Origin of the sequence: Aestuariibaculum lutulentum (assembly GCF_032926325.1) — a bacterium.
Lineage (GTDB): Bacteria > Bacteroidota > Bacteroidia > Flavobacteriales > Flavobacteriaceae > Aestuariibaculum > Aestuariibaculum lutulentum.
The window spans coordinates 152,843-210,513 of record NZ_CP136709.1 but is presented as its reverse complement, the minus strand read 5'-3'; the positions used below and the strand labels follow the sequence as shown (position 1 = coordinate 210,513).

Annotated in this window: 40 protein-coding genes and 1 tRNA gene (2 of these 41 running past the window's edge); 32 read left to right on the top strand and 9 right to left on the bottom strand. The window is 35.4% G+C overall.

The features are described from left to right. Window positions 1-584, bottom strand: partial view of a dihydropteroate synthase gene (gene folP / locus R1X58_RS00895; protein WP_240571309.1) — the 5' portion only. The gene continues 241 nt to the left of window position 1, outside the view; 584 of the gene's 825 nt are visible here — the first part of the coding sequence; it begins with the start codon at window positions 582-584; its stop codon lies beyond the left edge, outside the window. Between the two features lie 194 nt (window positions 585-778). Here folP and R1X58_RS00890 point away from each other — a divergent pair, with 194 nt between their 5' ends. The 7 genes from R1X58_RS00890 to R1X58_RS00860 all read left to right on the top strand — a co-directional run bounded on the left by R1X58_RS00890 (window position 779) and on the right by R1X58_RS00860 (window position 6,372). After that, window positions 779-1,315 (top strand): DUF1599 domain-containing protein, encoded by a 537-nt coding sequence (locus R1X58_RS00890; RefSeq protein WP_188215196.1) that lies wholly within the window; start codon window positions 779-781, stop codon window positions 1,313-1,315. A gap of 1 nt (window position 1,316) precedes the next feature. Next, window positions 1,317-2,636 (top strand): BT_3928 family protein, encoded by a 1,320-nt coding sequence (locus R1X58_RS00885; protein ID WP_240571307.1) that lies wholly within the window; start codon window positions 1,317-1,319, stop codon window positions 2,634-2,636. Window position 2,637: 1 nt separating this feature from the next. After that, the gene (locus R1X58_RS00880) at window positions 2,638-3,714 is read left to right on the top strand and encodes an ABC transporter permease (RefSeq protein ID WP_240572659.1); all 1,077 of its coding nucleotides are present in this window, start codon (window positions 2,638-2,640) and stop codon (window positions 3,712-3,714) included. A gap of 24 nt (window positions 3,715-3,738) precedes the next feature. Next, window positions 3,739-4,227, top strand: a complete 489-nt coding sequence (locus R1X58_RS00875) for a TlpA family protein disulfide reductase (RefSeq protein ID WP_240571305.1) — start codon at window positions 3,739-3,741, stop codon at window positions 4,225-4,227. Between the two features lie 48 nt (window positions 4,228-4,275). Next, on the top strand, window positions 4,276-5,025 hold the full coding sequence (gene tpiA, locus R1X58_RS00870; protein WP_240571303.1) for a triose-phosphate isomerase: 750 nt from the start codon (window positions 4,276-4,278) through the stop codon (window positions 5,023-5,025). A gap of 128 nt (window positions 5,026-5,153) precedes the next feature. Continuing rightward, window positions 5,154-5,990 (top strand): 50S ribosomal protein L11 methyltransferase, encoded by an 837-nt coding sequence (gene prmA / locus R1X58_RS00865; protein WP_240571301.1) that lies wholly within the window; start codon window positions 5,154-5,156, stop codon window positions 5,988-5,990. Between the two features lie 106 nt (window positions 5,991-6,096). Further along, the gene (locus tag R1X58_RS00860) at window positions 6,097-6,372 is read left to right on the top strand and encodes an ATP-dependent Clp protease adaptor ClpS (RefSeq protein ID WP_240571297.1); all 276 of its coding nucleotides are present in this window, start codon (window positions 6,097-6,099) and stop codon (window positions 6,370-6,372) included. Between the two features lie 62 nt (window positions 6,373-6,434). On the opposite strand, the gene R1X58_RS00855 is transcribed toward R1X58_RS00860, so the two are convergent. Both R1X58_RS00855 and R1X58_RS00850 read right to left on the bottom strand, forming a co-directional pair. Next, complete coding sequence (locus tag R1X58_RS00855) at window positions 6,435-6,848, bottom strand: DUF6691 family protein (protein WP_240571294.1); 414 nt, start codon at window positions 6,846-6,848, stop codon at window positions 6,435-6,437. Between the two features lie 3 nt (window positions 6,849-6,851). Beyond that, window positions 6,852-7,409: a YeeE/YedE family protein gene (locus tag R1X58_RS00850; protein ID WP_240571292.1), complete on the bottom strand. Its 558-nt coding sequence runs from the start codon at window positions 7,407-7,409 to the stop codon at window positions 6,852-6,854. Between the two features lie 197 nt (window positions 7,410-7,606). On the opposite strand from R1X58_RS00850, the gene R1X58_RS00845 reads away from it, so the two are divergent. Continuing rightward, window positions 7,607-7,680: transfer RNA gene (locus R1X58_RS00845), tRNA-Arg, on the top strand. An 82-nt stretch (window positions 7,681-7,762) separates the two neighbouring features. Here the strand turns inward: R1X58_RS00845 and R1X58_RS00840 are convergent. Beyond that, window positions 7,763-8,719 (bottom strand): helix-turn-helix domain-containing protein, encoded by a 957-nt coding sequence (locus tag R1X58_RS00840; protein WP_240571290.1) that lies wholly within the window; start codon window positions 8,717-8,719, stop codon window positions 7,763-7,765. Window positions 8,720-9,071: 352 nt separating this feature from the next. Further along, the gene (locus tag R1X58_RS00835) at window positions 9,072-9,710 is read right to left on the bottom strand and encodes a nitroreductase family protein (RefSeq protein ID WP_240571288.1); all 639 of its coding nucleotides are present in this window, start codon (window positions 9,708-9,710) and stop codon (window positions 9,072-9,074) included. Window positions 9,711-9,970: 260 nt separating this feature from the next. On the opposite strand from R1X58_RS00835, the gene R1X58_RS00830 reads away from it, so the two are divergent. From R1X58_RS00830 to R1X58_RS00745, 18 genes are all read left to right on the top strand, one after another. Then, window positions 9,971-11,545, top strand: coding sequence for a glycoside hydrolase (locus R1X58_RS00830; RefSeq protein WP_240571286.1), 1,575 nt, complete (start codon window positions 9,971-9,973; stop codon window positions 11,543-11,545). A gap of 76 nt (window positions 11,546-11,621) precedes the next feature. Then, window positions 11,622-15,725: a two-component regulator propeller domain-containing protein gene (locus R1X58_RS00825; RefSeq protein WP_240571283.1), complete on the top strand. Its 4,104-nt coding sequence runs from the start codon at window positions 11,622-11,624 to the stop codon at window positions 15,723-15,725. Window positions 15,726-16,005: 280 nt separating this feature from the next. Further along, entirely contained in the window at window positions 16,006-17,337 is a 1,332-nt protein-coding gene (locus R1X58_RS00820; protein WP_240571280.1) for a BNR repeat-containing protein, read from the top strand. 82 nt (window positions 17,338-17,419) lie between these two features. After that, window positions 17,420-18,526 (top strand): glycoside hydrolase family protein, encoded by a 1,107-nt coding sequence (locus R1X58_RS00815; RefSeq protein ID WP_240571277.1) that lies wholly within the window; start codon window positions 17,420-17,422, stop codon window positions 18,524-18,526. Window positions 18,527-18,735: 209 nt separating this feature from the next. Beyond that, entirely contained in the window at window positions 18,736-21,843 is a 3,108-nt protein-coding gene (locus R1X58_RS00810) for a glycoside hydrolase family 2 TIM barrel-domain containing protein (protein ID WP_240571276.1), read from the top strand. 164 nt (window positions 21,844-22,007) lie between these two features. After that, on the top strand, window positions 22,008-25,280 hold the full coding sequence (locus R1X58_RS00805; RefSeq protein ID WP_240571274.1) for a SusC/RagA family TonB-linked outer membrane protein: 3,273 nt from the start codon (window positions 22,008-22,010) through the stop codon (window positions 25,278-25,280). 10 nt (window positions 25,281-25,290) lie between these two features. Then, complete coding sequence (locus R1X58_RS00800) at window positions 25,291-27,264, top strand: RagB/SusD family nutrient uptake outer membrane protein (RefSeq protein ID WP_240571272.1); 1,974 nt, start codon at window positions 25,291-25,293, stop codon at window positions 27,262-27,264. Window positions 27,265-27,276: 12 nt separating this feature from the next. Next, the gene (locus R1X58_RS00795; RefSeq protein WP_240571270.1) at window positions 27,277-28,494 is read left to right on the top strand and encodes a DUF4959 domain-containing protein; all 1,218 of its coding nucleotides are present in this window, start codon (window positions 27,277-27,279) and stop codon (window positions 28,492-28,494) included. 18 nt (window positions 28,495-28,512) lie between these two features. Then, window positions 28,513-29,712 (top strand): DUF4998 domain-containing protein, encoded by a 1,200-nt coding sequence (locus R1X58_RS00790; protein ID WP_240571267.1) that lies wholly within the window; start codon window positions 28,513-28,515, stop codon window positions 29,710-29,712. 79 nt (window positions 29,713-29,791) lie between these two features. After that, window positions 29,792-30,658, top strand: a complete 867-nt coding sequence (locus R1X58_RS00785) for a LamG domain-containing protein (protein ID WP_240571264.1) — start codon at window positions 29,792-29,794, stop codon at window positions 30,656-30,658. A 25-nt stretch (window positions 30,659-30,683) separates the two neighbouring features. After that, window positions 30,684-31,874 carry a hypothetical protein gene (locus R1X58_RS00780; protein ID WP_240571261.1) on the top strand — a complete coding sequence of 397 codons (1,191 nt, stop codon included), beginning with the start codon at window positions 30,684-30,686 and terminating at the stop codon, window positions 31,872-31,874. Window positions 31,875-31,913: 39 nt separating this feature from the next. Next, window positions 31,914-34,064 (top strand): family 43 glycosylhydrolase, encoded by a 2,151-nt coding sequence (locus R1X58_RS00775; RefSeq protein ID WP_240571258.1) that lies wholly within the window; start codon window positions 31,914-31,916, stop codon window positions 34,062-34,064. A gap of 6 nt (window positions 34,065-34,070) precedes the next feature. Then, a complete protein-coding gene (locus R1X58_RS00770) occupies window positions 34,071-35,144 on the top strand; it encodes a glycoside hydrolase family 43 protein (protein WP_240571255.1) in 1,074 nt (357 codons plus the stop codon). Further along, complete coding sequence (locus tag R1X58_RS00765; RefSeq protein WP_240571254.1) at window positions 35,141-36,145, top strand: glycoside hydrolase family 43 protein; 1,005 nt, start codon at window positions 35,141-35,143, stop codon at window positions 36,143-36,145. Before R1X58_RS00770 ends, R1X58_RS00765 begins: the two co-directional genes overlap by 4 nt. Before the next feature lie 113 nt (window positions 36,146-36,258). Then, window positions 36,259-38,100, top strand: a complete 1,842-nt coding sequence (locus tag R1X58_RS00760) for an NPCBM/NEW2 domain-containing protein (protein WP_240571243.1) — start codon at window positions 36,259-36,261, stop codon at window positions 38,098-38,100. Window positions 38,101-38,145: 45 nt separating this feature from the next. Then, complete coding sequence (locus tag R1X58_RS00755) at window positions 38,146-39,117, top strand: glycoside hydrolase family 43 protein (protein WP_394804321.1); 972 nt, start codon at window positions 38,146-38,148, stop codon at window positions 39,115-39,117. A 34-nt stretch (window positions 39,118-39,151) separates the two neighbouring features. Continuing rightward, window positions 39,152-41,140 (top strand): DUF2264 domain-containing protein, encoded by a 1,989-nt coding sequence (locus R1X58_RS00750; RefSeq protein ID WP_240571236.1) that lies wholly within the window; start codon window positions 39,152-39,154, stop codon window positions 41,138-41,140. Beyond that, the gene (locus R1X58_RS00745; protein WP_240571233.1) at window positions 41,082-45,155 is read left to right on the top strand and encodes an FG-GAP-like repeat-containing protein; all 4,074 of its coding nucleotides are present in this window, start codon (window positions 41,082-41,084) and stop codon (window positions 45,153-45,155) included. The genes R1X58_RS00750 and R1X58_RS00745 overlap by 59 nt, the downstream gene beginning before the upstream one ends. A 63-nt stretch (window positions 45,156-45,218) precedes the next feature. On the opposite strand, the gene R1X58_RS00740 is transcribed toward R1X58_RS00745, so the two are convergent. Next, complete coding sequence (locus R1X58_RS00740) at window positions 45,219-45,851, bottom strand: nitroreductase family protein (protein ID WP_240571232.1); 633 nt, start codon at window positions 45,849-45,851, stop codon at window positions 45,219-45,221. Between the two features lie 98 nt (window positions 45,852-45,949). Between R1X58_RS00740 and R1X58_RS00735 the strand changes: the two genes are divergently transcribed. The 3 genes from R1X58_RS00735 to R1X58_RS00725 all read left to right on the top strand — a co-directional run bounded on the left by R1X58_RS00735 (window position 45,950) and on the right by R1X58_RS00725 (window position 50,005). Then, complete coding sequence (locus tag R1X58_RS00735) at window positions 45,950-46,330, top strand: winged helix-turn-helix transcriptional regulator (protein WP_240571228.1); 381 nt, start codon at window positions 45,950-45,952, stop codon at window positions 46,328-46,330. A 189-nt stretch (window positions 46,331-46,519) separates the two neighbouring features. Continuing rightward, complete coding sequence (locus tag R1X58_RS00730) at window positions 46,520-48,868, top strand: TonB-dependent receptor (RefSeq protein ID WP_304653874.1); 2,349 nt, start codon at window positions 46,520-46,522, stop codon at window positions 48,866-48,868. Window positions 48,869-48,964: 96 nt separating this feature from the next. Further along, on the top strand, window positions 48,965-50,005 hold the full coding sequence (locus tag R1X58_RS00725) for a PepSY-associated TM helix domain-containing protein (protein WP_240571215.1): 1,041 nt from the start codon (window positions 48,965-48,967) through the stop codon (window positions 50,003-50,005). Here R1X58_RS00725 and R1X58_RS00720 read toward each other — a convergent pair whose 3' ends face one another. Beyond that, window positions 50,006-50,158: an SsrA-binding protein gene (locus tag R1X58_RS00720; RefSeq protein ID WP_188223307.1), complete on the bottom strand. Its 153-nt coding sequence runs from the start codon at window positions 50,156-50,158 to the stop codon at window positions 50,006-50,008. Between the two features lie 512 nt (window positions 50,159-50,670). Between R1X58_RS00720 and R1X58_RS00715 the strand changes: the two genes are divergently transcribed. After that, on the top strand, window positions 50,671-52,647 hold the full coding sequence (locus tag R1X58_RS00715) for an endonuclease (RefSeq protein WP_240571213.1): 1,977 nt from the start codon (window positions 50,671-50,673) through the stop codon (window positions 52,645-52,647). Between the two features lie 55 nt (window positions 52,648-52,702). Here R1X58_RS00715 and R1X58_RS00710 read toward each other — a convergent pair whose 3' ends face one another. After that, the gene (locus R1X58_RS00710) at window positions 52,703-53,545 is read right to left on the bottom strand and encodes a hypothetical protein (protein WP_240571211.1); all 843 of its coding nucleotides are present in this window, start codon (window positions 53,543-53,545) and stop codon (window positions 52,703-52,705) included. 152 nt (window positions 53,546-53,697) lie between these two features. Between R1X58_RS00710 and R1X58_RS00705 the strand changes: the two genes are divergently transcribed. Next, window positions 53,698-54,645, top strand: coding sequence for a calcium/sodium antiporter (locus R1X58_RS00705; RefSeq protein ID WP_240571208.1), 948 nt, complete (start codon window positions 53,698-53,700; stop codon window positions 54,643-54,645). 107 nt (window positions 54,646-54,752) lie between these two features. On the opposite strand, the gene R1X58_RS00700 is transcribed toward R1X58_RS00705, so the two are convergent. Beyond that, window positions 54,753-55,775 carry a glutamine synthetase beta-grasp domain-containing protein gene (locus tag R1X58_RS00700; protein WP_240571205.1) on the bottom strand — a complete coding sequence of 341 codons (1,023 nt, stop codon included), beginning with the start codon at window positions 55,773-55,775 and terminating at the stop codon, window positions 54,753-54,755. Window positions 55,776-56,033: 258 nt separating this feature from the next. Here R1X58_RS00700 and R1X58_RS00695 point away from each other — a divergent pair, with 258 nt between their 5' ends. Beyond that, window positions 56,034-57,671: the 5' portion of a glutamine synthetase III family protein gene (locus tag R1X58_RS00695; protein ID WP_240571202.1), read on the top strand. Its footprint extends 549 nt past the window's final position; 1,638 of the gene's 2,187 nt are visible here — the first part of the coding sequence; the start codon lies at window positions 56,034-56,036; the stop codon falls past the right edge of the window.

Genomic DNA, 57,671 nt, shown 5'->3' with positions numbered 1-57,671 from the left:
TCCAGAGTTTTCGAAAATCCGAAACCAGGATCTACAATAACATCTATAATCCCTAAAGCTCTGGCAGCTGCAATGCGTTCGGAGAAATAGAATAAAATATCTTTTGTTAGATTATCGTATTTGGTGAATTGCTGCATGGTTTGTGGTGTGCCACGCATGTGCATCATAATATACGGAACATGCAAATCGGCAACCGTAGGCAGCATATTTTCATCTAACAGTCCTGCTGAAATATCATTAATTATGGCTGCACCCGATTCAATGGCTTGTTTGGCAACAGCACTTCTAAACGTATCTACTGAGATTAAAGTTTCAGGGAAAGATTTCAGAATTAAATCGATAATAGGAGTGATGCGCTGAAGTTCTTCTGTTTCTGTTACAAAAGCAGCGTTGGGTCTTGAACTGTAAGCGCCAACATCAATGAACGTTGCGCCTTCATTAAGCATGGTTTCCACATGATTTAAAATGTCGGCTTCATTTTTATGTTTTCCGCCATCATAGAAAGAATCAGGGGTGATGTTTAAAATTCCCATCACTTTTGGCGTTGATAAATCGATGAGTTCTCCTTTGCAGTTTATGGTCATAATGGTGTTCTAAATCTTAAAATGTGACGCATTTTAATAAAATGGTCTTGTATTCAGTAATCGAATAAGCCGTGTAAAATTAAAGAATTACAAGTAGGTATTCATTATAAAATAAATATTAAATAAACTTTAAGGCTCTTGCTTTTGAACTTTAAACAATTTAAGCGAAATTTACCCAAAATTCAATTTTATACATGCAAGATACTTCAAAGCAATACGATGCTGTTATAGATACCTGTAAAAGTTTATTTATCAAGAAAATGTCTGATTATGGTTGTGCGTGGCGCATTATGCGTTTACCGTCTTTAACCGATCAGATTTTTATTAAAGCCCAGCGCATTCGCAGTCTTCAAGAGAACGATGTGCGTAAAGTAGACGAGGGAGAAGTAAGCGAATTTATTGGGATTATAAATTACTGTATTATGGCTTTGATACAGATTGAAAAAGGTATTGCCGATCAGCCGGACTTATCGACCGAGGAAGTTACTGAACTTTATGAAAAGCAAGTAGCTATCACTAAAAAGTTGATGGAAGATAAAAACCATGACTACGGTGAGGCCTGGCGAGATATGCGTGTAAGCAGCTTAACCGATTTAATTCTGCAAAAATTATTGCGAGTTAAACAGATTGAAAACAATGCCGGAAAAACCTTGGTTAGTGAAGGTATTGATGCCAACTATCAGGACATGATTAATTATGCTGTATTTGCCCTAATTCACTTAAACGCTTAATATGAAAATTTTAGTTGCCCTAAGCCGCATATTTGTTGGTGTATTATTTATAATTTCCGGATTAATAAAACTTAACGACCCACTTGGGTTTTCCTATAAATTACAGGAATATTTTAGTCAAGATGTTTTAAACATTCCCTTTTTAGAGCCATATGCCTTAATGATTTCCATTTTTGTTGTGGTATTTGAGGTGATTTTGGGCGTATTTTTACTGATTGGTTACAAACCTAAATTTACGGTTTGGAGTTTATTAGGCATGATTGTGTTCTTTACCTTTTTAACCTTTTATTCGGCGTATTTCGATAAGGTTAAAGATTGTGGATGTTTTGGTGATGCTTTAAAACTAACCCCTTGGGAGAGTTTCACTAAAGATGTTATTCTGTTGGTGTTCATTTTAATATTATTCATTGGAAAAAAATACATTACACCGGTATTCACACAATTGCCAACAACCATTTTAGCAATGTTGAGCTTTATTTTCTGCTTATGGTTAGGATTTCATGTATTAATGCATTTGCCGGTAGTAGATTTCAGAGCGTATAAAATAGGAGCAAATATCGAAGAAGGTATGTCTACTCCAGATGACGCACCAAAACCTGTTATAGAATATAGCTGGAAATTTAACGTAAATGGTAAAGAGGAAGTGATTAAAACTTTAGGAGATTACCCTTCTGTTGATGGTAATTTTGTAAGTGTAGATACTGAAGTTCTCGATGAAGGTTATCAACCTCCGATTTATGATTTTTCAATAGAAAATTCAAATGGAGATGATTTAACCGAATACTTTTTACATGAAGATAATGTAATTGTTATTGTATCATACAGTCTGGAGAAGATAGAGAAAGAAGGCGCAGAAAAGCTTAAAATATTTTCAGAACGCGCAAAAGGTTTAGGCTATACGGTTATTGGTTTAACAGCTTCAGGTGATGATGCTAAACAAAAAATCAACGCAACTTATGGTTTAGATTTTGAATGGTATTTATGCGATGAAAAAGCTTTAAAAACTGTAGTTCGTGCTAATCCGGGTATTATTGAAATGGATCAGGGAACCATTCAGCAGAAAGTGCACTGGAATGATATTGAAACTTTACAATTACCGAAGGTTGAGAGAAAACCTGAAGCAGTAAAAGATGATGGAACTCTATATTTGATTGATGATGAAATTTCAACAGAAGAGGCTTTGGGAGCGTTAGATGAAGAAACAATAGAATCTCTGCACGTTTTAAAGGAAGTAAAGGAAGGGAATGAGTTAGATTCTATCAATAAAGTCAATAAAACAAATTATACGTCGTTAGTAAAAGCGGTATTAAAACAAGAATAAACTGATTAGCTACTTATTAAATAAAATTACTTATGCTTTCCTCACGTTGTTTGGGGTAGTTACTGTAATATTCTTTTTATTTAATGTGCTTCCTGGAGACCCGGCACAGATGATGCTGGGACAAAATGAAGACAGTAATCAGTTGGCTATTGTTAAACAGAAATACGGATTCGATAAGCCGGTAAGTACCCAATATTTTTATTATCTGAATGATTTATCACTTTTATCGTTTCATTCTACAAATCTAGAAGATTACACGTATTTACAGTCTGACAAATACAGGGCGGTCAAATTGTTTACAATAGGAAAAACTACAATGGTATTAAAATTTCCATATTTACGCGAATCGTTTACCAAACAAGGTAAGAAGGTTACCCAGGTATTGGGTGAAACCTTACCAAATACCTTTGTGTTGGCTATATCCTCAATAGTTATTGCTATGCTGTTTGGCATTTTATTGGGTATCGTTTCAGCCTTATACAAAGACACCTGGTTAGATAAAACCATACAGATTTTCAGTACGTTTGGTATGAGCGTACCGTCGTTTTTCAGTGCTATTTTATTTGCCTGGTTTTTCGGTTATGTTCTTCATGAATACACCAATTTAGAAATGACAGGGAGTTTATATGAACTGGACGATTTTGGTGAAGCCATGCATATTAAATGGAAGAATTTAATTCTACCTGCAATTGTCTTAGGGATTCGCCCATTGGCTGTAGTTATTCAGTTGATGCGTAATTCGTTGCTTGAAGTTTTCAATCAGGATTATATTCGAACAGCAAGAGCTAAAGGCTTAAGCGAATTTCAAATTATTAGGCGTCACGCAGTAAAAAATGCTTTGAATCCGGTGGTTACAGCCATTTCAGGTTGGTTTGCCTCTATGTTGGCTGGAGCGGTTTTCGTAGAGTATATTTTTGGTTGGAATGGTTTAGGAAAGGAAATTGTAAATGCTTTAAATACACTAGATTTACCTGTAATTATGGGTGCGGTGTTAATAATAGCATTACTCTTTATAATTATTAATATTTTTGTAGATATAGTTTACGTTTGGTTAGACCCTAAAGTAAAACTACAGTAAATTTGCATTTAAAAATTAGCTAGAATGAGATTATTAGTATTAAGTGTTGTTTTTTGTTTCAGTATGTTAAGTTGCGTGGCACAGGATCAGCCAACTAAATTTACAAAAGAAGCATTAAACGATACTTTTGAGACCCTAAATGGTGAAACCGTAAAATTTAAGGACATCATAAAGCAATATAAAGGTCAAACCGTGGTCATTGATATTTGGGCGTCCTGGTGCAGCGATTGTATTAAAGGTATGCCTAAAGTACATGACCTTCAGGATCAATTTGGAGAAGTAACCTATTTGTTTTTATCATTGGATAAAACTAAAGAAGCCTGGAAAAAGGGTATTGAAAAGTATGAAGTAAACGGCGAGCATTATTTTATGCAATCGGGGTGGAAGGGACCTTTCGGAACCTTTGTTCAGTTGGATTGGATTCCAAGATATATGGTTGTCGATAAATCAGGAAAAATTAAACTGTTTAAAGCGATTGAAGCCGACGACCAGCGCATTAAAGAAATTTTATAACTAACAACTAAAATAAAAATCCCTTAAACTAAACGGGGTAACAGTAACATGAGAGCACAAATTGTAGCAGGAAACTGGAAGATGAATAACGATTTAAGTGAAACAGAATCGTTAATTGCAAGTTTAAAAGGACAAACAAAAACGTCGGATGCAGAAGTTATGGTAGCGCCAACGGCAACCAACTTATATCCGGCATATAACAGCTTAAAAGGTTCAGGTATTGAGGTTATCGCTCAAAACATGCACTTTGCTGCAAACGGAGCGTATACAGGAGAAGTAAGTGCTACGATGCTTAAAAGCGTAGGGGTAGAAACCGTTATTTTAGGACATAGCGAGCGTCGTGAATACTTTAATGAAACCGACGAGATGTTAGCTAAAAAGGTTGATGCCGCTTTAGCAAACGACATGCGTGTTATTTTCTGTTTTGGTGAAGAATTAGCCGACAGAAAATCAGGAAATCACGAGAATGTTGTCGAAAGCCAGATAAAAAATGCTTTATTTCATTTGGAGGCAGATGCTTTTAAAAGTATTGTATTGGCATACGAGCCGGTTTGGGCTATTGGAACAGGAGAAACAGCAAGTCCGGAGCAGGCACAGGATATGCACGCCTTCATTAGAAAAACATTAGCCGATAAATACGGTGCAGTAGTAGCAGATTCTGTATCTATCCTTTATGGGGGAAGTGTGAAACCTAACAACGCAGTAGAAATTTTCTCTAAACCAGACGTAGACGGCGGATTAATTGGAGGCGCATCTTTAAACGCCGAAGACTTTTTTGCTATCGTAAACGCATTTTAATTAACTTATAGAGGGGCATTACTTTAGATCTTTTTAAGTTTGCTTTATAAATTTAGTAATCCCCAATGCAAAACAAGAACCAGCCTCATGAGTGTTACATTCATGAGGTTTTAATATAAAAAGAAACCATGTCAAACATCATTTATATAGGATACGAATTTACTGTAAAACCATTACAACCAGCCGTAGAAATCTTAATTGCCGAGTTAGGCTATGCCGGATTTGAAAGCTTTGTGGAAACCGAAACCGGGGTGACAGCATATATTCAAAAGGAGGAGTGGAATGAAGATATTTTAAACGATGTTCAAATTTTAAATTCCGAGGAGTTTAAAATTGACTATACCTTCAGCGAAATCGAGCAGACGAACTGGAACGAGGAGTGGGAGAAAAACTTCAACCCGATTGTAGTTGACGATGAGTGTTCGGTACGTGCACCATTTCACGAAAAACCAGACACCAAATACGATATTGTTATAGAACCTAAAATGAGTTTTGGTACCGGTCATCACGAAACGACACACATGATGATTCAGCATATTTTAAAAAACGATTTTGAAGGTAAATCGGTTTTAGATATGGGCTGCGGTACAGGTGTATTAGCCATTTTAGCAGAAATGAAAGGAGCGCAACCTATTGATGCTGTAGATTACGATAACTGGTGTTATGTAAACAGTTTAGAGAATGTGGAGCGTAATAATTGCGAGCATATAACAGTTGTTGAAGGCGATGCCAGTGTGTTGGAAGGCAAAAAGTATGATGTGATTATTGCGAATATAAACCGTAATATTCTGTTGCAGGATATGGCAACTTACGTATCGTGTTTAAATGAAAATGGCACCTTGTTTTTAAGCGGGTTTTATAACGATGATATTCCGGTTATTCAGGAAGCGTGCGAAAAGTTACTGTTAAAATTTGCTGAAAAATTCGAAAGAAATCAGTGGGTTGCATTAAAATTTTTAAATTAGTGCATTGTTTTGTAGTGAGTTATGTGGTGTTTATAAAAAATGCCTCCCACTTTAAAACAATTTAAGAAGTTTGAAATCTCTAAAAATGAATAAAAAATTATTGAGTATGAGTACTAGAGAAGAAACGTCCGAAGAATTACTATTGGAAGAAGAGGTATTAACGCAAAACGAAATTGTTTTGTATAACGATGACGTCAATACCTTCGACCATGTTATTGAAACACTAATTTACGCATGCGACCATACGGCAGAACAGGCAGAACAATGTTCGATTATAGTACACTATAACGGAAAATGTACTGTTAAAACAGGAGCTTACGACGATTTAAAACCACGTTGCTCCATGTTACTTGATGCCGGATTAAGTGCAGAAATAGTTTAATACTATTTATTCTTAGAATTTGCTAAAGCAAATTCTAAGAATAAATATGTAAAAGCGTTTTTTTAGTGAGGGAGTTTATCTTTTAGAACTCCGTAAATGAATGTCCCTACAATAGCAGCTATTATAACAATAGCAATGGTGTAATACCCTGCTCCAAAAAGAATATACATAGGTCCTGGACAAGCACCTACTAAAGCCCATCCAAATCCAAAGATGATACCTCCAATAATGTAACGAGGGAATCCTTTGTCTTTTTTAGGAACAAAGATTTCAGCGCCATCAGTATTTTTAACGTGCCCTCGTTTTGCTAATTGCAGGAATAGGATTCCAGAGGCAATAGCTGTACCAATAATACCGTACATGTGGAATGATTGAAATCTGAACATTTCGTAGATTCTGTACCAAGAAACCGCTTCAGATTTTGTTAAAACGATTCCGAAAAATATACCGACTAATAAGAATTTTAAAAACTTCATAAATTAAAAAATTAAAGGTAAGATAAGGTTGGTCATAATTAAACCGCCAACAAAGAATCCAATTACTGCAATTAACGATGGTTTTTGTAAACTACTTAAACCGGTAATGGCGTGCCCAGAAGTACATCCACCAGCGTAGCGTGTTCCGAAACCAACTAAAAGTCCACCAATAATTAAAAGTGCTAAACCTTTAATAGAAGAAATGGCCTCTAAATCGAACATTTCGTTTGGTACTAAAGTTGCACCAGGGTTTTCAAATCCCATGTGCTGTAATTCCGCAATGGTTGTTGGGTTTAAATCAGTAACACTGTTATCAGATAAATAATGTGTTGCAATAAAACCTCCAATAACGGTACCTGCAACAACCGTCAGGTTCCATAATTGACTTTTCCAGTCGAATTTGAAAAAATCGGCAAATTTATCGGCACCCATAATAGAACACATGGTTCTTAGGTTTGACGACATACCAAAGGTTTTTCCAAAATACAGGAGTAAGGCCATAACTACGGCAATAAGAGGGCCAGAAATGTACCATGGCCAAGGGCTTAAAATATAATCCATTTAAACAATTTTTGCCGCAAAAATAAAGGAACTATGTGTTACTTATGTAATAAATGTTACCAAACTTTATTTGTAAAATTAATTAAATATTTGATTGTTATAGTTTTAGTGTTTTTTAGGAAAAAAAATCAGAAAATATTTGAAAATAATTTGGTGGTAACTCAATAAAAGTTCTATATTTGCACCCACAAAAACAAGGCCACGTGGCGCAACTGAATAGCGCACTTGATTACGGCTCAAGAGGTTCCAGGTTTGAATCCTGGCGTGGTCACAAGAAAAGCTTCACTAGAAATAGTGGAGCTTTTTTAGTTTATGATATTCTCTATTTAAATAGACTACCAAAAGCTCGTGAATTAAACTTCACTTGGTAAAATCCCAAAATGATTTTTAAAGGCCTTGGAAAACTGACTTAAATTAGAATAGCCCATTAAAAACCCTGTTTCGGAAACCGAATGTTTATTTTCCTGTAAAGTTTCCATCGCTTTTTCCATTTTCTGTTTTAAATGGTATTGATAAGGTGTTGTTCCAAACACTTGTTTGAAAATGCGATTAAATTTAGAAAGGCTCATACTGGCTTGTTCAGACAGATTTACCAATTGTATTTCTCTGTGAGGATTGGTGTCTAAGATTTCACGAATTTTTAATAACTGATTTAAATCGTCAGGGTGGATATTGTTTTTACTTGATTCCAGTTCTCTTTTTCCGAACTTTAAAAAAAGATAGTTTATAATTTGTAATATCCCTGAAATCGATGTCAGTCTGTTGTTTTCATCAAAATTAATGTGATTAAGGAGCTTTTTTAAATTATAATCCAGATTTTCTGAAAGGCAAATAGGGTGGTTCGTATTAAAAAAACTGCTCAAATGCTCATAATCCGGAATAACGTTTTTAAATAACCATTCTTTGGAAAGAAGTAAATTAAAAATCAAGATAGTTTCGTTGGCAGGAACACAGATCTGCGAAGAGGTCATTGAAGAGTAAAATATCATATTTACATTTTCAATGGTCTGGCTTATAGTTTTCTTTTTAACGGTTTGTTTAATTTCCGCTTTAGAGAGGTAAAAATTTATTAGATACATATCATTATGATCGCTGGCGAGCCTTTCTAAAATCAAATCCTCGTTTAATATTACGTTGGTTGACTGGGCCCACAGACCATTTTGAACTTCAAGGTATTTTAGTTTTCCCTGTCCAAATTCAGGGTTTAATAAAAGTTGTGTGTCATTTATAGTTGATGGAACTAAACTATTTATATGGGTATACCATTTACTCGGTGTTGTTAACCGAAATTGTATTTTTTTAAACGTCATGAGAGAAAAAAACGATTAATAGAATTAAGTAAAATAGAGGCTGAATTTTGTTAAAATAGATAAATTATAAGTAAATATTTTTCAGAATTCAGGCTTAGTTGATGAATCCTAATTTAGATAAATTTTTATAAAAAATTAGAGGATAGCAGCTAATCTTTAAAGCTTTTGAAAACTGTTTGAAATGGATTTAGAGTGTTATTTAATTTAAAATCCTCCAAAAGAATGACTTAGGAGGATTTAAATAACAAGCTTGATGTTTTGGTAAATTTGAGAATAATAATGGTTAAAACATTATTAATGAAAGGTGTGTTTGCTATTAATCACCTTGGGTTGCAAGTAAATGATGAAGAGCTTAATCGATATTAATAATCACATCTTCAATGCATCGTCGCGTTTTGGGTTTGTCTGTAGATTCGAAAAAGTCATTTTCGGTTTCAAAATTTATAGCTAGTGTTAAAATTGGTTTATAATCAACCATGTTTAAAATTTCAGTGTATTTCTCAGGTTTAATATCTTCTAGAGGCGTAGGATGCAAACCCAGAGAAACAGCTGTGCCTAAAGCAATGCTAAATGCGATGTAAACTTGTTTAGAAAACCAAATTTTCAAATCAGACTCCGAAGTGAAGTTTTTAATGTTATTGTAAAGTTCTTGCAGGCCTTCAGGAAGTTCTTTTTCGATGACTAATTGAAAGGAATCTAAATTATCAACAACACTAAAAACGATTAAAACATCGGCTTGATTAATTTTTTCAGCATTATCAACAGAAGACAATGCCAGTTTATGTTTAACACTTTTGTTTTTAACAAAAGTAAACTGCCAGGGTTGCATATTCATTGATGAAGGAGCCAGATGAAGAATGCGTTTAAGTTCTTCAATTTTCTCATCAGGTGTTAAAGGATTGTAATTTTTTGAATTGGATTGTAGAGTTTGATTTAATTCCAGCTGGTTCATATTTTGATTTAGATAATCTTTACTTTTAATTGATTTCAAAGGCTGCTTTTGACGGCTAAATATGAATAGATATGGGGACTTCAAAACTACAATGGTGATTAACTAAGTTTTACCCCAAGACATTTTTTTATTACTCCTAAACGTTTAATATCGGTAATTAGGAATTAGATTGAAGAATCTGAGCAATTAGGTGGTTTAGGAACATAATGTAACCCCTGTTTAGACAATACTTACCCCTCGAAAGCGGTTTTTCATAATTAACTTTGAACTCCTTAAACCAACTAAAAAGATTGTTTAAATTGAATTATTTTCTAAAGGCAAAAAAGCAAATAGCTTTTTGCTGCTTATTGTTTGTCACTATATCTTTTGCTCAAAAAAAATCTTCAGCTAGGGATGTTATTGAAATTCGGATTCATCCTGAAACTAAGTTTCAAACTATTAAAAACTTCGGAGCTTCAGATGCCTGGTCTACACAATTTGTAGGTAAACATTGGTCTGAATCTTCTAAAAAGGAGATTGCCAGATTATTATTCAGTACAGAAAATAAAGCTGACGGCAGTCCTGAAGGTATCGGTTTAACTGCTTGGCGATTTAATATTGGTGCAGGAAGTAGTGAGCAGGGAAAAGAAAGCAGAATTAATGATAATTGGCGACAATCAGAATGTTTTTTAAATCAAGACGGAACTTATAACTGGAACAAGCAGGAAGGTCAGCAATGGTTTTTAAAAGCGGCTAAACAATTTGGGGTAAAGATATTTATTGGTTTTGTTAACAGTCCTCCAGTATTCTATACCGAAAATCAAAGGGCCTGGTCAGATAACGGTATGCGTTCAAATCTTTTAGAGTATAATTATAAAGCATATGCCGATTTCTTGTCTGAAGTTGTAAAGGGAGTTTATGATAAAACAGGGGTTATGTTTGATTATATAAGTCCTTTTAACGAACCGCAGTGGGAGTGGGAGTGTTGTAAGCAAGAAGGTTCGCCATGGACTAACGAAGAAATGTTTCAGGCTATTAAAGCTATTGATAGTTCTTTTGAAGCTAATCGCATTTCAAGTCAAATAGAACTTACAGAAGCCGCGAAAATCAATTATTTATATACTACAGCAGATAAACCTCATAGAGGAAATCAAATCAATTATTTTTTCGATATGAAAAGTAAAGGCTATGTTGGTGATTTAAAATCGGTAGCCAAGAAAGTAGCCGGGCACAGTTATTTTACAACCTGGAATTCCAAAACTTTGATGAATACCAGAAAATCTTTAAATGATAAGTTGAGCCAAACAGATTTGGAATATTGGATGACCGAATATTGTGTATTAGAAGATAATTCTGAAATAAAGGGTGGAGGCCGAGATTTGGGTATTGATGCAGCATTATATGTGGCTAAGGTTATCCATTCAGACTTAGTGTTTGCGAATGCTTCGGCCTGGCACTGGTGGCTGGCCATAAGTCCGTATAACTACAAGGACGGTTTGATATATATTGATAAGAATCAATATGGAGGTCGTTTTTACGAATCGAAGATGTTATGGGCATTAGGGCATTATTCCAGATTTATAAAACCGGGAATGCAACGTATTGCTTCCCGCAGAGTGGATAATAAATCAGATGAAGAAACTATTTCAGAAATGTTACATTCGGTGTATAAGTCAGATGATGAATTGGTTATTGTTTTTGTGAATCAACTTCACACGAATAAAACGGTTAAATTATCAGGATTGCCAAAAGGTTATATAGTTTCAGAAATGTATTTAACTAATGCAGAGGTTGATTTTAATTTAAAAAAAATAAAGACTTCAAAAACAATAAATAACATTCAATTACCTCAAAGGTCCTTGGTGACTTGTATTCTTCAAAAGAATAAATCCTAAAATTTGGTTTTAGTATCTTTAATTATAAATTAGTAGCAATAATCTCTGGATTCCTAATTTTAGCAGCGTTTTTTTAATGAAACACTTTTTATTTTATATCACCTTTTTGTGTTTTGCCACGGGTACAGCTCAAAACTCTTTGCAACAGTTTAATTCCATTGAACACGAGTTGTATTTTTATTTACTTGATGTAGAGTTGGGCTTGTCGAACAATGGCATTAATAGTATTGCTCAGGATTCCTTGGGCTTTATTTGGATTGGAACTTCTGAAGGTTTGAATAGATATGATGGGACGCAGTTTACCGTTTTTGAGAGAGATGAAGACCGCGGAAATCAAAGCTTGAGCGACGATTTTATTAATGAAATAAAAGCTTTTAAGGACCATAAACTACTAATAGCAACATCAGAAGGACTGAATGTTTACGATTCTAAAACCGAAAAAATTGAGATTATTAATGAAGAGAAAGGTTTATTGGGTAAGCATATTTCACGGTTAGAGTTAGGTAGCAAGGGAGAGGTGTACTTAGCTGTTTTAGAGCGTGGTATTCAGGTTTTCGATAAAAACAGAAAAACAAAGGTTTATAGCTATAAAGGAAATGACGAAGCGTCGTTGTCTTCAAATTATACCAGTAGTATGGCGCTTCAAGGAGATTCTTTGCTATGGGTTGGAACAGCAGGCAGCGGATTGAATAAAATTAATCTAAAAACCGATAAAGTCACTCGTGTTTCGTTACAAGGGAATGAGCAAGGGAAGTCTTTTTTAATTGAGTCATTATTTAACGATAAAGAAGGTAACTTATGGATTGGTGCAAATAATGGACTTCATGTGATAACTAATAAAAAAGACACCCTACATCTGGGAACGTCTTTAAAAGAAGGTAAAGGACTTAGTGACGATAACATTCTTTGTTTTGAAGAAGATCATTCTGGTCAGTTATGGATTGGAACTAGAAACGGAGGACTTAATATTATTAATAAATCTGATTTTTTACACCAAAAAACAGATTTTCAGGTAAAATGGTTTTTGCCAGCCGATGATGGTTCCAGTGTGTTTAACAGAACGGTTTCTGCCTTAAAAATGGATAAGGATGGTAATATGTGGATTGGAACCAGTACAGGTTTAAACTATGTAAATCCACAAGGAGAACCTATAAAATTATTGCGAAAAATGACAGGAGGCGAAGGACTTAGTCATGATCGTATTGGCGCTTTAGCAGAGCGTTCAGACAAACGTATATGGATTGGAACGGATGGTGCTGGTTTAGATTTGTTTGATCCAGAAACGCGGCAGTTCAAATATTTTAGGCATGACCCGAATAATCCTAATACTATTAGTAATAACTACATTATTTCATTATTAGAAGATTCTAAAAAACGCCTTTGGGTAGGAACTTATCAGGGTGGTTTAAATAAAATGGATCCGGATACAGGCATTTCCAAGCACTATTTGCAAGGAGATATAACCTTAGGAAGTGATGTTCGGGTAATTTTTGAAGATAGGAAGCACCAGATATGGGTAGGGACTAATAGAGGTGGTTTATATATGTATGACGAAATCAATGATGCCTTTAAGTTTGTTAATGTTTTAGGAAAACTTGATATTCGAGATATTAGTGAAGACGATAAAGGTCATTTTTGGATGGCAACCTATGGCGATGGTATTTTAAAATATATACCAACCCAAAACACGATGACATTTTATAATTCCAGTACTATTCAAGATTTTAAAAGTAATGTGATTTATAGTATACTGGCTCTGCCGAGTGGTGATGTGCTGGCGGGAACCCAAAACGAGGGGTTAATACGATTAAGTCCAGAGAAAAGAGAAGTCATAGGATTTACTGAAAAAAACGGTTTAAGTAACAATACAATTACCAGTATAGTTATGGAAAATCAGGAGAATATTTGGTTAGGTACCCATAAAGGGATTAGTAATTACAATGCTTTAACCGATGTTATTCATAACTTAAACACCTATACTAATGTACAGCAAGGGAAATTTAATATTGGGTCGAGTTTATTCACTTCCTCGGGTATGATATATCTTGGAGGTGATAAAGGGTTAAATATTTTTAATCCTGATAATCTTCATAGCAAGCGAGAGACTTATCCTATTATTTTTAAAACTCTGGAAGTTTTGGATGAAAAGGTAGAAGTTTCTGAAAATGAAAAAGATGCAGTTATAGATGAGTCTATCCTTTTTGAAAATCAGATTTATTTGCAACCGGATCAAACTTTTTTTTCTATTGATTATGTGGCTTTAAAATATCCGTTTGCTAAAAATGTGAATTATTCTTACCGTGTTGATGGTTATCACAACCATTGGATTAGTACAAATCAATATGGTAAGGTCAACCTAATTAATTTACCTTACGGCGATTATACTTTAAATGTTAAAGCAAAGTTTGGTTCAGGCGATGAAACTTTTAAAAAAATAAAAATAAAAGTTCTTCCTCCATTTTGGCGAACATCTTGGGCGTATATTGGTTATCTGGTTGTTTTAGTTTTGGGTATATATTGGTTTATGAGGTATTATGCCGAGCGTTTAAAGCTTATCAATTCTTTATCTATAGAAAAGAAAGAGCGTCAGTTAGAGCATAATTTTAATGAAGAACGTATGCGCTTTTTTACAAGCTTTTCTCATGAGCTTAAGACGCCTTTAACGTTAATTTTAGCACCGTTGGAAGATTTGATTTCCGAGGAGAAATCTATAAAGCACAAAAACAGTTTAACCTTAATTCAAAAAAACGCAAAGCAGTTATTACAAACTATTAATAAGCTGTTAGAATTTAGAAAAGCCAATTTAGGATTGAGTAAATTAAGAATTGAAGAACATAATTTAAATGCTTGTTTAGAACAGTGGGTTAATAACTATTTTCCGTTGGCTAAAAAACGAAATATCGCTTTAAGTTACGATTTACAGGATGAACCTTTACTGGCTTGGTTCGATCTGGAAAAAATCCATATTATTTTCAATAATCTGTTATCAAATGCTTTTAAATACACTCCCGATAATGGTGAAATTTATGTGTCTTTGGTATATGATGAGGATAGTTTTGAAATCAAGGTTAGAGATACAGGCTATGGCATAAGTAAAACTGAATTAGAACATGTTTTTGAAAGGTATTATCAGTCAAATTCCGTTAAGAGTAAACAGGGTATAGGAATTGGCTTGGCGCTTTCTAAAAGTTTTGCCGAACTACACATGGGCAGTATTCAAATTGAAAGTGAGGAGAAAAAAGGAAGTACCTTTACAGTAATAATTCCTCGCGATAAATCTCTATTTGTGAATGCGGTTTTAGATACTGCAAATACGACAGATAAAGAGGAACATAACGAAATTGAAGATTGGGTGCCATTTGCAGAATTAGACAAAACAACAAAAACGAATGCTAATTTAAATGTAACTGAAAATAATGAATTGGTATTGCTCATAGATGATAACCCTGATATTTTAAAGTATTTAGATGGATTACTGGAGGGTAAATACGATCTTATTTATGCCAATAATGGAGAAGAGGGTCTTGAAAAGGCTAAACGTTACATTCCGGATTTGATAGTGTCTGATGTTATGATGCCTAAAATGAATGGTATTGAGCTTTGTAACATATTGAAGGAGACAACAGAAACCACACATATTCCAATTATATTGCTTACCGCAAAAGGTAATGCGGAAAGTATTCAGGAAGGATATAAGTATGGTGCAGACGATTATATAGTGAAACCGTTTAGTGGCCAGATTCTACAAGCCAGAATTCGAAATTTATTAGACGTTAGAAAGCAATTACGCCATTATTTTTTAAATAAAGATGAAGTTAAACTAGAAGGATTAGAAGATAAGAATTCGTTATTAGATCAGGAGAAAGGCTTTTTGAATAAATTAACTCAAGTCGTGCTTAATAATCTCGATCAGGAAAAAATGGATGTTTGGGATGTTGCTCAACATATGGGCATGAGTCGTACGTCGTTGTTTAGAAAACTTAAAGCGGTTACGGGCTTAAATATTAATCAGTTTATTAGAAAGGTAAAGTTAGATAAAGCCGCAGAGTTAATAGAGAGCGGAAACTATACCATCGCTCAGGCATCTTACGAAGTTGGTTTCAATAATGTCAAGTATTTTAGAAAACTGTTTAAGGAACAGTTTGAAAAGCTGCCTTCGGATCTATCTAAAAATAAATAAACAAAATTCTTCACATATTTGACTTTTGTTCATTTCAATTTGAAATAAAATATTCAATTTAATTGTTACAAATATAACTTAAAAGTTAAAAGAACACTTAAAAGCGGGAATCTTTCGCTTTTATTTTGTTTTGGACGTTTTGTATCCCTGTTTTAGCCATTTTTTACCCGCATTGCAAGGTGTTTTTTGTCCAATTTTGAACTACCTGTTTTAATAAGTGCGTTTAGAACACTTATTAAGCGAAAATCAACAAAACTAAAACTCACATTTTACTATTAAAATGAAAAGAAGCATTTTTCTGAAGTTTAACTTGCTCATTATAGCAACAAGCTATTTGTTGTGTTTTTCGTCCTGTGCTCAAAATGTTTCATATAGTTATATCGGGGAAGGCTGGAGTAAGAATTCGGTAAATACTGTTAAATTCAGAAAAAATGCGATTACTACACATTCGGGTTATCAATTTGTAGCCTATTACAATCAAGACAGTTATTTGGTGTTGGGGAAACGAAAAGTTAATACTTCAAACTGGGAGATTGCTCAAACCCAATACCAAGGAAACACCAAAGACGCACATAATGATATTAGTTTGGCGGTTGATGGTGAAGGGTATTTACATGTTAGTTGGGATCATCATGATACCAAGCTCAGATATGCAAAGAGTAAAGCTCCGTTAAGTTTAAAATTGAGTGAAGAATTACCAATGACAGGTAAACAGGAAGACAAAGTTACTTATCCTGAATTTTATAATTTACCTAATGGGAATGTATTGTTTTTCTACCGTTCAGGACAATCAGGACGCGGTAATTTGGTTATTAATTCTTATGATATTCAGTCTGAAAAATGGACACAAATACAAAGTAATCTTATAGATGGAGAAAATCAGCGCAGCGCCTATTGGCAGGTTGCGGTAGATGGTCAAGGCGTGATTCATTTGTCTTGGGTTTGGCGTGAAACCTGGGATGTTGAGACAAACCATGATTTATGTTATGCGCGTTCTTTGGATGGAGGAAAAACCTGGGAGAACTCTACTTCAGAAGCTTATAATCTTCCTATTACGTTGTCATCAGCTGAGTATGCTTGGAAAATTCCTCAAAATAGTAATCTCATCAATCAAACTTCAATTACCGCAAATCATGAAGGTAATCCTTATATCGTAACGTATTGGAATGTTGATGATATTCCACAATATCAAATCGTGTATTTAAAAGATAATAGCTGGAAAAAAGTAAATACCGGATTTAGAACAGAATCCTTTGTTTTAGGAGGAGGAGGAACTAAAAGCATTCCTGTTTCACGACCAGATATTCTTATTAAGGATGATTTTGTAGCTGTGCTTTTTAGAGAAGCGTCCAGAGGAAGTAAAGTATCTTTAACTTATTCTCAGAATTTAGAAAATAAAACGCCGTGGGAAGTTGTCGATTTGAGCGAAACCTCAGTCGGACAGTGGGAGCCTAATTACGATATCAATTTATGGAACAGTAAAAGGAAACTACATGTGTTTTTTCAGAATGTAACACAAATAGATGGAGAAGGCGTTGCCGATAGAAATTCAACTCCTGTAAAAATGTTAGAAGTAAATAATTTAAAAAAGCTCATCAAGAGTAAAAAATAGGTAAAAAAAAATGGTTAAAAAGGTTTTAATAGTAATAGGAATTATCTGTTCTTTTAACTCGTGTAAAAAGGAAGATCCATTAATGAATAAAATTGATGAGACTTTAAAAATTGCAGAAACTCAATATGAGCATTTAAAGGAAGTTTTGCCAGAGGGGAGATATCCAAAAACATATCATGTAAGTCAGGAAAAGCTAGAAACCAGTCGCTCTGGTTGGTGGTGTAGCGGGTTTTATCCGGGATCGTTATTGTATTTAAATGAAAACGCCAGTAATCCGGTTTTTCAAGACGAAATAAAACGTGTTTTGGCTGATTTACAACGTGAACAATACAATACTACGACACATGATTTAGGATTTATGATGTATTGTAGTTTTGGAAATGCTGAGCGTTTAAATCCGTCACCAGAATACAAAACTATATTAATGAATAGCGCCAAATCTTTGGCTTCAAGGTTTAATGATACAGTTGGCTGTATTAAGTCTTGGGATGCTTCAGAAGATGATTATTTAGTGATTATAGACAACATGATGAATTTAGAATTATTATTCTGGGCCTCTAAATACAGTAAAGATCCTAAGTATTATAATATTGCTGTGACGCATGCAAATACTACAATAGAAAATCATTTCAGAAATGATTATAGTTCTTACCACGTATTAAATTACAGTAAAAATGATGGTTCGGTAAAGAAGAAGCGCACGGCACAAGGGTATTCTGATGATTCTGCCTGGGCCCGTGGTCAGGCCTGGGGTTTGTATGGTTACACGGTAATGTATAGAGAAACTAAGGATAAAAAATACCTGGCTCAGGCCAATGGTATTGCAGGTTTTATTCTAAATCATCCAAATATGCCAAAGGATATGGTGCCTTACTGGGATTTTAATGCGCCTGATATTCCTAATGCTTTAAGAGATTCATCAGCAGGTGCTATTATGGCATCGGCACTTTTAGAATTAAAACATTATGTAGAAGGCGACCTGGTAGAAAAATACGATTCTGCAGCCAAAACCATGATTACTACATTAACCTCTGATGAATATATAGCAAAGGATAATACCAATGGAGGGTTTCTTTTAAAGCATGGCGTTGGTCATATTCCGGAGAAAACAGAAATAGATGTTCCGCTTAGTTATGGCGATTACTATTTAATCGAGGCTATGATGAGGTATAAATATCACAGGATTTAGGGTTTTTAAGTCAATAAATTGATTATGAATCTGTTGTTGTGTTTGAGGTATAGGGTATAAATTGTCATTTGGACATTTATTACCCTCTTTTTAGTCAATTTATCCCCTTATTTAAAGTTTTTAATTGTTCAGATTTGTAATATTATTATAAGTGTCTTTTGTACATTTTAATAAGCCAACCACTAAATATAAAATAAACTAATTATACAATGCGTAAACTAATTTTAGTTCCGTTATGCTATTTACTTGTCAATTTAGGTTTTGCTCAAAACAGTAAAAACGAATGGGAGAATCCTGGTATTATTGATAGAAATAAAGAAAAAGGCAGGTCATCTTTTGTGCTTTATCATGATGAAGCTTGTGCAGCAACTAGCCTGACAGAAACATCTGAATATTATCAAAGTCTTAATGGTACATGGAAATTTAATATTGTTAAAAAACCATCTGAAAGGCCATTAGATTTTTATAAAGTAGATTTAGATGATTCAAATTGGAACGCTATTAATGTGCCTTCAAACTGGGAAATTGAAGGATATGATACACCTATATATACCAATGTAACCTATCCGTTTCCCAAGAATCCACCTTTTATTGATGAAAATTATAATCCAGTAGGAAGTTACAGAACGACCTTTAAAATATCTAAGGATTGGGATGATAAAGAAGTTATATTACATTTCGGTTCTATATCGGGTTATGCCAGAATCTTTTTAAATGGAGAGGAAATAGGTATGACTAAGGCTTCTAAAACAGCTGCAGAGTTTAATGTTACTAAATATTTAAATGAAGGAAATAATGTTTTGGCTGTGCAAGTGTTTCGGTGGCATGATGGAAGCTATTTAGAAGACCAGGATTTCTGGCGTTTAAGTGGTATTGAACGTGATGTGTATTTACAAGCCATGCCTAAAACCACAATCTGGGATTATTTCGCTCAGGCTAATTTAGATAATACTTACACAAACGGACTTTTTAATGTCGATATCGATTTAAGACAATTCGGAAAGAAGGCTGCTAAAAACCAAGTAGCATCCATTCGTTTACTTGATGCTAAGGGTAAGGAGGTGCATTCTGAAGAAAAGAAAATTTCAGGTTCAGATAAAAGCGTAAATTTTTCTGCAACAATAAACAATGTTGAGAAGTGGAGTGCAGAATCACCTTATTTATATAGATACATCATCTCGTTAGTCGATAAAAAGAACACACAAGTTATTTCCAAGAAAATAGGCTTTAGAAAAGTTGAAATTAAAGAGGCTCAATTAATGGTTAACGGTGAGCCGTTAATGGTTAATGGCGTAAATCTGCACGAACATGATGGTATCTCCGGTCATAAGCCAAATAGAGAAACTATGCTTTTAGACTTAAAAGTCATGAAGCAAAATAATATTAATTCTATTCGTATGAGTCATTATCCGCATGATCCTTATTTATATGAGTTAGCTGATGAATACGGATTTTATATTGTAGATGAAGCAAATATTGAAACGCACGCCATGGGAGCCGAAAAACAAGGCTGGTTTGATAAAGAAAAACATCCAGCTTATTTGCCTGAATGGGCACCGGCACATTTAGACCGTATGAAACGTATGTTGGAGCAGGACAAAAATGCAACATCTATTATTTTATGGTCTATGGGCAACGAGTGTGGTAACGGACCTGTATTCTACGAAGGTTATAAATGGCTAAAAGAGCGTGATAAAACGCGTTTTGTTCAGTTTGAGCAAGCTGATGAAAATGCCGATACCGATATTGTTTGCCCAATGTATCCGGGAATAGATTACATGAAGGATTATGCAAAAAGCGATAAACAAAGACCATTTATCATGTGTGAGTACTCGCATGCTATGGGGAATAGTAACGGAAATTTTCAGGAATACCGAGACATTATGAACACCAGTAAAAAAATGCAAGGTGGTTTCATTTGGGATTGGGTAGACCAAGGATTAAAAACAGAAACCGAAGATGGAAGAATGTTTTGGGCCTACGGAGGCGATTTGGGAGGTGAAAATTTACAACACGATCAGAACTTTTGTGCTAACGGATTGGTGTCAGCCGATAGAACTCCTCATCCAGCTTTAGAGGAAGTAAAGAAGGTTTTTCAAAGTATTGCTTTTAAGTTAAACGGAAATAAACTTCAAGTTACTAATGAATACAATTTCACCAATTTAGATCAATATACTTTTAAATGGGTACTGAAAGCTAATGGAGCTAAGGTTGATGAAGGTAGTTTTGAGATATCAGCATTACCAAACGAATCTAAAGATGTGATTTTAAATCTACCAATGTTAGATAGTGATAAGGAATATTATTTAGATGTATATGGCTATACCAAAAATGAAGCGACTTTAGTTCCTGCAGGTCATGAAATAGCAAGAGAGCAATTTAAATTAGGAAGCTATTCTTACTTTGATAATATTTCGACTTCAGAAGGAAAGATAATTTATGAAGTGTTTAGAGATGTACTCCATTTTGCAGCAGGAAATATTATTGGGGATCTTGATTTAAAATCAGGTAAATTATTTCAGTATCGATTTGCAGATAGTCATTCAAAAATAATTTCACAATTTCCTGAGCCATTTTTCTGGAGAGCTCCAACCGATAATGATTACGGTAACAAAATGCCGGAACGTTTGGGCGATTGGAAATTCGCGCATCAGGATTTAAAAGTGAAACGTGTAGAAGTTGGAGAAAAAACAGTGAGTGGTTTACCTGTAAAGGCAGAATTTATAATAAGCAAATTAGATGTGCCTTATACTGTTGAATACCTTATTCAAAATGATGGTTCAATAAACATCACAGCAAGTATTGATATGGAAGGTAAAGAATTACCTGAATTACCAAGATTTGGTATGCGTATGGTGCTAGATGGAAGCTTCGATAATTTAGCCTATTACGGAAGAGGGCCATGGGAAAATTATTCAGACAGAAACACCTCTTCGTTTTTAGGTATGTATAACGATACAGTTAAGAATCAATACACTTGGGAATATATCCGTCCACAAGAGGCTGGTTATAAAACCGATGTACGTTGGTTAACCCTTGAAAACTCGGCAAATCAAGGATTGCAAATTATAGGTGCACAACCATTAGGCTTTAGTGCATTACACATGTCTACAGAAGCTTTAGACGGAGGGACCTTCAAAAGTCAGACCCATCCAACAGATATTGTTGTAGAGAACGATAAAGTGTATTTACACATCGATTTAAAACAACGCGGCGTTGGGGGAGATAACAGTTGGGGAGCTTATCCTCACAAACCATACCGATTGCACGATAAACAGTACACCTATAGTTACCAAATTAAACTGATTAAAGAGTAAGAAAAAAAAATCACCAATAACTAACTAAAATAAAACTAAACTAAACAATTATGACATGAGAACTAAACCAAACCAACATTTTTTGATATCTAGTTTCTTAATAGAAATAACGAATATTAAAACCACTTAAACAAAAACTAATTAATATGATAAAACTAATTAAAATGAGGAAAGTCTTTTTTTCTTGTCCTGAATTTGATTTTAAATTCAAACTGGTGGTGCTCCTGTTGTGTGTGACAGCTTATCAAGTTCAAGCTAACGAAGGAAAAACAGTAGATTTCAATAGTGAAATCCAAAAGCGCATTATTACTGGTGTGGTTAAAGATGCATCAGGAATGCCTTTGCCAGGAGCTAACGTTCTCGTAAAAGGAACAACAAATGGAGTTGTAACAGATTTCGATGGTGAATTTCAACTTGAAATAGAAGCTTCAGCTACTACTTTAGTCGTATCCTATGTTGGGTACGAAGAGCAGGAAGTTGTAATTGGCGAAAAATCGGTATTTAGTATTGTACTTAATGAAAGTCAGGAAGCTTTAGATGAAGTTGTTATTGTAGGTTTTGGTACTCAGAAAAAGGCAAGTTTGGTAAGTTCCATTACTACAATTTCACCTAAAGAAATTAAAGGACCTACAAGTAACTTAACAACCATGATGGCTGGTCGTGTATCAGGTATGATTGCCGTTCAAAGAAGTGGTGAGCCAGGAGCTGATAACTCCGATTTCTTTATTCGTGGTTTAGGGTCTTTCGGATCCGGTAAGGTAAATCCATTAATTTTAATTGACGGTATCGAATCTACTACTACCGATATGGCACGTTTGCAACCTGACGATATCGAAAGTTTTTCGGTATTAAAAGATGCAGCAGCAGCAGCAGTTTATGGTGCTCGTGGAGCTAACGGAGTAGTATTAATTACCACTAAAATGGGTAAAGCAGGAAAAACGCAATTCCAGTTACGTAGTGAAACAAGAATATCATCAAATACCAGGAATTTTAAATTTGCTGATAATATTACTTACATGCAATTGGCAAATGAGGCTGCTTTAACTCGCGATCCTCAGGCAACATTGCCTTATACGCAAAACAAAATTTACAGAACGTCTATCGGAGATGATCCCTATTTGTATCCAAGTAATAACTGGATTGATGAACTTATCAAAGACTATACAGTAAACCAGGGATTAAATTTTAGTGCACAGGGTGGAGGAGAAAAAGCCAAGTATTATATCGCAGGTACATATAATGTTGATAATGGTGTTTTGGATGTAGACCCGATTAATAATTTTAATAATAATATCAAACTTAGAAATTATTCAGTACGTAGTAATTTAGATATGAACTTAACTCCAACAACTAAAGGTATTGTTCGTGTTTATGGTCAGTTCGATGATTATAATGGACCTGTTGGAGGTCGTGATGTTAACGGTAACTGGGTAAATGGAGGTGCTCGTATATTTAATTTAACGTTATGGTCAAACCCAGTAAAATTCCCTAAAGTATATCCGTCTAGTTATTTACCATTTATTGATCACCCATTATTTGGTGGAGCACAGGCTACAAATAATAGTGGCTCAGCAATTTTAATAAATCCTTATGCCGAAATGGTTAGAGGGTATCAAACAAATAAAGCATCAACAATTCAGGCTCAGGTTGAAATTAAGCAGGACTTGGCTGGGATAACTGAAGGTCTATCAGCACGAGCCATGGGGTATGTAAGACGTTATTCATATTATGAAGTAGCCAGACAATATAATCCATTTTATTATGAAGGATATATTAGTCCGTTTTCAGGTGAATTGGAGCTAAATGTGCTTAATGACGGAGGTCAGGGTAGTGTAGGTGTAACAGGAACAGAATATTTGGATTATTCTGAGGGTAGAAAGGATTTAGATTCCAGAATTTATTTAGAAACAGCTATCAACTATAACCGAGTATTTAATGAAAAGCATGCGGTTTCAGGGATGTTAGTAAATCTTTTATCAAGTTATGAAACGGGTAATGCAGGATCAGTTCAAAGTTCTTTGCCAAACAGAAACCACAGTTTATCAGGACGTTTTACTTATGGGTATGACGATAAATATTTATTTGAATTTAACTTCGGTTACAATGGATCTGAGCGTTTTGCAAATGGCGCCCGATATGGTTATTTTCCATCTTTAGGTTTAGCTTATCGTATATCTAAAGAAGATTGGTGGGACGGTTTAAGAGATGTCGTATCTGATTTTAAACTTCGTTTTACATATGGTCTTGTGGGTAATGATGCTATTGGTAATGTAAACGACCGTTTCTTTTATTTATCTAATGTAAATTTAAATGACGGAAGATACGGAACCTCGTTTGGAGAGCAATTTAATAATTCCCGACCTGGAGTTTATATCGATCGTTACGCTAATCCAAATATTGGATGGGAAAAATCGAGACAAACCAACGTTGGTTTCGATTTAGAGTTATTCAATTCCCTGAATATTATAGTTGATGTGTTTAAACAAAATAGAACAAATATTTTACAAGAGCGTTCTAATATTGGAGCAACCATGGGATTAACGGCGATACCAGCAACCAACTTTGGTAAAATGGAAAGTAAAGGTTTGGACGCTTCTTTAACTTACGATAAGTCTTTTAATCAAGATTGGTACACGCAATTAAGAGGTAATTTTACGTTTTCAACCAATGAAGTTTTAGAGTTCGATGAAGTAACATATCCAGAAGAATTATCATACCGCTCACGTGTAGGACAAAATGCAAGCCAATGGTATGGGTATATTGCAGAGCGTTTATTTATTGATGACAAGGAGGTTGCTAATTCACCAACACAATTTGGAGAAGTTAGAGGTGGAGATATAAAATATCGTGATGTTAATGGAGATGGTCAAATTTCTAGTTTAGACATGGTACCTATTGGGCATCCAACAGTTCCGGAAATTGTTTATGGATTTGGAGGAACTTTAGGTTTCAAGAATTTCGATTTTAGTATATTTTTCCAAGGTGTGGCTCGAACCTCATTCTTTATTAATCCATGGAATATTTCACCATTTGTTATTAATGGATCTGCTCAAAATGGGTTATTAAAGGTAATTGCGGACGATCACTGGTCTGAAGATAATAGAGATTCTTACGCATTTTGGCCTAGATTAGGAGGAGAGTTCAATGAGAATAATAACGTTTTCAATAGTAACCCAGGAGCAAACCAGGCGCCGTATGCTTCAACCTGGTGGATGCGTGATGGTTCGTTTTTAAGATTAAAAACCATTGAGGCAGGTTATAATTTTCCTGAAAAGTTTGTTACTAAGTTAGGCATGCAATCAGCACGACTTTACTTTAGTGGCAATAACCTGGCAGTGTGGAGTCCATTTAAATTATGGGATCCTGAGATGGGAGGTAATGGCTTAGGTTACCCAATTCAGTCGGTATATAACTTAGGTTTAAAATTAGATTTTTAAAGAAAAAGGTATGAGAACTATAAAGAAAAAAATATTAAAACAAGCAGTTCAAAGGCTTTATAAAGCTTTAGGAATGTCCATCATGGTTTTTTGCCTTATTGGTTTAGAATCATGTGAAGAAACATTTTTAGATGTTGTTCCAGACAACGTAGTGACTATAGATCAAGCGTTTAAATTAAGAAACGAAGCGGAAAAATATTTATTTACCTGCTATTCATATTTACCTCAAAATGGGGACGCTATCTATAATATTGGTTTTTTAGCCGGTAATGAAACCTGGATAGCTCCTAACGATGCAGCTTTAAACAGTTATGCATTCGATATTGCTAGAAGTTTGCAACGCACATCAAATCCATATATGGATGCGTGGGAAGGACGTTTTCAGGCAGCCGGACCTGGTGATTTATATCCGTTATATGATGGTATTCGTCATTGTAATGTATTCATTGAAAATATGGAGGATAGAAGCAATGTGCCAGATATTAGTGAAGCCGAGCGTTTACGTTGGATTGCAGAAGGGAAATTTTTAAAGGCATATTATCATTATTACTTAATGCGTATGTATGGTGCAATACCAATCATCCGTAATGTGATTCCGGTGGATGCACCAGAGAATGAAATTCAGGTATCGAGAGATCCTATTGATGAAAGTGTGGATTATTTAGCCAATTTATTAGATGAAGCTTCGGTACATTTACCGCCACAAATTGTTGATACTCAAAATGAATTAGGACGAGTAACCAGACAGGCAGCTTTAGGAATTAAAGGGGAACTTTTGTTAATGGCTGCTAGTCCATTATTTAATGGCAATACAGATATGACAGGATATACCAATAACGATGGGACGCCATTATTTAATACTACTTATGATCCAACTAAATGGCAAAGAGCAGCAACAGCAATTAAAAATGCTATTGATGTAGCCGAAGCTAACGGACATAAAATTTATTATAAAAACGATTTTACTTTCGATATTTCTGAGACTTCAAAAACGAAAGTTCAAATAAGACAGGCCCTTTGTGAACCTTTTAATGAAGAGGTTATATGGTCTAATACAAAAAGTACAACCTATTGGTTACAACGTATTTGTATGATGCCGCTATCTAATGTGGTGCCAGCTAGAGAAGCAAGAATGATTTTCTCTCCAACAATAGGATCAGCATCTAAGTTTTATACTAAAAATGGGGTGCCAATTGATGAAGATAAAACTTTAGATTTTTCAGATATCACAAAACTTAGAGAAGCGGGGCCGGATGATGCACTAAATATTTTTCAAGGCTATAGAACCTCTATTTTAAATTTCGATAGAGAACCTCGTTTTTATGCCGATTTAGGATTTGATGGTGCTATTTTTTACAAACAAGATAGTTATGCTGATGAAACTAAATTTCATATTGAGTCTAAGTTTCAGGATTATGCAGGTAGTTTTGATGCATTCGATTTTAACATCTCAGGATATTTTATAAAGAAAGTCGTTAACTGGGAGTATAACTTTAACAGCGATGGTGGCGGATCTTATAAAATTTACGCTTGGCCTGAATTACGTTTAGCAGATTTATACTTACAATATGCAGAGGCTTTAAATGAAGTTTCAGGTCCTACCGCAGAAGTATTAGAATATGTAGATGCTATACGTGCTCGTGCAGGTCTTGAAGGTGTTGCAGCATCTTGGCAAAATTACTCTACGAGTCCAAGTAAATACACAACCAAAGAAGGTATGCGAGAAATAATTCATAGAGAAAGAACTATTGAGTTGGCTTATGAAGGTAAAAACTATTGGGATGTTAGACGATGGAAAAAAGCCGTTAGAGAATTTAACAATCCAATAAAAGGATGGAATGTTTTTGGAACCACTGAGAGTTCATACTATCAGGTTTTAACGCTTCACCAACAGCGTTTTGTGTCGCCAAGAGACTATTTCTGGCCAATTAATGAAAATACTCTAATTCAAAACCCTAATCTGGTACAAAGCCCAGGTTGGTAAAACATAACAATTATGAAACAAAATATAATAAAATTCTCTTGGATTGCGATGTTGGCTCTAATTGTTGTTTTTTCTGCGTGTTCAGAGGAACAAGGCCCATCACCATTAGAAAATAATACAACACCTCCAGGAATTGTTGAGAATGTTGTAGTTGAAAATTTACCTGGTAAGGTAAAATTAGAATATACACTACCAGATGATAAAGATCTATTATACGTGGTAGCCCGTTATACATTAGAAAATGGAACACCTATGGAGGTAAAGGCTTCCTATTATCAAAACTCTATGCTTTTAGAAGGTTTTACAGGGCAGTCTGAAGAGGAAGTGGAAATTTATGCCGTTAATAGAAGTGAAACGGAATCTGATCCTGTTACGGTAACGGTGGCTCCATTGGAAGCTCCTATTTACGAAATTTTCAGATCTTTAGAAACAAATGCTGATTTCGGCGGAGTTCGTATTAATGCATTAAACCCGACAGAAGAGGATATTGCCTTATTGGTAATGCAAAAAAATGTGCAAGGCGATTGGGAACCACTTTCTACAAGTATTTATACATCAGTTGATACCATTTCCAGAAGTATTAGAGGATACGATCCCGTACCACAGGATTTTGCTTTTGTGGTTAGAGACCGTTGGTTAAACACAACAGATACTTTATTTGCTGAAATTACACCTATTTTCGAAATGTTGATGCCAAGAGAGGAAATGCTTCCGATTACCTTACCAAACGATGCTGAGTTAATTGCAGCTCACACCGAGGTAAGAGATTTATTTAACGGAGGTACTTTAGAGTGGTATGATAGTTTCTTTACGAGTAGAACCATTGATGTGGGTAATCATTTAGTAACTTTTGATATTGGTCGCCAGACTAAGTTAAGCCGTTTGCACATCTGGAATTTCTCAGAACCTATTGGAGGACAGCGTTTATACTATTATTTAGGAGCAATGAGAAAGTTCAGAATTTGGGGGGCTAACGAACTAAATGATGGTAATTTAGAAGATGGTACCTGGACACTTATGGGGGAGTATGAAATTATTAAGCCTTCAGGTTTACCTTATGGTCAGGAGGATAATAACGACTTAATAGCTGCTCAAGACGGTGCAGATTATGAAATTGATATAGAGAAGCCAGCAGTACGTTTCCTTCGTATAGAATGTTTGTTAAACTGGGCAAATGGCCAATATATGGCAGTGTCTGAGGTACAGGTATTTGGTAATCCAAACCTTTAATTTAAAATTATGAAGACAATGAAAAAATTAAAGCATATAATTATAGCAGTATTTGCTATTAGCATTGTTCTGGGAATTTATTCATGCACCGACGATACAGAATATCTTAAATTCACAGAAGGAGGAGAGATTTCATATACAGGAGCTATTGATTCTTTACAAATTTATCCGGGACAAAATAGAGTTAAGGTAGAAGGTTTAATAATCGGAGACCCTAAAGTATCTGAGGTTCGTGTATACTGGAATAATAATAGAGATTCCATTTCAGTTCCCGTAAATAGAACCCAAGGTGTAGATGAGGTGTCATTTATTATAGACGGTTTAGAAGAAAATGTATACAATTTCACTGTAAGAACCTTGGATGCCGATGGAAATAAATCTATTGCAGTTTCTCAGTCAGCCGAGGTGTATGGCGATCGTTATATAGCTTCCCTATTCAATAGACCTTTAGAAAAAAACGTTCTTGTAGAGAGTGTATTAGAAATTGGATTGGCAGATATGGATTTAAGTTCTGGAGTTTTAGGTTCTGAGTTTGAGTATATGTCTACGTCAGGAGAAACAAAAACCATTTATGTTGATATAGCTGAATCAAATGTAACTATTTCAGATTTTGAAAGTGGGTCTACGTATCGCTATAGAACGGCATTTATTCCTGATGAGGATTCTATCGATAACTTTTTTACGGCTTTTGAAGATGTGACACCTATTCCAACCCCAGTATTGGGTAATGCAGCAGTGCCATTTATTGCATCTGCAACAGATGGAGGACGTTGGGGAACATTGGCAGGGCCATGGATAACTAATGATGTTGCTAAAAACCACGGTGGTTATGGTGGCTGGGATGAATGGAACGGGAATGTTTTCAATTTAGAATCAGGCTGGGGATCACCATGGATTACTAATGGTAAAATCTATCAGGTTGTTCATGCCGAAGCAGCAAGTTATATGTTAAGAGTTCAGGTGTTAAGTACAAATCACAATGCTAATCCGGACGGTGCATATTTTGTTATAGCTAAGGGAGGTAATGGTTTACCAAATGTAGAAGATGTTACAACAGCTTCTGAAGTTATTGGTTACAAACGTATTGGTGCAGCAGGAACTTACACAGTTTCATTTACAGTTGACGAAGCTACAGACATTTCTGTAGGTGAGATAACAACACAAAATGGAGATTACTTCTGTAATATTACGTCTTGGGAAATACAGGTGGCAAATTAATTTAATGTTGTTTATATTTTAGTTTAAAGAGAAGGGGGTGTTTTTTCGTCTTCTTCTCTTTTTTATTAAAACAATGTCTATGCTTTCAATTAAGGTTTTATTTATCAGTTTGTCATCATTAGTATCTGTTTCTATTGTAACAGAAACATCCGTTAAATCAAACATCAACATCAATCAAAAAAACATAAAATTCACAGATACAATTAAACCAATTGTTTATCTCGATTCCACAAGTTTTAAAGATGATAAAACGTTTAAAGATAACTGGAACATGTTCTATCCTTGGGGAACAGACCATAATGGTACAGCGAGAATGTTTCCTGAAAATGTAAAATTAAAAACAGGTGGGATTCTTGAAATAACAGCCAATTGGAATAAAGGTAAAGATGAAGGAAAAAGCACAGCCGATCCGCATTTGCCTATCGCATTTCATTCAGGAGCTATTCATTTAAAAAAACAAATAACAGTTTCTCAACAATTGCCATATTGGGAAATAAGTGGCGATTTTCAGGCACCAACCCTTTTTGGTAGCTGGCCAGCTTTTTGGATTACAGGAGCAAAATCATGGCCTCCGGAGATTGATATGCTGGAATTTAAAGGCAATACTTTCTGTTGGCAAAATACAGTTACAGGAAAAGATTGGAAAAATACCATCTGGACAACAGAAAAAACAGATGTTCTTGATGCGGAAACTGTTTGGCATCATTACAAAGTTACCATGCAGTATGTCGACGAAGAAAATACCCGAGTAAAGATGTATATAGACAATATCCTTCAATCGGAAGAGATTAAGGATTTTACTAATAAGCCATTTTGGTTAATTATTAATTTACAAATGGAAGGAGCTAGTGGCCAAACTGACGATAAGGCAATTATAAAGAAACAATCAACAAAATTTAGAGCAAAGAATGTTTACGTTGCTGCAAAGCCCAATAAATGTAATTAGAATGAGATTTCTAAATCCAAAATATTTGATAAAAATTACAAGCATATTTCTGGTCCTGTTAACCATTTGGTCATGCTCTTCAGAAGATACAAGAGGAGACAATAATCAAGAGGAAACGACAAAGGAAATTAAAATCCCAATTCTGGAAACGAATACGGTTGAAAGTCTGGAGTCCTTTAAAGCGACTTTATGGGGTAAAGTTTTAGATAATGGAGGCAGTAGTATTACAGAGCGAGGTATCTGCTATAGTGTAACTGAAAATCCGACATATAATAATAGTTCTGAAAAGGCATCTGTTGTTAAGGGAAGTGGTGAATTTCAAGTGAATTTACAAAACCTGATGTCTGGTATAACATATTATGCTAAAGCTTATGCAATAAATGAAAAAGGAGTTGGTTACGGAAATGAAGTTAGTTTTTCTACTCTAGATATTATCGCCCCAACTTTAAAGATAGGAGATACTAAAGTTGCTGGAGCTCACGATATATGGTTGGAGGTAAGTGTGCCAAATCAGGGAGATTTGGAAATTGATGAGATTGGGCTTGTTTACGGTACAACAAGTAACCCAACCACAGATAATAATGGGGTTACAAAAGAAAATGTAGAAATGGCATTTAAGGAAAGAATTACAGGATTAGATCCTCAAACCTTATACTATTTCAGGGCATATGCAATAACATCAAATGGTATTACCTATAGTGATGAAATTACTATGAGTACCATAAAGAAAGGAAATTTCACCTGGTCTTTTTGGTGGGAGGATAACTCAGATCCTGCTTTTGACCGTCTAAGAGAAGCCTTTGATAAAGCAACTTGGTATTATAATAATTTTACATCCATTGAAAAACATGTAAATGTGAACTATAATACAGGAACACCAACCGCAGATGCGAATTTTGATGGCTGGATTAATTTTGGAGCAAATCCAGATTATCAGCGAACGGGAACAGCAATGCATGAAATGGCACACACGGTGGGCGTTGGTACACATGGAAAATATTGGGAACTCATGAAGGGATCTTGGCAGGGAAATAGAGCTAATGCCATATTACAAATGATGACAGACGACCCTAATGCAAAAATATATGGAGATAATACTCATTTTTGGCCTTACGGAATCAATGGAGCACACGAGGATGATGGTTCAGAAATGTTATATATAATTCATGCCCTGGTCCTTCAAGGGATGAAGACAGATGGTCTACCAAACCAGTAAGAATTTATTCAAAAAATATCAATTAAAACTTTAAAACTAATGAATAACTATAAACCATATTTTCTAAAACTCGTGTTAGTGAGTTTTTTTATAATTAGTTTGTTTTCATGTAAAACACAGGAAAAGTATACCACATACTTATTTGCTTATTTTACTGGAAATTCCGAAAATGAAGAGGCCATTAGATATGCTTTAAGTAGCGATGGTTATAATTATTATGCACTTAATGGAAATCAGCCCATAATAGATTCAAAAGATATCAGTTCTACAGGAGGTGTTCGTGATCCTCATATTTTAAGAGGAGACGATGGTAAAACCTTTTACATGGTAGTAACCGATATGGTTTCTGCTAACGGATGGAGTTCTAACAGAGCTATGGTTTTAATGAAATCAACTGATTTAATTAACTGGACATCTACGGTAATTAATATACCCAAAACATACCCAAAGGAGTTTGGAGATGTGGTACGTGTTTGGGCACCACAAACCATTTATGATAGTAAGACAAAGCAGTATATGATTTACTGGTCAATGTTGGGAGCCGAAGGCCCGGATATTATTTATTATGCGTATGCCAATAAAGATTTTACCGGTCTTGCAACAACACCAAAGCAATTATTCTTTAGCCCGACCAATAGTGCATGTATCGATGGTGATATCATCTATAAAGATGGAGTGTATAATTTGTTTTTTAAGAATGAAAGTCACGGCGGAGGTATCAGAAAAGCAGTTTCCAATACCTTAACTGAAGGTTATGTTCAACAAGAAGGCTTTTACGATCAAACGGATGCAGCCGTTGAAGGTTCAGGGATTTTTAAACTTATAGATTCTGATGAGTATATTTTAATGTACGATATGTATACTTCGGGAACCTATCAGTTTACAAAATCAAGCGACTTAGAACATTTCACAGTGGTTGATGATGCCATATCAATGAATTTTCATCCACGTCACGGAACCGTAATTCGTATTACAGAAAGTGAGAAAAATGCTTTGTTGGAGAAATGGGGAACTTTAGATAAAAGTGCTTTTGTAAGTTTTAATGGTGAAGGTGTCAGACAAAACAATGTCGATGTAAATGATGAAGATCAAACCATTTATATACCTGTAGTTCTTGGTACTGATATCACTAATTTAGATTTAAAAATTGAAACGCTTCCTTGGGTAAATATACTAACTACAGGGCCTCAGGATTTTTCAAATGGAGTAGTAGATTATATCTTCGAAACTGCTGGTAAGCAAAAAACATATAAAGTCTCAGTTCATGAAGATAACAATCCTGTATTAAGCGGATTTTACGCCGATCCGGAGATTATCTATTCTCATAAGACCAGTAAGTATTATATCTACCCAACAAGCGACGGATTTGATGGCTGGTCTGGGACTTATTTTAAAACCTTTTCATCACCAGATTTAGTAAACTGGACTGATGAAGGTGTGATTTTGGACCTTAAGAAAGATGTGAGTTGGGCAGACCGAAACGCCTGGGCACCATGTGCTATCGAGAAAAAGGTAAATGGGGAATATAAGTATTTCTATTATTTCACGGCTGCACAAAAAATAGGGGTCGCTGTTGCCGATAATCCGGAAGGACCTTTCGTCGATTCAGGTCAGCCTATTATTGGAGAAAAACCGAAAGGAATCAATAGAGGTCAGGAAATAGACCCCGATATTTTTACCGACCCCGTTTCCGGAAAGAGTTATTTATATTGGGGTAATGGTTATATGGGCGTTGTTGAATTAAACGATGATATGATTTCCGTAAAACCCAATAGTTTTAAACGTTTAAATCCAGGAGGCACGTTTAGAGAAGGTACTGAAGTATTTTACAGAAACGGAACATACTATTTCTTGTGGTCTGAAGACGATACCAGAAGTCCTAATTATCGCGTAAGATATGCTACGGCAGATTCGCCATTAGGGCCTTTAAATATTTCTGAAAACAATTTAATTTTAGAGAAAAGACCAGAAAAGGGTATTTACGGAACCGGGCACAATAGTGTCATTCAAACGCCAAACACAGATATCTGGCATATTGTTTACCATAGGTTTAATCGACCAAAGGGTATTACAATGGGTGATGCCGCAGGGTTTAACCGTGAGGTGTGTATTGATAAATTGGAGTTTAATGAAGATGGAAGTATAAAACCTGTAGAGCCGACAATTTCGGGAATTACATCTTTAAACTAAAACAAAATGAATAAGTATAAGCATTTAAATAGAATTATCGTTTTAGCAATTTTGATTTCTTTTTTCGGTTGCAAAACCTCTAAAACCCTGATGAAAGAAGAAGATTTTAGTGCTTATTTAATGACGTATTTTAAAGACGATGACCATAGTTTACATATGGCTTTAAGTACCGATGGTTATACGTTTACTGATATAAATAAAGGAAAAGCCGTTGTTGCAGGTGATACTATTTCCAGCCAGAAAGGTATTCGCGATCCGCATATTTCTCGTGGACCTGATGGAGCCTTTTATGTGGTTATGACTGACCTCCATATTTTTGGAAAACAAAACGGTTTTAGAGATACCGAATGGGAACGCCCTGGGGAGCTTTATGACTGGGGTAATAACAGAGGGTTTGTATTGATGAAATCCTACGATTTAATCCATTGGACGCACAGTAACTTCCTATTTGATGAACATTTTGAAGGCTTTGAAAATATTGGCTGTGCCTGGGCGCCTCAAAGTATTTATGATCCTAAGGAAAAAAAAATGATGGTATATTTTACCATGCGAATGGGGCATGGGTTAACAAAATTGTATTATGCCTATGCTAATGAAGATTTTACCAAATTAATCACCGAACCAATACCGTTATTTGAATATCCTGATGAAACCATTCAAATTTTAGATGCTGATATTTCTCGAATGTCAGACGGACGTTATTGCATGACTTACGTAGCTCAGGAACGTCCTATTGGTGTGAAAATGGCTTTTTCTAACGAGATTAATTCAGGCTATGAATACAATCCGGAATGGGTTGATAAGGAACCTGGTTCTTGTGAAGCCCCAAATGTTTGGAAACGAAATGGAAGTGATACTTGGGTGTTGATGTATGACATTTACAGCATTAATCCGCATAATTTCGGATTTGTAGAAACATCAGATTTTAAAAACTTTAAGGATTTAGGTCATTTTAATGAAGGGGCAATGAAAACAACTAATTTTTCATCGCCTAAACATGGCGCTGTAATTCATTTATCTAAGAAGGAAGCAGTTCAGTTAGCTAAACATTGGAATTATAATTTAACTTTTGAAAAATGAAATTAATAAATAGCATTTTAGTATCAACATTAGGAACAATTGGTTTATTACAAAACACATTTGCTCAGGAATCTGAACATTTGAAAAGTAGTAGTGTCGTGTATAAATGGGAAGCCAAAGGCAACCCTGTTGTAACTCATAAATACACCGCCGATGCCGCGGCTCTCGTTCATAATGATACCTTATTTATCTATACCGGAGAAGATTTTAAAGGTGGTCAAACACGGTATAATATTTTAAACTGGTGTGTATTTGCTACCACCGATATGAAACATTTCTGGGAATATAAAACGCCATTAAAAGCATCAGATTTTTCCTGGGGTGAACAAAATGCGGCCTGGGCAAGTCAGGTAATTGAGCGTAATGGTAAATTTTATTGGTATACCAGTTCCCAAACAACAGGTATTGGGGTAGCGATTTCCGATAGACCCGAAGGACCATTTAAAGATGCTTTAGGGAAACCACTATTTACAAATGAAGATAGTTTTGGAAAAACACACAGTTGGAGAACTATTGACCCTACGGTGTTTATCAATGATGATGGTCAAGCATGGATTTACTGGGGTAACGGGGCCTGTTGGGTTGCCAAGTTGAATGAAGATATGGTCTCTTACGATAAAGATTTTGGAATTAAAATGGTGGATATTCAAGGAGACATGGATTTCCCATTCACTGAAGCGCCATGGATTCAGAAAAGAAATGACAAGTATTTATTATCGTTTGCCGTTGGCTTTCCGGAGCGTATCGCTTATGCCATAAGTGATAAACCTGAAGGCCCATATCAATATAAAGAAGTGATTAATGAAATTGCAGGAAACAGCAATACTAACCATCAGGCCATTATTGATTTTAAGGGTGAATCGTATTTTATTTATCATAACGGCGGTATTCAAACCGATGGCGGAAGTTTCAGCCGTTCAATATGTATTGATAAACTGGAATATAACAAAGACGGTACTATTAAACCGGTGGTCATGACGACAAAAGGCGTAAGCAATTAAGCGATATAAACTAAACAACTAAAATGAAACACCCATTATTAAAATTTAATCACACTGCAGCATGTTAATTTGGGTGTTCCATGTGACCATTAAAAAACAATAAATATTGACACATGAAATTAATTAACGTATTCAAGGTATTCGCTATTACTATATTACTAGTAGCTTGCGGAACCAGTAAGCAGCAGAAACAAACCGATTTTAAATCCTGGGCATTAACCCCTCCAATGGGTTGGAATAGTTGGGATTGTTTCGGGCCTTCGGTGGTTGAAGATGAGGTTAAAGTGAATGCCGATTATATGGCTAAATATCTTAAAGATTATGGTTGGGAATATGTTGTAGTTGATATTCGTTGGTATGTCGATAACCAGACATCAGGACACTATAATAAATACGATCAAACCGATTTCGTTATCGACGAATATGGCCGATATATGCCTTCAATAAAGCGTTTTCCGTCTTCAGTAAATGGCGCAGGTTTTAAACCTTTGGCCGATTATATTCATAGTTTAGGGTTAAAATTCGGAATCCATATCATGCGAGGTGTTCCAAAAGAAGCTGTATTTAATAAACTACCTATAAAAGGCACCGATATTAAGGCCGATCAAATTTACTCAACTGAATATGAATGTACTTGGTTACAAGATAATTATACAGTAGAAAAAGATAAACCTGGAGCACAGGAGTATTACAATTCTATCTTCGATATGTATGCTTCCTGGGGACTGGATTTTGTAAAGGTGGACGATTTATCACGTCCGTATCACACTGATGAAATTGAGATGATTCGGAAAGCCATCGACCAAACAGGAAGGCCAATTGTTTTAAGTATGTCGCCGGGTGCAACACCTATCGACGAACATGACCATGCTACAGCAAATGCCAATATGTGGCGTACCATTGATGATTTCTGGGATAACTGGGCGCAGTTAAATTATTCTTTTGAAAAATGTGCCGAATGGGCACCTTATATTTCACCCGGAGCCTGGCCAGATGCCGATATGTTACCCATGGGGAAATTTATTCGTGGCGAACGCGCAACAAACCGTTATACTAAATTTACTAAGGACGAGCAGTACACTTTAATGACTTTATGGACCATGTTCAAATCACCTTTAATGTTTGGTGGAAATCTACCCGATAATGATGAATTCACAAACATGTTATTGACTAACGAAGAAGTGCTTGAAGTTCATAGTAAATCGATAAACAATAAGCAATGGTTTAATGAGAATGATCTTATTGGATGGACGGCAAATGACCCGGATAGTAACGATAAGTTTGTAGCGGTTTTTAATAGTGCAGGTGACGGTTTTGTGTCAACTAAGAGTTTATTATACCGAAGTGGAACCGTGTCGCATTTAACTGATGGTTTCGGGGAAGATATTGATGTTGAATTACCTGAAGGAAGTACCGATTTATATTTAATTGTAAATGATGGCGGCGACGGGTATTCGTGGGATCATGCCAACTGGATTAACCCAACCATTCATTTAGACAATGGAGATAAGGTAAAACTAACCGATTTATCTTGGGAAGAAGCCTTTGCAGGTTGGGGAACAATCGGTATCAATAAAAGTGTATCTGGAGGACAATTGAATGTTAAAGGAACGGTTTACGATAACGGTATTGGGACACATTCACAATCTATAATTCACTACAAACTTCCTGAAAACAGTAAACGATTCACCGCTTTTGGAGGTTTAGATATTGTTGGAACAAATGATAAAGCAGGCTCGACTGTAGAATTTATGATTTCAACTGAGGATCCCAAAATTATGAATGAAGATCCAACGGCGATTCCTGTTAATTTGGAAGCTCTGGGTTTTAATGGAGAGTGTACAATCAGAGATTTATGGAATCATAAAGATTTGGGAACCTATTCAGGTTTAGATTTTGCACCGACCATTAATTACCATGGCGCTGGATTGTATCGAATTTCAAAAGCTAAATAAAACATGTTGCTAAATTTGAATTTTAAAAAGACGGGTTTCACGATAATATCGGTTTGTCTTTTCGTCTGTTTAAACGTTTTTGCTCAAAGAGAAGTAAAGCATAATATCCCCTTAAATAGTATTCGTTTGAGTGATCCTGCGATTCTAGCTGATAAAAGGTCTCAAACCTATTACATGACCGGAACAGGAGGTCTGTTATGGAAGAGTAAAGATTTAAAATTCTGGGAAGGTCCGTACCACGTGGCTAAAACGAATCCTAGTTCATGGATGGGGCCAAATCCCATGATTTGGGCAGCAGAACTTCATCAGTATAAAAACAAATATTACTATTTCGCAACGTTCACCAACCGAGATGTTAAAATTGATACTGTAGCTGGAAATGTAATTGAACGTCGCGCCAGCCATATTCTTGTTAGCGATAAACCCGAAGGACCTTACGTTCCTATGGCAGATGATATTTATTTGCCAGCCAATAAACCAACTTTAGATGGTACTTTTTGGGTAGATACTAATGGAAAACCATATATGGTGTATTGTTACGAGTGGTTACAAAATGGGAATGGCACTATGGAAAAAATTGAACTGAAACCTGATTTAAGTGGTTCGATTGGAGAGGGGAAATTATTATTTAAAGCCAGCGATTCTCCTTGGAGTCGCGAAAAAGATGAATACGGTAATGACAAGCCGAATAAAGTTACGGATGGTCCTTATTTATTTAAAACGGGCACAGGTCGTTTAGGGATGATTTGGACCAGTTGGATTTATGATGTATACACACAGGGTGTAGCCTATTCGGAAAGCGGGACGCTTGATGGTCCTTGGATTCAAGAAAAAGACCCTATAACGCCACCTAATTTCGGACATGGCATGTTGTTTAAAACTTTCGAAGGAAAAACCTTAATGTCTGCGCATAGTCATAAAAAAGTAAATGACAGAACGGTTAGAATTCCACATTTGTTTGAAGTGGATTTAACAGGGGAAAAACTAATTGTAAAAAAAGAGTATTTAGTTGAATAATATGAGTTTTATAAAGTCTTTATCGTGGGTTTTTATGTTTATAGCATTGGGTAGTTTTGTTGGGTTTTCACAAACCACTACTAATGTTTTTGAGATAGAAAATCTCGATTATAATTTAAGCCCGTGCACTGGAATGACTAAACAGCACTGGAAAGATGCTGCTTTGTACTTACTTGAAGGTGCATTTAGTTATATCCAAACTTTGGATGACCCGATGAAGTTTCCAAAGCAACCGGGAAAAAGTTATCCTCATAATGAAAGTCGTGTACCAACCGAAAAATTGGAAGGGTTATGCAGAACTTTATTTGTCGCAGCACCTCTGTTAAAAGATAATCCAGATTTGGTTATTAATAAAATAAAAGTAGCCGACTATTATCGTTATCAAATAACAAAATTAACACAACCGGAAAGTGAATCTTATATAGTGCCAAGAGCAAAAAATGGAGGACCAAGTCAGAATCTGGTAGAATTTGGAGCCTTGGCCTTATCCATGCTTATTAGTCCGGATGTGCTTTGGGAACCGTTACCACAAGAGACCAAAGATAATTTGGCGAGTATCATGTTAAGTTATGGTGATGGACCTACGGTAGACTCGAACTGGAAGTTTTTCAACATTTTCGTCTTAAGTTTTTTTAAAGAGCAGGGGTATACAGTTAATGAAGGTTTATTGGTAGAATATCTGGAAAAATCCTTGACGCATTATCGTGGGCAAGGCTGGTATAACGATAGCCCGGCATACGATTATTACAGCATGTGGGCGTTTCAGATGTATGGCATGATCTGGTCAGAATATTTTGGAAAACAACATTACCCGGAAATTGCCTCAAAATTCATTAACAATTTTAAAGATTTAAAATACAGCTATCCCTATTTGTTCAGTGAAGATGGTAAAATGATTATGTACGGAAGAAGTATTAGTTACCGTATTGGAGCAATCATTCCATTTCCTTTAATAGGGTTATTAGAGGATAAAGAGGATATTAATTTTGGCTGGATGCGTCGTATTTCGTCTGGGGTTATTAAGCAGTTTTTTACACATCCCGATTTTATGAAAGATAGAGTGCCAACACTTGGTTTTTATGGTGCTTTCGAACCAGCGGTACAAAATTATAGTTGTCGCGGAAGTGTGTATTGGATGGGGAAAGCCTTTTTAGGATTGTTAGTGCCGGATGACAATCCGTTTTGGACAGCGACTGAGAATAATGGCGCATGGGATGAGACCTTCAAAAAGGGTAAAGTTTACAATACATTTCAGGAAGCTTCAGAGATATTAATTACCGATTACTCAAATAGTGGCGCTTCTGAAATACGTGCCTGGTGCCATGAAAAGTTTAAAGACGACTGGCAAAAATTCCGTTCTACCGAAAATTATAATCGACTATCGTATAACAGTGCTTTCCCTTGGCAAGCCGATGGTGAACATGGTGAAGTGGCCATGAATTATGTGATAAATAATAAGGACAACGAATGGGAAGCCTTCCGTTTATATACCTTTAAAAAGTTTGAAGACGGTGTGTATTACCGTGATGTGGTTTTGGAAAGTGATGAAAATATAAAATTCAGCTTAGCCGATATTCCTTTAGCAAATGGAATTTTAAGGGTAGATAAATACGAAGGCAATCAACCTGTAACCATGCGTCTAGGACACTATGCATTACCACAATTAGATTCAGAAATTAAAGTTATAAAGCAGAAGATAAAAGGTAAAGAAGCTACCATTATAGATAACGGAATGTACCAATTGGCGTTAATTCCGCTAATGGGATGGGATAAAACTGAGGTTATTGAAACAAAAGACTTACATCCTGAAAGTGAATATAGTAAAGTTATAAATGTTGAAAAAAATGAAAGTGTATCTAATACACTTAAATCGAAAATTTATATTACCTTGATGCTCTGGAAAAAGTCCGGCCATAAATGGACAACCAACCAACTAACACCAATTAAGAATATTAAGCTTTTAGATGATGGAGGTATTGATATCGAAATTAAAGGCTCAGAAACTAAAACTGTTAACTACTAAATGTCATGTCTGTTTAAGTATTTGTATTGTTTTTAGTTTCTTAACTAACTTAAACGCACAAACTTTTGAGCGTATAGAAAACTATGCCGGATTGGGTACTGCCACCCAAAACAATGGAACAGCCCTGGCCGATTACGATGCCGATGGCGATCTGGATATATTTGTGGTAGCCAAAGCTCAGGATGTTGTGGGTAATGCAAATACCCATAGTAAACTGTTTCGTAATAATAATGATGGAACCTTTACCGATGTTACAGAAACTACAGGCTTGGTTAATTTATTTCCTGTCGATGAAGCCAGTGATTATACCGATGCTTTAAACGGATTTAAATATGGTGCTTTTTGGGGCGATTATGATAATGATGGTTACCCGGACATATTTTTTACACATATTTTCAAAGTTCAGCTTTTTCATAATGAAGGAAACGGCACTTTTAAAGAGGTGACTCTTGAAGCTGGTTTTAAAAAATACAATCAAAATGTCAATACAGGAGCGACTTGGTTTGACTATAATAATGATGGGTTTCTGGATATTTATATTTCCGATTGGGGATCAGAAGATGAAGGGAATCGTCTTTTTAAAAATAATGGAGATGGAACGTTTGCCAATGTAACGAGTATTATTCAGGGCGTTTTAGTTAATAAACATTCATACCAAAGTGTAACTTTTGATTTTAATGGTGATGGTTGGATGGATTTATATGTTGCTAATGATTATGCTACCGAAACCAACGATTTATATATAAACAATAAGGGGTTAGGTTTTACCGAACAAGCTAAATCTTATGGATTGGACTTTGCCAAGGATGATATGGGCATTGCTATCGGTGATTATAATGGAGATGGCGCTTTCGATATGTATATTACGGCTATCGGAGATAACCAGTTATTTGAAAATCAAGGTAACAACACATTTGTAAATAAGGGACGAAGTCTAGGAGTGTATAACACGGGATGGGCTTGGGATGTTGTTTTTTCAGATTTTGATTTAGACCGAGATGAAGATTTGTTTGTTGTTAATGGCTTTGAATTTGGTAGTTCTGGGCGATATAAGAATACCTATTATGAAAATTCTATAGAAAATTTTGTGTCTCGATTGGTTGACAGTTCAACCCGAGTGGGATTAGGTGAAGAAACAATCAGTGTTACGGAAGCTGTATTTGATTATGATAACGATGGTGATTTAGACATATTTGTAACCAATAATGACGGACCGTCCTATTTTTATGAAAACAAACTTACCGATGTTAATCAGCCAGCTGAAGATTTGCATTGGTTCAAAGTGAAGCTTGAAGGTACCACATCTAATCGTGATGCGATTGGTACCACATTATCTGTAAAAACAACCAGTGGTTTGTTGCATCGCTATTATAGTGGAAAAGGTTTTTTATCGCAGCATTTAAAGCCAGTACATTTTGGATTGGGAGCAGATGCTGAAATTATAGAGCTTAAAATCACCTGGCCATCTGGTCTTGTGGAGACCCATACCAATATTCCGGCAGACAAAACCATTTTAGCGAAGGAAGGTAATGGTTATCAAATTCTCGATGTTCAGCCCAGTATTAAACCTTATGGTTGTATGGACCCTAATTCCTGTAATTATAATCCTGATGCGACAGTAAATACCTGGAGTTGTAATTATCTGGAAACTTCTAAAATTACCGGAACCATTAAAACGCATAAAACCAGTATTGAGTCTTACAGCTATCCTGTGACATCTGATATATCTTTAACATGGAAAGTGATCGGAGGAGAAATAATAGAAGAACCAGGCATTGGTAATATTATCGTAAAATGGGGAACAGGGAGCACAGGAACAATAACTTTAACAGCGTCCAATGCAAAATGTATTAGTGAACCTGTTGTGTTATCGGTAACCTTGTTGGATGAAGAAGTGAATTTTAAAGAACAGTCCATTGCGCGCTTATGGAATGAAACGTTGCTATCACTAATACGAAAAGACTATGCACGCCCTACGGTTCATGCAAGAAATCTGTTTCATACCAGTGTGGTGCTGTATGATGCCTGGGCATTATACGACGATAAAGCCTCAACGTACTTAATTGGGAATAATTTACATGGATTTCAAAGTGCTTTTGAAGGATTTAAAACCACCGAAAACCTTATTGAAGCCCGAAAGAAAACGATAAGTTATGCCGCATATAGATTATTAAGCGAACGTTTTGCTCATGCACCAAATCCGACCTTGTCACAAAGCATCTTAGACGAAGTGATGGCAGGTTTAGGTTATGATATTTCCAATACCGATACAGATTATACCACAGGAAACCCCATAGCCTTAGGAAATTTTATTGCCAGCCAGATGATTGCTTATGGTCTTCAGGATGGCTCGAATGAAATCAATCAGTACGCTAACCAGTATTATCAACCGGTAAATGAGCCTTTAAGTTTAACCTATCCTGAAGGTGTTGCCGACATCAATCCAAACCGCTGGCAACCGTTAAGTTTTAATAATTTTATCGATCAGAGTGGGAATGTTATCGGTGGTGTTACCCCGGGATTTTTAAGTCCGGAGTGGGGCAGTGTGCAACCGTTTTCCATGGAAGAAGAAGATAAAACCACTTATTCAAGAGATGGTCAAGAGTATCAGGTGTATTATGACCCTGGCGCACCACCAGTAAGCACTTCCGAAGATTATAAATGGTGTTTTTCTCTGGTGTCGAAATGGAGCTCGCATCACAATCCGTATGACGGTGTGCTATGGGATATCTCACCAAAATCTATAGGTAATGTCTCGGAGGACCATTTACCGCTTGAGTATGCCGATTATAAGAACTTTTATAAGGAACAGGAAGGTGGCGATATTGGAGTTGGTCGCTCTCGAAACCCGGTAACACAATTACCGTATAAAGAACAAATTGTACCCAGAGGTGATTATACACGGGTGCTGGCAGAATTCTGGGCTGATGGACCGGATTCAGAAACCCCGCCAGGACACTGGTTTACTATTTTAAACTATGTCAACGACCATGAATTATTCACCAAAAAGTTTGAAGGCGAAGGTAATATTCTAAGCGATTTAGAATGGGATGTTAAAGCGTATTTTCTCATGGGTGGAGCTATGCATGATGCAGCTGTAGCGGCTTGGGGCGTTAAAGGTTGGTATGATTATATTCGCCCCATTTCAGCCATTCGCTATATGTGTGAAATTGGTCAGTGTACCGATACGGATGAGCCCAATTACAATCCGGACGGGATTCATTTGCAGGACGGACTAATCGAGATTGTAAAAGAAGGCGATCCGCTTTCAGGAATAAATAATGAACATGTTGGAAAGATAAAACTTTACGCCTGGAAAGGGCATGACTTTATAGAAGACCCAAAGGTAGATGAAGCAGGCGTAGGGTGGATACTGGCTGAGACTTGGTGGCCTTACCAGCGACCAACCTTTGTAACGCCACCGTTTGCAGGCTATGTGTCCGGGCATTCCACGTATTCCAGAGCGGCTGCCGAGGTGATGACCTTACTTACCGGTAATGAATATTTTCCGGGAGGAATGGGTGAGTTTATCGCCAAAAAGAACGAATTTTTGGTGTTTGAAGAAGGTCCGTCGGTTGATGTCACACTACAATGGGCCACCTACCGAGATGCGTCCGACCAGTGTAGTTTATCACGAATCTGGGGCGGTATCCACCCACCAGCCGATGATATTCCTGGACGATTTATGGGCATTAAAATCGGACAGAAAGCCTTCAGCTATGGCAAACAATATTTTGAAGGAGTAGCAACACCTGTTGAAGATATATCAGGCGACTTGAAAGTTTATCCAAACCCTATAAACAGATCATCAAACAGTATAAAGGTATCAAACACCCAAGCAACAGATACCTTTCAATTATTTGACATTAACGGTAGGTTTTTACAATACTTAAGTAACAGTTATAATGAAGCTACCAAAGTATCCGAACTTCATTTTACCAATACCCTGTCAACAGGAGTGTATGTGTTGAAAATTAATAATGTATCTAGGAAAATTGTAGTGATTGATAAATAATGAATTATAAATAAAAAAAGCCCGTAACAACGTTACGGGCTTCTCTCTTCACTAATTAACCTACTACTTTATCTCATGGATAAATTCTTCTTTTTCTTTTCTATATTTTTTTAGGTTAACGTTCCAGTCATTTTCGGTATCACGGTAACCTAATGCTAAAATAACAGCACTTCTAAGACCTTTTTCTCTTAAACCTAAGATTTCATCTAATTTTTCAGGTAAAAACCCTTCAATAGGTGTTGCATCAACTTTTTGTTCTGCAGCTGCTGCAATTGCCATAGCAAACGAAATATAGGCTTGTTTGGCAGTGTGTTGTTGGTGCCATGCTTCACCTAGAGGTTCATATAATCCCCAAAGTGTTTGCTTATAATCATCCATCGTGCTGTGAGGTAACTCTCTGGCATCCATCATTTCATTGAATACGGATGTGATTTTTTCATGTGAATAACCATCCCAAGAAGCAAATACTAAAAGGTGTGAACACTCTGTAATTTGATCCTGATTCCAGGCAATTGGTTTAATTTTTTCTAAAGTTTCTTGATTCGAAACTACAAATATTTCATAAGGTTGTAATCCTGAAGAAGATGGAGCCAATCTCGCTGCCTCAAGAATGTAATCTAATTTATCTTGAGGAACCGTTTCACCGGTCATTCTTTTAGCGGCATATCTCCAATTTAATCCTTTTAACAATTCCATAATTCAAATTTTTTATGCAAAGTTATTATATGTTAGTGACAAATAGTAACTTTGTGACATAAAGTAATAGTTACATTTTAGTAACCAAGTAACATTCCATGGAAAATAATTTAGAGAAAACAGGCTGCACATTAACAAAAACAGCTTGTGAATACAAAATAAGAGCAATACACGATGTTATGTATTTAATAGGAGGCAAGTGGAAAATTTCAATAATTGCCTGTTTATGCTATGGTAACAAAAGATATTCCGATATTTTAAATGAGGTGGAAGGTATTTCCGGAAAAATGCTGAGCAGAGAATTAAAGGAGCTCGAAATGAATAAAATGATTGAGCGAACTATACTTAATACGAAACCTGTAGGTGTAGAATATTCCTTAACCGATTTGGGAAAATCTTTAAAATCTGTAATTGATATTTTGGCAGATTGGGGGATAGCCTATAGAGAAGAACGTAAATTAATTGAAGAGCAGGTTTAGTTTATAAAAACTAAGATGAATGCTATGAAAAGGACTTTCAAGAGATTGAAAGTCCTTTTTATTTTATAATGTGCTAGTAATTAATGTGTTTGTTTTTATTTGGATTTATTCTTAATTATTTTATTGAATTTGTATGATTAAATACTACTTTTGCAATTAATTTAAAATAAGTCTAAATAAATATAGAATATGAAACACCTACTATTTGGTATGTTTTTTATGAGCTTTTTGGGGCTTTTTGCTCAAGAAGCTAATATTCATGGTGTAATAACCGATGAAAATAATCAGCCTGTTGCGTATGCTACAATCACTTTAAAAGGATTATCAAAAGGCGCTATGGCAGATGATAATGGAATTTATAAAATTGAACATCTGGAAGCGGGTCATTATACTTTGCAATTTTCAGGTGTTGGATACATTAAAACGTCACGACAAATTACTTTAAAGGCTAACGAATCTTTAGAAGTTAGTGTTTCATTACAAACCGATTCAGCAGCACTTAATGAAGTTGTGATTACTTCTAACCGTGTTAGAGAAACGTTGGACGAGGTACCTTCTTCTGTTTCTGTTGTAACTGCACAGCAAATTGAAACTTTAGGACAAACAGCAACCAATATTGCCGATGTTTTGGTTGAAATTCCTGGTATTGCGTTAAGTACTAACCAAACCAGTAATACGGGACAAACCTTAAGAGGTAGAAAGATGCTTATTTTAATTGATGGTATTCCGCAGTCAACACCTTTGCGTAATGGAAGTCGTGATATCAATACGATTGATCCAAGTACTATTGAGCGTATTGAGGTTATTAAAGGAGCTACCGCTATTTACGGAAATGGTGCCGATGGTGGGATTGTGAACTATATAACCAAAAAAACAAATAGCAATAAAAAGTTAGAAAGTACAACAGTTTTAGGAAGTACGGGGGCTTTAAAAAACTTTGACAAATCTATTGGAGGAAATATATCTCAGACGTTTTCAGGACAGTTAAATAAATTAGGTTATGTGGTTAGCGGAACCTTAAGACAAACAGGTGTATTCCGTGATGCCGATGGTGAAGTTATTTCGCCTTACTATGGTTTAGGTGAAACTGATCAATACAGTTTATTCGGAAAATTAAATTATCAGATTGCAGATAACCACAATGTTGAGTTAATGTACAACTATTACAGTAGCAATCAGAATTCAGATTATATAGCACAAGTAGGCGAGTACGGAGTAACACCATCTACAGGTGTTTTAGGTGAAGAATTAGCTGTAGATCAAGGAAATCGCTACAATCACAACGCACAGTTAACCTACGATTTCTTAAATATTTTTGGTGATACCGATTTCAAATTGAATCTGTATGCTCAGGATTTTAGAACTGTTTATGGCTATTCAACTTCATTTTATGATCCAAATTTAGGGTACGACGGAGGACAATCTTCAATCATTTCAACTAAAATGGGAGCTCGTTTTAATTTCAATACGCCATATGAATTTGGTTCAGTTTCCGGAAACATTCTTTACGGAATTGATGTTCTTAACGATGAAACTGCTCAGGAATTAATTGACGGAAGACCATGGGTACCTGTAACGAATATGACTAACTTAGCACCTTACGCACAGTTAAAAACCATTTACGAAAACTTTGTTTTTAAAGCAGGAATTCGATTTGAGAATATTATTGTTGATATTCCGGATTATACCACATTAGCTCGCTATAATCAAACGTCAACAACACCAACAAGAGGAGGAATAGATGTTGAAGGAGGCGAATTAGAATACAATGCAACGACATTTAATGTAGGTTTACGTTATAACAAGTGGTCGGTATTTAAGCCATTTGTAAGTTTCTCTCAAAGTTTCTCGATTGCCGATTTAGGGAGAACATTACGTGAAGCAACAGAAAATACCGTAAGTCAGATTAACTCAGATGCGGTTATTGCAAATAACTATGAAATTGGATTTAATAGTACATTCGGAAATACACATGTTAGCGGAGCTTATTTTATCAGCACGTCCAAATATGGAGCAACTTACAGTGAATTGCCAAGTGGAACCTTTGAAATCGACCGTCAGCCAGAACGTGTTTATGGTTTTGAAGTCGCTGCCGATACCAAGTTAACCAGTAACTTTAAATTAGGAGGATCGGTATCTTATACAGAAGGTAAATTAGATACCGAAAATAACGGTGATTATAATACTTATATGAATAGCGATCGTATTCCTCCTTTAAAAGGTATTGCTTATTTAACTTACAATTGGGAAGATAAATTCAATGCACGAGTATCATATATTTATTCAGGAAATAGAGATCATTTCGAGGCTAATACTAACGGAGATTATACTTATGGTCAGGGACCTATTTCAGATTTTAGTATTGTAAATCTGTCAACCAGTTATCAAATGAGTCCGAGTACTAAAATTGGGCTAGGAGTTGAAAATTTATTAAACAGAGATTACTATAATTTATTATCGCAATTTGCAGCTCGCGACAACGATTATATAAAAGCCAACGGTGCACGTTTCAATCTGTCGTTAACCGTTAAATTATAAGACCACAGAACCATTTTTTAACATCCTGTAAAATATTTTACAGGATGTTTTTTGTTATAAAGTATTTATTGTTAAAGTTTGCATTTTATTGAAAGCATGAATAACAGAACCCTTTTAAAATATCATTCATATTTAGGTTTAATAGCTGGAATTTTTCTGGTGGTTATGGGACTTACGGGAGCTGTTCTGGCGTTTAATGAAGATATTGATGAGGCTGTTTTTAAAGAGTATCAGGTAGAAGACTTTTCAAATAGTTTGGCTTTAGATAGAGCTATTGAAACGGTCCAAAATAACTTTCCTGAATGGGAAGCTAGAATTGTACATTTTAAAAAAGGAGAAAGCATTCTTTTTAATTTACGTTTACCTGATTCCAGACGTTTTGTTTTTGTGCATCCCCAAACAGGGCAGATTATCGCTAATATCGATGCCAATGCCACGATTACCAAGTGGATATTAAAATTGCATTATTCATTTTTTGCAGGAGTTATAGGGAGATTCTGTGTGTTGTTTGTCGGTATTTTGTTTTTCCTATCTCTTATAACTGGGATTATTTTATATCGAAAAGTAATTATCAAAACGTTATTGTTTCAGGTAAAGATAAAGCGAGGGCATACACGTAATTTTTACTCTGCACTTCATCGTTATGTTGGAGTTTGGGCTTTGCTTCTGAATTTAGTGTTAGTAATTACAGGTATATTTTTAGCTTATAAAGTAGCCAAAGCCGGATTGGAAACGCCTAACATGCCTGAATTGGTGAAATTAAATATATCGGTGGAACAAAGTTTAAAGAATATAAACAAGAAATATCCCGATTTTACACCTACTTATATTCGTATACCCAAAAAATCTTCTGAGGCAATTACAGTAAATGGTGTTTTTAAATCCGATCCGTTTTATTACAGTCAGTATTTCAATAAGTTTCTTTTAGATTATAAAACAGGAGAAGTCATCAAAGTATCTAAAGTATCGGAAGCTGGTGTAATTACCCGTTTAGATAGTATGATTTCACCATTGCATTTTGGACAGTATGGAGGGTTTATTATAAAACTATTATATGGTTTTATAGGCATATCCGGGCCATTCTTATCGGTTACTGGTTTTGTTATCTGGTACAAGAAAAAATCAAAAACCAAATAATTAATCTAGCGCACGCTTAGTCACATACCAGCGCCAGCCTATAATAGCTAATTGCAGCTTTGTGGCTTTGCTAATATCCAATTTTCTTTTCGAATAACTAGGCAGAATAAGTTTATTAACCTTTGCCAAAATTTTGAAGACTTGTTTTTTCATTTGGTAAAAATAGTAAAACTTATTCTAGACTAAGTTTTACATTTTTAGGAACTGGCTTATAAAACTGATAGCAGAATTAAAATTATAAGCTTAACAAGTGTGATCATAGATTCCGGTTTTAAAGGTTAGTTTGTTTTAGTTAAATCAATGTTTTTTGAAGATATATAATTGGCGATATATCGTACAAATAGTTTGATGAAAATCTATGAATTTGCATACGAATATGTAATTAAAAAAATAATAATTGTTTCAATATGAAAGTAAATAGTCTTAATTATTGTTTTAAAATGAAATATTAAAATTTAATTTATGTTTCATTTTGAAATAATTGTAGAGGCTTTTTGTGATGTTTTTTAAAATACAAGGGACATTTTATCTTTTAGAAATTCTTTTTTGTAGGTTTTATCTTTTAGCATATTGATTAATGAAATCTGCAATATTAAGTTTAGTTAAAGTTTTAAGATGATATATTGGTTTGTTTTAAAGGACGTTATATTTGTTAAAAGACCTTTATGGAAAAAATAGTACTTTTTTGTTTAGCTGTGCTTTCAATCAATATGTCATTAGCTCAAATCGTCATTAATGAGTTAGATAGTGATACTTCAGGTATAGATGATCTTGAGTTTTTAGAATTGAAATCGGATACGTCAAATTTTTCATTAGATGGTTATGTGGTGGTGTTTTTTAATGGCTCAGATTCAGGGATGAATTCCAGTTATCTGGCTTTAGATCTCGATGGATATACAACCGATGTTAATGGTTTATTACTAATAGGTAGTGTTAATGTATCACCTATTCCTCAATACATTATTCCGGCGAATACTATTCAAAATGGCGCTGATGCTGTCGCGATTTATCAGGCAGATGAAACGGATTTTCCAGTTATGACTTTGGCAACCATAGAGAATTTAGTTGATGTGTTAATATATGGAACGGCCGATGCTGATGATGTGGACTTAATAGATATTTTTAACGATCATCCTGATTTTACAAATATTCAACAGATAGATGAAGGGGGTGGAGGAGAAACAGGTTCTATTCAGCGCAACAATGATGGAACTTATACGGTAGGGATTCCAACACCAAGGCAGTTAAATGATGGTACAGGTATTATTCTTAATGGGATAAGTATTTCAACTACTCAAAATCAATATGCCGAAGGCGATTTTTTTGATATCACTTTTACAACAGAACAGAATGTAGCTTCCGATTTAAATTTCAGTTTCAGTTTAAATAATGACACATTTAATACTTCCGATTTTACAGGAAATACCTCTTTAACCATTCCTGCAGGTCAGAATAGTGTCAGTACAACCATAACATTAGTTGATGACAATGAAGATGAAGGTGATGAAGTTTTAAAAATAAGTATGGGTAATTTGTCAGACGACTACTTAAAACAAAATGATAAGGTTGAAATTCGTGTGGTTGATAATGATTTTCAGATGGCAGGTTTTGGAACACCTTTAAATCCTACTTACGGTTTGGTTTCAAGTTCACAGCCCGAAGATTATTATAACAGTTTAGAGGGTTTGTCCGGATTGGTATTGAAGCAGGCTATTCAGGATATTGTTGCAAATCCATCGGTTGTTCGCGCTCAAACCTATGCAGATATTATTGATATTTTAAAGGAAGCCGACCAGAATCCCGATAACAGTAATCAGGTGTGGTTGGTATATTCAGAAACAGGACGTGCAAAATTAGATTTTCAAACCACATCGAGTAATGTAGGGAAATGGAATAGAGAACATGTGTATCCAAGATCACGGGGTGGATTTAATAGTATTGATTTGGATGAAATAGCAGATGGGAAAGACGTGTTTTGGACTACAACAGCCGATTCTTTACGGCATGGGAATTCCGATGCGTATGCTTTACGAGCGGTTGATGGCGTAGAAAACAGTATTAGGAATAATCAGAATTATGGAACTTCGGAATACGCTGGGCCAACAGGAACCAGTGGAAGTTTTTATGGAGATGTTGCACGAAGCATTTTTTATATGGTTACCAGATATAACGGACTTGATGTGGTTAATGGTTACCCAGGTGATGACCCCGACGGATTTATTGGTGATTTAGCAACCTTGCTGGAGTGGCACAGAAATGATCCGCCAGACGATTTTGAAATGAACAGAAATAATGTGATTTACACCTGGCAGAATAACCGAAATCCGTATATCGATAATCCTGAATTGGTAGAATATTTATGGGGAAATAAAATTGGAGAAACCTATAGTGAGGCTTTAAGTGTTGATAATTTTAATGGTTTGCAGATGTTGTTTTACCCTAATCCAACACATAACGCATTGCATATAAAAGGTGTTACTAATGAAATATCGATAAATGTACTGTCTGTAGAAGGGAAATTAATAGATAGTTTTATCATAAATAATGATAGGACTATTAATTTAAATTTATTAACAGGTGTTTATGTATTAAAATGTATTTCTGGTAATCAAGTAATAAGCAGACGCATTGTCGTGAAGTAAATAAACAAAACCCCGAATCTATTGGTTCGGGGTTTTGTTTGTATTGCTGAGTGTTCTACTTTGTCGTAACAATTACAGCGCCATCTTTGGCTTTATCGCCATAAATGCTCATGGCGGTTTCTGGTTTTAAATGGTCGACGGCTTTTAGTTTGTTTTCTTTAGCTAATTTATCAAGTGTATCAAAATTACTTTCCTTTCCGTCAATTATAATAAGTTTGTTGGTGTTTGGGTCGTCGATAAATTTGAATTGACCAGGTTTGTCGTGTTCAGGATTAAAAAGTGAAGAAAAGGCATCAGAGTCGAATTGCTCTTCCAGTTGTTTTCTTAGTTGGTCCATGTCGATATTTTGGCCGTTAAAAGAGAACGTTCCATTTTCACTATTAAAAAAATCGTCGAGATTAAAACTTCCAAAGTTTTTTAAATTCTTTCCAGGAATGGAGTCGTTGTCAAAACTAAACATTTGCATATTAGGCATGTTTGAAAAACCTAAAGCATTTTGGTTAAAATTGTTTTGAGATGATATAAATAAAGACCCGTTTTTCCTTCCGAATGTAATTTCGGGAATAGGATTAGTACTTGAAAAACTGCTAATTGCCGATTGATTATTGTCCGTCTTTAATTCAATTTTAAGACCAGTAATTTCGTTTATCTCATTGCGTTCAATGTTCTTAATACTAGCCGTTACACCATTGTCTTTTAGCATACTTGTTATATCTTCAAAATCTTTTTCCGATGTGTTTTTGTCAATGGTTACACTTACATCAGAGTCTTGATTGGTAGTTGAGGTAAAGTGTTCAAAGTGTGAGGTTTTATGAGCAAAACTTTTTATTGAAACAAGGCATAAAATCACAACAGCACATAGGCTTAAGCCAATTTTAAAAGCATTTTTAGATTTCATAATATAATGTTTAAAAGATTCTATATTAAAGGTATAACTTAATGATTTAGGTTTTAAAAGTTTAACCAAACTTTATATTGAAGTGTTAATAAATGTAAATATAACAGGCGATAGAAATTTCCGAAATATTATCTTCGCATAAAAATTATTTTATGAGTATACTATTAGTCCTGTTAGGATTTGCGCTTTTGGTTGTAGGAGGTGAGTTTTTGGTACGATCATCAGTTGCCTTATCGTTTAAGTTTAATATTTCTAAAATGGTAATAGGGATGACGGTTGTATCGTTTGCGACGTCGGCTCCTGAATTATTGGTGAGTTTGCAGGCAGCTTTATCGGGGTCTTCAGCTATTGCTATTAACAATGTGGTGGGGTCTAATATTGCTAATATAGGTTTGGTTTTAGGATGTACTGCCTTAGTCGGTTCTATTGCGGTCGATAAATCGTTTTATAAACTAAACTGGCCTGTGATGATGCTTTTCAGTGTTGTGTTATATTATTTTTTAAGTCAGGACGGATTATTATCGGCTATTGAAGGCGGGATTCTTTTTGCCGGATTATGGTTGTTTCTTATTGTGTTAATTAAATATGCAGGAAAAGATACCGAAGCGGAAGAAGTTGATGACGCCCTTGCTATGGTGTCTAATTTTAAAATAGGTATATGGTTACTTATAGGAGCAGTAGCTTTGTATTATGGTAGTGAATGGTTGGTAGAAGGTGCTAAAGACATTGCAACATCTATTGGTGTGAGTGAAGCCGTTATTGGAGTGTCTTTAATTGCAATTGGAACCAGTGTGCCGGAACTTGCGGCATCGATAATTGCAGCTGCGAAACAGGAAAAAGCCATTTCGTTAGGGAATTTAATAGGTTCTAATATTTTTAATATTGCATCGGTTCTTGGTTTAACAGCAATAATAAAACCTATTGAAGTAACCGAACCTTTAATATTGTCTCGAGATATATTTTGGATGCTTGGTTTTGCATTTATATTGTTACCATTAGTGTTTCTTCCAAAACGTTTCGAAATAAACAAAGCAAAGGGCATGCTTTTGGTTTTAGGGTACGGCGTATTTATGTATTTGTTATTTACCCACGGAAAATAGTAGACAAATAGTTATTGCTAATATTGGTATTTAAAAATAGAAGAAATAAAAAAGGGTTTACAAATTGTAAACCCTTTTTTATTATGAACAAAGTATAAACTTTATAATTAAACTTTTGCAGACTTAACAGTCTTGATAATTCTAGCTGCAATTTTGTATGGATCACCATTTGAAGCTGGACGTCTATCTTCTAACCATCCTTTGTATCCTCTTTCTACAGTTGCGATTGGAATACGGATTGAAGCGCCACGATCAGAAACTCCAAAAGAGAAATCGTTGATAGAAGCTGTTTCGTGTTTACCAGTTAAACGTTGATCGTTAAACTCACCGTAAACTTCAATGTGTTCTTTAACTACCGGACGGAAAGCTTCACAAATTTTATCGTAAGTCGCTTTATCTCCACAAGTTCTTAAAGTCGTGTTAGAGAAGTTAGCGTGCATACCAGAACCATTCCAGTCCATATCTTTACCTAGTGGTTTTGGGTGGTACTCAATATAGTATCCGTATTTTTCAGTTAAACGGTCTAATAAGTATCTAGCAACCCAAATTTCGTCACCAGCTTGTTTTGCTCCTTTAGCAAATAATTGGAATTCCCATTGTCCACAAGCAACCTCTTGGTTAATACCTTCGAAGTTTAAACCTGCTTCAATACATAAATCAGCATGCTCTTCTACTAAATCTCTACCGTGAGTGTTTAAACCACCAACAGAACAGTAGTACATACCTTGAGGTTTTGGATAACCACCTACAGGGAATCCTAAAGGCAATTGAGTTTTAGTATCCATAATGAAATACTCTTGCTCAAAACCAAACCAGAAATCATCATCTTCATCATCAATTGTCGCTCTACCGTTAGATACGTGAGGAGTTCCATCAGGATTTAAAACTTCAGTCATTACTAAGTATCCGTTAATACGATCTGGATCTGGATAAATAGCAACAGGCTTTAAAATACAGTCAGAAGAACCTCCTTCAGCTTGTTTCGTTGAAGACCCGTCAAAAGACCAGTTTCCAAGTTCTTCAAGAGTTCCTTTAAAGTCCTCATGCTCTTCTACTTTAGTTTTACTTCTCATGTTTTGGGTAGGGAAATATCCATCTAACCAAATGTATTCTAGCTTAATTTTTGCCATAATAAATATTTTATAAAATGATAATATTGATATTTAACGCAAATATATATTTTTATTTTAGACTTTGTATTTTGTGGGGGTGTTTTCCGAAAACTTAAACTTATTTTTATTTAGACCCCATTTTTTTAAGGTATCCATTAAAAAAACTATATTATTTTATATCAAAACTGAAAAATTCTTAAATGGGAAATAACGGTAAATATTGATGAGATTCTTATTTTTGCGAAAAATAGTTTTAAACTTAATAAGATACAGATAATGCCAACATTACGATTTCATGCAATAAAAGAATCGCTGTCTAATAAACCGATTGTGGTCGAAGAAAAGGAACGTCGTTCCGTATTATTTGGTCAGAATGTTTTTAATGAAAACACCATGCGTCAATATCTTACAAAAGATGCATTTAAAGGGGTGATGAATGCCGTTAAATACGGAAAGAAGATTGACAGGAGTATAGCAGATCAGGTGTCGTCATCAATGAAAGACTGGGCATTGTCAAAAGGCGTTACACATTATACGCACTGGTTTCAGCCATTAACAGGAACAACAGCTGAAAAACACGATGCCTTTTTTGAAACTATAGGAGATGGTATTGCAATCGAGAAATTCGGAGGTGATCAATTGGTTCAACAAGAGCCAGATGCTTCAAGTTTCCCTCATGGAGGCATTCGAAATACCTTTGAAGCCAGAGGCTACACGGCCTGGGATCCTACATCACCAGCTTTTATTTATGGTTCAACTTTGTGTATTCCAACCATTTTTGTGGCCTATACTGGTGAAGCTTTAGATTATAAAACACCTCTGTTAAGAGCGTTACAGGCTGTAGATGCGGCAGCAACCGAGGTTTGTAAATATTTTGATAAAAACGTTAAAAAGGTGACCTCGTCTTTAGGATGGGAGCAGGAGTATTTTTTAATTGACAAAGCTCTTGCAACCAGCCGACCAGATATTACCTTAACAGGGAGAACATTATTAGGGCATTCTTCGGCTAAGGGGCAGCAGTTAGATGATCACTATTTCGGATCGATTCCAACCAGAGCATTTAACTTTATGCGCGAGTTGGAAACCGAGTGTATGCTTTTAGGAATTCCGGTAAAAACAAGACATAATGAGGTAGCGCCGAATCAGTTTGAGGTGGCTCCAATTTTTGAAGAAGCCAACCTGGCGGTAGATCACAATTCTTTATTAATGGATGTTATGGGGCGTATTGCTTCAAAGCATAATTTAAAAGTGTTGTTTCACGAAAAACCATTTGCAGGTATTAATGGTTCGGGGAAACACAACAACTGGTCGTTGTCGACGGATACAGGTGTGAATTTATTAGCGCCTGGGAAAACACCAATGAGCAATCTTCAGTTTTTAACCTTCTTCATTAATACTATTAAAGCGGTACATGAGCATGAAGAATTGTTAAGAGCATCGATAGCCTCGGCTAGTAACGACCATAGGTTGGGTGCAAACGAAGCACCTCCGGCAATTATTTCAGTGTTTATTGGTCAGCAGTTAACTAAAGTTCTAGAAGAGTTAGAAGGTGTAACCAAAGGAAAATTGTCACCAGAGGAAAAAACAGAACTTAAGCTGAATGTTGTTGGTAAAATTCCGGATGTACTTTTGGATAATACTGATAGAAACAGAACATCGCCATTTGCTTTTACAGGAAACAAATTTGAGTTTAGAGCCGTTGGGTCTTTAGCAAACTGTGGAAACCCGATGACCATTTTAAATACCATAGTAGCAAAACAACTTCAGGATTTCAAAGAGGAAGTTGATAAGCTTATTGATAAAAAGGACTTAAAGAAAGATGAGGCGATTTTTAATGTGCTTCGCGAGTATATTAAATCGACTAAAGCTATATTGTTTGAAGGTAATGGTTATGGGAAAGCATGGGAAGAAGAG

Bases quoted from the DNA above. Each gene is read 5' to 3' on its own strand.
- R1X58_RS00885 (WP_240571307.1), top strand. From the start codon at position 1,317: ATGAAAATTTTAGTTGCCCTAAGCCGCATATTTGTTGGTGTATTATTT.
- R1X58_RS00715 (WP_240571213.1), top strand. From the start codon at position 50,671: ATGGAAAAAATAGTACTTTTTTGTTTAGCTGTGCTTTCAATCAATATG.
- R1X58_RS00855 (WP_240571294.1), bottom strand. From the start codon at position 6,848: ATGAAGTTTTTAAAATTCTTATTAGTCGGTATATTTTTCGGAATCGTT.
- R1X58_RS00765 (WP_240571254.1), top strand. From the start codon at position 35,141: ATGAAATTAATAAATAGCATTTTAGTATCAACATTAGGAACAATTGGT.
- R1X58_RS00710 (WP_240571211.1), bottom strand. From the start codon at position 53,545: ATGAAATCTAAAAATGCTTTTAAAATTGGCTTAAGCCTATGTGCTGTT.
- prmA (WP_240571301.1), top strand. From the start codon at position 5,154: ATGTCAAACATCATTTATATAGGATACGAATTTACTGTAAAACCATTA.
- R1X58_RS00705 (WP_240571208.1), top strand. From the start codon at position 53,698: ATGAGTATACTATTAGTCCTGTTAGGATTTGCGCTTTTGGTTGTAGGA.
- tpiA (WP_240571303.1), top strand. From the start codon at position 4,276: ATGAGAGCACAAATTGTAGCAGGAAACTGGAAGATGAATAACGATTTA.
- R1X58_RS00725 (WP_240571215.1), top strand. From the start codon at position 48,965: ATGAATAACAGAACCCTTTTAAAATATCATTCATATTTAGGTTTAATA.
- R1X58_RS00840 (WP_240571290.1), bottom strand. From the start codon at position 8,719: ATGACGTTTAAAAAAATACAATTTCGGTTAACAACACCGAGTAAATGG.
- R1X58_RS00860 (WP_240571297.1), top strand. From the start codon at position 6,097: ATGAGTACTAGAGAAGAAACGTCCGAAGAATTACTATTGGAAGAAGAG.
- R1X58_RS00820 (WP_240571280.1), top strand. From the start codon at position 16,006: ATGAAAAGAAGCATTTTTCTGAAGTTTAACTTGCTCATTATAGCAACA.
- R1X58_RS00875 (WP_240571305.1), top strand. From the start codon at position 3,739: ATGAGATTATTAGTATTAAGTGTTGTTTTTTGTTTCAGTATGTTAAGT.
- R1X58_RS00805 (WP_240571274.1), top strand. From the start codon at position 22,008: ATGAGGAAAGTCTTTTTTTCTTGTCCTGAATTTGATTTTAAATTCAAA.
- R1X58_RS00750 (WP_240571236.1), top strand. From the start codon at position 39,152: ATGTTTATAGCATTGGGTAGTTTTGTTGGGTTTTCACAAACCACTACT.
- R1X58_RS00770 (WP_240571255.1), top strand. From the start codon at position 34,071: ATGAATAAGTATAAGCATTTAAATAGAATTATCGTTTTAGCAATTTTG.
- R1X58_RS00815 (WP_240571277.1), top strand. From the start codon at position 17,420: ATGAATAAAATTGATGAGACTTTAAAAATTGCAGAAACTCAATATGAG.
- R1X58_RS00730 (WP_304653874.1), top strand. From the start codon at position 46,520: ATGAAACACCTACTATTTGGTATGTTTTTTATGAGCTTTTTGGGGCTT.
- R1X58_RS00790 (WP_240571267.1), top strand. From the start codon at position 28,513: ATGAAAAAATTAAAGCATATAATTATAGCAGTATTTGCTATTAGCATT.
- R1X58_RS00800 (WP_240571272.1), top strand. From the start codon at position 25,291: ATGAGAACTATAAAGAAAAAAATATTAAAACAAGCAGTTCAAAGGCTT.
- R1X58_RS00795 (WP_240571270.1), top strand. From the start codon at position 27,277: ATGAAACAAAATATAATAAAATTCTCTTGGATTGCGATGTTGGCTCTA.
- R1X58_RS00720 (WP_188223307.1), bottom strand. From the start codon at position 50,158: ATGAAAAAACAAGTCTTCAAAATTTTGGCAAAGGTTAATAAACTTATT.
- R1X58_RS00850 (WP_240571292.1), bottom strand. From the start codon at position 7,409: ATGGATTATATTTTAAGCCCTTGGCCATGGTACATTTCTGGCCCTCTT.
- R1X58_RS00740 (WP_240571232.1), bottom strand. From the start codon at position 45,851: ATGGAATTGTTAAAAGGATTAAATTGGAGATATGCCGCTAAAAGAATG.
- R1X58_RS00745 (WP_240571233.1), top strand. From the start codon at position 41,082: ATGATGGAGGTATTGATATCGAAATTAAAGGCTCAGAAACTAAAACTG.
- R1X58_RS00785 (WP_240571264.1), top strand. From the start codon at position 29,792: ATGCTTTCAATTAAGGTTTTATTTATCAGTTTGTCATCATTAGTATCT.
- R1X58_RS00825 (WP_240571283.1), top strand. From the start codon at position 11,622: ATGAAACACTTTTTATTTTATATCACCTTTTTGTGTTTTGCCACGGGT.
- R1X58_RS00890 (WP_188215196.1), top strand. From the start codon at position 779: ATGCAAGATACTTCAAAGCAATACGATGCTGTTATAGATACCTGTAAA.
- R1X58_RS00775 (WP_240571258.1), top strand. From the start codon at position 31,914: ATGAATAACTATAAACCATATTTTCTAAAACTCGTGTTAGTGAGTTTT.
- R1X58_RS00760 (WP_240571243.1), top strand. From the start codon at position 36,259: ATGAAATTAATTAACGTATTCAAGGTATTCGCTATTACTATATTACTA.
- R1X58_RS00735 (WP_240571228.1), top strand. From the start codon at position 45,950: ATGGAAAATAATTTAGAGAAAACAGGCTGCACATTAACAAAAACAGCT.
- R1X58_RS00700 (WP_240571205.1), bottom strand. From the start codon at position 55,775: ATGGCAAAAATTAAGCTAGAATACATTTGGTTAGATGGATATTTCCCT.
- R1X58_RS00810 (WP_240571276.1), top strand. From the start codon at position 18,736: ATGCGTAAACTAATTTTAGTTCCGTTATGCTATTTACTTGTCAATTTA.